This window comes from Weissella thailandensis (assembly GCF_005405465.1).
GTDB lineage: Bacteria > Bacillota > Bacilli > Lactobacillales > Lactobacillaceae > Weissella > Weissella thailandensis.
Genome location: NZ_BJEC01000020.1, coordinates 1 through 40,422, shown reverse-complemented (window position 1 = coordinate 40,422; position 40,422 = coordinate 1). Strand labels below are relative to the sequence as shown.

41 protein-coding genes, 1 rRNA gene and 1 pseudogene are annotated in these 40,422 nt (G+C 38.8%); 39 read left to right on the top strand and 4 right to left on the bottom strand.

All coding sequences use genetic code 11. The annotated features are described in order from the left end of the window. Positions 1–99, top strand: a pseudogene (locus tag FFM62_RS10510) (transposase); the annotation flags it as partial. 4 nt (positions 100–103) lie between these two features. After that, complete coding sequence (locus FFM62_RS10505; RefSeq protein WP_115471597.1) at positions 104–235, top strand: IS3 family transposase; 132 nt, start codon at positions 104–106, stop codon at positions 233–235. Between the two features lie 86 nt (positions 236–321). Here FFM62_RS10505 and FFM62_RS08655 read toward each other — a convergent pair whose 3' ends face one another. Both FFM62_RS08655 and FFM62_RS08650 read right to left on the bottom strand, forming a co-directional pair. Further along, complete coding sequence (locus tag FFM62_RS08655) at positions 322–687, bottom strand: hypothetical protein (protein WP_115471561.1); 366 nt, start codon at positions 685–687, stop codon at positions 322–324. 148 nt (positions 688–835) lie between these two features. Further along, positions 836–1,285 (bottom strand): universal stress protein, encoded by a 450-nt coding sequence (locus FFM62_RS08650; protein WP_115471562.1) that lies wholly within the window; start codon positions 1,283–1,285, stop codon positions 836–838. A 565-nt stretch (positions 1,286–1,850) separates the two neighbouring features. On the opposite strand from FFM62_RS08650, the gene FFM62_RS08645 reads away from it, so the two are divergent. The 13 genes from FFM62_RS08645 (at position 1,851) to tpiA (ending at position 13,742) form a co-directional block, all read left to right on the top strand. Next, complete coding sequence (locus FFM62_RS08645; protein WP_075269209.1) at positions 1,851–2,021, top strand: type II toxin-antitoxin system RelB/DinJ family antitoxin; 171 nt, start codon at positions 1,851–1,853, stop codon at positions 2,019–2,021. Between the two features lie 150 nt (positions 2,022–2,171). Continuing rightward, complete coding sequence (locus tag FFM62_RS08640) at positions 2,172–2,552, top strand: phage holin family protein (RefSeq protein ID WP_075269211.1); 381 nt, start codon at positions 2,172–2,174, stop codon at positions 2,550–2,552. A 19-nt stretch (positions 2,553–2,571) separates the two neighbouring features. Next, positions 2,572–3,501, top strand: coding sequence for an HPr(Ser) kinase/phosphatase (gene hprK / locus FFM62_RS08635; RefSeq protein ID WP_115471563.1), 930 nt, complete (start codon positions 2,572–2,574; stop codon positions 3,499–3,501). A gap of 107 nt (positions 3,502–3,608) precedes the next feature. Continuing rightward, positions 3,609–4,628, top strand: a complete 1,020-nt coding sequence (locus tag FFM62_RS08630; RefSeq protein WP_115471564.1) for an NAD(P)H-dependent glycerol-3-phosphate dehydrogenase — start codon at positions 3,609–3,611, stop codon at positions 4,626–4,628. Between the two features lie 7 nt (positions 4,629–4,635). After that, complete coding sequence (gene galU / locus FFM62_RS08625; protein WP_115471565.1) at positions 4,636–5,511, top strand: UTP--glucose-1-phosphate uridylyltransferase GalU; 876 nt, start codon at positions 4,636–4,638, stop codon at positions 5,509–5,511. 172 nt (positions 5,512–5,683) lie between these two features. Continuing rightward, positions 5,684–6,637, top strand: coding sequence for a thioredoxin-disulfide reductase (gene trxB / locus FFM62_RS08620; RefSeq protein ID WP_115471566.1), 954 nt, complete (start codon positions 5,684–5,686; stop codon positions 6,635–6,637). 74 nt (positions 6,638–6,711) lie between these two features. Next, entirely contained in the window at positions 6,712–7,326 is a 615-nt protein-coding gene (locus FFM62_RS08615; protein WP_115471567.1) for a histidine phosphatase family protein, read from the top strand. Between the two features lie 95 nt (positions 7,327–7,421). Next, positions 7,422–8,393, top strand: coding sequence for a beta-ketoacyl-ACP synthase III (locus FFM62_RS08610; RefSeq protein ID WP_115471568.1), 972 nt, complete (start codon positions 7,422–7,424; stop codon positions 8,391–8,393). A 32-nt stretch (positions 8,394–8,425) separates the two neighbouring features. Beyond that, positions 8,426–8,611: a protein YkzS gene (ykzS, locus tag FFM62_RS08605; RefSeq protein ID WP_115471569.1), complete on the top strand. Its 186-nt coding sequence runs from the start codon at positions 8,426–8,428 to the stop codon at positions 8,609–8,611. Between the two features lie 185 nt (positions 8,612–8,796). Then, a complete protein-coding gene (locus FFM62_RS08600; RefSeq protein WP_075269226.1) occupies positions 8,797–9,063 on the top strand; it encodes a phosphocarrier protein HPr in 267 nt (88 codons plus the stop codon). A gap of 39 nt (positions 9,064–9,102) precedes the next feature. Continuing rightward, complete coding sequence (gene ptsP, locus FFM62_RS08595) at positions 9,103–10,830, top strand: phosphoenolpyruvate--protein phosphotransferase (RefSeq protein ID WP_115471570.1); 1,728 nt, start codon at positions 9,103–9,105, stop codon at positions 10,828–10,830. Positions 10,831–11,139: 309 nt separating this feature from the next. Then, positions 11,140–12,816 carry a glycoside hydrolase family 13 protein gene (locus FFM62_RS08590; protein ID WP_115471571.1) on the top strand — a complete coding sequence of 559 codons (1,677 nt, stop codon included), beginning with the start codon at positions 11,140–11,142 and terminating at the stop codon, positions 12,814–12,816. 149 nt (positions 12,817–12,965) lie between these two features. Next, complete coding sequence (gene tpiA, locus FFM62_RS08585; RefSeq protein ID WP_115471572.1) at positions 12,966–13,742, top strand: triose-phosphate isomerase; 777 nt, start codon at positions 12,966–12,968, stop codon at positions 13,740–13,742. 58 nt (positions 13,743–13,800) lie between these two features. On the opposite strand, the gene FFM62_RS08580 is transcribed toward tpiA, so the two are convergent. Continuing rightward, a complete protein-coding gene (locus FFM62_RS08580) occupies positions 13,801–14,583 on the bottom strand; it encodes a hypothetical protein (RefSeq protein WP_115471573.1) in 783 nt (260 codons plus the stop codon). 306 nt (positions 14,584–14,889) lie between these two features. Between FFM62_RS08580 and eno the strand changes: the two genes are divergently transcribed. The 6 genes from eno to FFM62_RS08550 all read left to right on the top strand — a co-directional run bounded on the left by eno (position 14,890) and on the right by FFM62_RS08550 (position 21,913). Further along, positions 14,890–16,248, top strand: coding sequence for a phosphopyruvate hydratase (gene eno / locus FFM62_RS08575; protein ID WP_115471574.1), 1,359 nt, complete (start codon positions 14,890–14,892; stop codon positions 16,246–16,248). 138 nt (positions 16,249–16,386) lie between these two features. Then, entirely contained in the window at positions 16,387–16,623 is a 237-nt protein-coding gene (gene secG / locus FFM62_RS08570; RefSeq protein ID WP_115471575.1) for a preprotein translocase subunit SecG, read from the top strand. Positions 16,624–16,698: 75 nt separating this feature from the next. Then, the gene (gene rnr, locus FFM62_RS08565; RefSeq protein WP_115471576.1) at positions 16,699–19,053 is read left to right on the top strand and encodes a ribonuclease R; all 2,355 of its coding nucleotides are present in this window, start codon (positions 16,699–16,701) and stop codon (positions 19,051–19,053) included. Between the two features lie 19 nt (positions 19,054–19,072). Further along, the gene (gene smpB, locus FFM62_RS08560; RefSeq protein WP_115471577.1) at positions 19,073–19,543 is read left to right on the top strand and encodes an SsrA-binding protein SmpB; all 471 of its coding nucleotides are present in this window, start codon (positions 19,073–19,075) and stop codon (positions 19,541–19,543) included. A 184-nt stretch (positions 19,544–19,727) separates the two neighbouring features. Beyond that, complete coding sequence (locus FFM62_RS08555; RefSeq protein WP_115471578.1) at positions 19,728–21,176, top strand: ABC transporter substrate-binding protein/permease; 1,449 nt, start codon at positions 19,728–19,730, stop codon at positions 21,174–21,176. Next, complete coding sequence (locus FFM62_RS08550; RefSeq protein WP_115471579.1) at positions 21,176–21,913, top strand: amino acid ABC transporter ATP-binding protein; 738 nt, start codon at positions 21,176–21,178, stop codon at positions 21,911–21,913. Before FFM62_RS08555 ends, FFM62_RS08550 begins: the two co-directional genes overlap by 1 nt. 98 nt (positions 21,914–22,011) lie before the next feature. Here the strand turns inward: FFM62_RS08550 and FFM62_RS08545 are convergent, their stop codons facing one another. Further along, positions 22,012–22,569, bottom strand: coding sequence for an LURP-one-related/scramblase family protein (locus FFM62_RS08545; protein WP_115471580.1), 558 nt, complete (start codon positions 22,567–22,569; stop codon positions 22,012–22,014). A gap of 188 nt (positions 22,570–22,757) precedes the next feature. Between FFM62_RS08545 and FFM62_RS08540 the strand changes: the two genes are divergently transcribed. From FFM62_RS08540 to FFM62_RS08455, 18 genes are all read left to right on the top strand, one after another. Continuing rightward, on the top strand, positions 22,758–23,423 hold the full coding sequence (locus FFM62_RS08540) for a uracil-DNA glycosylase (RefSeq protein WP_115471581.1): 666 nt from the start codon (positions 22,758–22,760) through the stop codon (positions 23,421–23,423). Positions 23,424–23,551: 128 nt separating this feature from the next. Beyond that, positions 23,552–24,532 carry a phosphate acetyltransferase gene (gene pta / locus FFM62_RS08535; RefSeq protein WP_115471582.1) on the top strand — a complete coding sequence of 327 codons (981 nt, stop codon included), beginning with the start codon at positions 23,552–23,554 and terminating at the stop codon, positions 24,530–24,532. Between the two features lie 106 nt (positions 24,533–24,638). Next, positions 24,639–25,616, top strand: coding sequence for a linear amide C-N hydrolase (locus FFM62_RS08530; protein WP_115471583.1), 978 nt, complete (start codon positions 24,639–24,641; stop codon positions 25,614–25,616). Positions 25,617–25,726: 110 nt separating this feature from the next. Then, entirely contained in the window at positions 25,727–26,188 is a 462-nt protein-coding gene (gene tsaE, locus FFM62_RS08525) for a tRNA (adenosine(37)-N6)-threonylcarbamoyltransferase complex ATPase subunit type 1 TsaE (RefSeq protein WP_115471584.1), read from the top strand. Next, positions 26,188–26,700, top strand: a complete 513-nt coding sequence (locus FFM62_RS08520) for a GNAT family N-acetyltransferase (protein ID WP_115471585.1) — start codon at positions 26,188–26,190, stop codon at positions 26,698–26,700. The genes tsaE and FFM62_RS08520 overlap by 1 nt, the downstream gene beginning before the upstream one ends. A gap of 12 nt (positions 26,701–26,712) precedes the next feature. Next, entirely contained in the window at positions 26,713–27,246 is a 534-nt protein-coding gene (locus FFM62_RS08515) for a 3'-5' exonuclease (protein ID WP_115471586.1), read from the top strand. A 15-nt stretch (positions 27,247–27,261) separates the two neighbouring features. Continuing rightward, positions 27,262–28,155, top strand: coding sequence for a UDP-N-acetylmuramate dehydrogenase (gene murB / locus FFM62_RS08510; RefSeq protein WP_115471587.1), 894 nt, complete (start codon positions 27,262–27,264; stop codon positions 28,153–28,155). 16 nt (positions 28,156–28,171) lie between these two features. Next, positions 28,172–30,229, top strand: coding sequence for a Na+/H+ antiporter (locus FFM62_RS08505; RefSeq protein ID WP_115471588.1), 2,058 nt, complete (start codon positions 28,172–28,174; stop codon positions 30,227–30,229). An 8-nt stretch (positions 30,230–30,237) separates the two neighbouring features. Beyond that, on the top strand, positions 30,238–31,071 hold the full coding sequence (gene cdaA / locus FFM62_RS08500; protein ID WP_115471589.1) for a diadenylate cyclase CdaA: 834 nt from the start codon (positions 30,238–30,240) through the stop codon (positions 31,069–31,071). Position 31,072: 1 nt separating this feature from the next. Further along, on the top strand, positions 31,073–32,044 hold the full coding sequence (locus FFM62_RS08495; protein ID WP_115471590.1) for a CdaR family protein: 972 nt from the start codon (positions 31,073–31,075) through the stop codon (positions 32,042–32,044). Positions 32,045–32,054: 10 nt separating this feature from the next. Then, positions 32,055–33,413 carry a phosphoglucosamine mutase gene (gene glmM / locus FFM62_RS08490; RefSeq protein WP_115471591.1) on the top strand — a complete coding sequence of 453 codons (1,359 nt, stop codon included), beginning with the start codon at positions 32,055–32,057 and terminating at the stop codon, positions 33,411–33,413. Then, positions 33,413–33,727, top strand: coding sequence for a hypothetical protein (locus FFM62_RS08485; protein WP_075269253.1), 315 nt, complete (start codon positions 33,413–33,415; stop codon positions 33,725–33,727). Before glmM ends, FFM62_RS08485 begins: the two co-directional genes overlap by 1 nt. 265 nt (positions 33,728–33,992) lie before the next feature. Beyond that, positions 33,993–35,240: a glycosyltransferase family 4 protein gene (locus FFM62_RS08480; protein WP_115471592.1), complete on the top strand. Its 1,248-nt coding sequence runs from the start codon at positions 33,993–33,995 to the stop codon at positions 35,238–35,240. Further along, positions 35,237–36,277, top strand: a complete 1,041-nt coding sequence (locus FFM62_RS08475) for a glycosyltransferase family 4 protein (RefSeq protein WP_115471593.1) — start codon at positions 35,237–35,239, stop codon at positions 36,275–36,277. The genes FFM62_RS08480 and FFM62_RS08475 overlap by 4 nt, the downstream gene beginning before the upstream one ends. Further along, positions 36,274–37,281 carry a lysylphosphatidylglycerol synthase transmembrane domain-containing protein gene (locus FFM62_RS08470; protein WP_115471594.1) on the top strand — a complete coding sequence of 336 codons (1,008 nt, stop codon included), beginning with the start codon at positions 36,274–36,276 and terminating at the stop codon, positions 37,279–37,281. The genes FFM62_RS08475 and FFM62_RS08470 overlap by 4 nt, the downstream gene beginning before the upstream one ends. Positions 37,282–37,285: 4 nt before the next feature. Then, positions 37,286–37,540: a DUF1797 family protein gene (locus FFM62_RS08465; protein ID WP_115471595.1), complete on the top strand. Its 255-nt coding sequence runs from the start codon at positions 37,286–37,288 to the stop codon at positions 37,538–37,540. A 113-nt stretch (positions 37,541–37,653) separates the two neighbouring features. Then, positions 37,654–39,831 (top strand): LTA synthase family protein, encoded by a 2,178-nt coding sequence (locus tag FFM62_RS08460; protein ID WP_115471596.1) that lies wholly within the window; start codon positions 37,654–37,656, stop codon positions 39,829–39,831. Between the two features lie 417 nt (positions 39,832–40,248). Beyond that, positions 40,249–40,422: ribosomal RNA gene (locus FFM62_RS08455) — 16S ribosomal RNA — on the top strand; the annotation flags it as partial.

Below are 40,422 nucleotides of genomic sequence, written 5' to 3'. Positions count from 1 at the left end.
TTAGACTTTATTCCCAGTATGTCACGTAAGGGGAATTGTTTGGACAATGCCCCCATTGAAAGCTTTTTTAATCTGTTAAAACGGGAAAGTCTTAACCAATAACATATTAAAAAATATTGCAGAATTAAATGTTATTGTCGACAAATACGTCCATTGGTTTAACCATGAGCGTATTTCGTTGAAAACAAAAGGCCTGTCTCCGATTGCATATCGGGAACAGGTCTTAGGTAATTAAAATTTATTTAAATGTCTAACTTTTTTGCGGCACTTCAACAACTATTATGTCTCAACCCTGTTTTTTATTTTAAATTAAATAAGTTGCTACTTAACAAAATCTTCTTGCTTAGAACCTGAATTAGCCATTGCCGTTTTGGTAACAATCAGTTGGAAATAATTGTCAAAGCCAGGTTGATTATAACTACGTAACAGACCAGCAAAGTCAGCAGGTGACCACTCAGAAACACTGATGGCGCCATCCTGATATTGTAGAGAATGAGCAATTGATGAAGTGCTTTCAACCAAATAGAACGTATCATTGGTATCTAAGTATAACAACTGTAGTTTGATATTTCGGTTAGCCCCCAAAGCTACTGTAGATGTTAGGAAAGGGTCATCTAACCAACGTTTGCTTACATGTCCATGTCGAAACTTGTGAATAGTTTCTAGTGTATTACCGATAATTTTCATAATTCCCCCTCTATCTTGACAATAATTAGAAATATAAAATTATTATAACCTAAATTTAATAAACATGCATTTAGTTCTATTAATTATAGGTATAAACAGTATCAGTAAATAATAAAAATACCAACCACATTGTGGTCGGTATTTATTTTTACTGCACGATTAAAATATCTACTTTAGCATTTTGAACAACAAAAGTCGCAACTGAACCGACAAGTAGTCGTTCCAGAGTGTTTAAACCAGATTTACCCAACATAATTAAACCGGTGTTGTGGTCTTTAGGAAAATCACGAGCGATAACAGTTTTAGGTGATCCAAAACGAACGTGGATGTTAACTTCTTTAGCACCTTGCTGGCGTGCAATATCTGCATACTTTGATAACTTTTCTTCTGCATCTTGCACTAGTTGGTAAACAACATCACCAGAAATCGACATACCAGCTAATCCTGAAATTGAGTTAGTATCAATGACATACAATAAATCCAAAACAGTTTGGTTACGTACCGCAACAGCGGCTGCTTTTTCAACTATGGCCTCAGAAATCTTTGAACCGTCAATTGGTGCCAAAATATTCTTGTATGCAATTTTGTCCTCTGCCATGGCAGTCACCATCCTTATAAATTAATTATTAAATATATAAATTTCTTTATATGCTTATATTATATACCTTATAACAGGTTAATGTAAGCGTCATCTTAAAATTTGAGATGATAATAATACATGAATACGGTTCCTATAATTATAAAAATGTAAATTTGGATAAAAAGATTTTTTTTTATTCAATAGTGTGTTATTATTATAGCTATGCGATGAGTCGAGAGGATCTTAAATGATCTTTGATAAACGGCCCTCATTAACAGTCGTATTACTGGAGGGTGTAAAGCAAGTTGTGGAACTTGCTTTGCTACACATGACTACCTTTGGGTTTTCCTGATGGGTGTACGTTGACTGATGGGTAACCATCACGTGAGCTAGGACGCGTCAATCTTAGCAATGCCAAATGAAACACACTGTCTGAAAATGACAGTGTGTTTTTTTATATGATTATTTATGTTTGGATAACATGTATTTTAAAACTATGCTTGTTTAAGCTATTTTCTGTAAAATGGTATATAATAATGGGGAGTTGAATATATCTTTAACGGTACAAGGGGGGACGTATCAAATGGAAAAATTAATTCAAATTCGTGTCGAAGAAGAGGTGCGTAATGCAGCTGATGCTGTATTTAAAGAAAATGGGTTAACGACACAACAGGCAGTTAAAATGTTTTTGACCCAGGTGGCTCACAGTGGTGAATCACCATTTAATGACCTGTTTCGCGCAAAACATAAGTAATTATATTAATAGATTGTGATAAAGCTAGAAATGGATGCGTCCGTTTCTAGCTTTTGTTTTATGTTAACGGATAATACAAATTACAGGACATTTAGCCAAATATGGGTGTAATTTTGATATACTGGTGCTAAGAATAACTGGAGGATATACATGAAGACAGTTACTTTTAAAAATTTTTCTTTTTGGCAACGGATTATTATTAATACAGTGATGTTGTTGGCGATGGCGGGACTATTTAGAAATGGTCTCTACATTAGAAACATTTGGACGGCAATATTAGCTGCTGTTATCCTAGGAATTTTAAACGCCTTAGTAAAACCAGTATTACATGTACTGGCTTTACCATTTACGATTATATCGTTTGGCTTGTTCGGACTAGTCATCAATGGTGTTGTATTATGGCTAACTGCTTGGGTTGTTGGCGACGGCTTTAGATTTGCTAGTTTTGGCTGGGCAGTATTTATTGCTATTGTTATGTCCGTAGTCAATATGATAATTTCTAGTTACTTTAGTAAAGAAGATAAGCAATAATTAAGACAGGTAATAGAAAATGGCAAAAGAATTAACAGTAAAAGATTTATTGGATAATACTCGCCTGAAAATTGTGACGGGTGAAGAATACTTGGATCGCAAAATCACAACACCAGATATTTCAAGACCAGGTCTTGAAATGACAGGGTATTTTAACTATTATGCACCTGAGCGAATTCAATTGATGGGGATTACGGAAACGTCATTTTCTCAACGTATGAATCATTCAGAATTGTTATTGATTGCAAGAAAAATGATGCAGCCAAACACACCAACGTTTGTTGTATCAACCGGCCGAGAGTTACCAGAAGAGTTTATGCAAGCGGCGCAGGAAAATCACATTCCGGTGCTTGCTACTGAATTAACATCATCAAAAATATTAGCCAATATGACTTACTTCTTAAGTGGTGGGTTAGCTGAACGTCAGTCAGTACATGGTGTGCTGGTTGATGTCTTTGGTCTTGGTGTGTTGATTACTGGTGATTCCGGTGTTGGAAAATCAGAAACCGCATTAGAATTAGTACAACGTGGTCATCGTTTAATCGCTGATGATCGTGTTGACGTGTATGCGCAGGACGAAGAACGTTTAGTTGGGGAGCCACCAGCAATCTTACGTAACTTAATGGAATTACGTGGTGTTGGTATTATTGATGTCATGGACTTGTTTGGTGCTGGTGCTGTACGCTCACATGCTACGATTGCCTTTAATTTGCACCTTGCAAAGTGGCATGATGATCAAGAAGTGGATCGTCTAGGTAACGGTGAAGAAGTTATTAACATTCAAGGCGTTGGGTTACCACGTTACGTGCTACCTGTTCAAGCCGGCCGTAATTTAGCCGTTCTAATTGAAACTGCTGCAAAAAACTTCCGTGCTAAGCAAATGGGATTCGATGCGACTGAAACATTTAATAATAATCTTAATAATTTAATTGCTGAAAATTCAAAATAGGTGATTAATACTGTGATGTGGCGGTCTATTAATGATAAGATTGCCAAGTTATTAGAATATGGTATTATTATGATATTGTCGCTCATGCAATTAAAAGGAGGAATCTCGTGAGTAACGAAATTATAGCAGTTCTAGGTGCCGGCTCGTGGGGAACCGCACTGGCCAATGTTGCTGCTGAAAATGGGCATGACGTTCGTTTGTGGAGCCATCGAGCATCACAAGTGGCTGAAATCAATGAGACACATCGAAATACAAAATATTTAGGTGATAACCCATTAAATGATGGGATTGTTGGTTTTTCAGATATGCAATCTGCTGTAGAGAATGCAGATATTGTGTTGAGCGTTGTGCCCACTAAGGCAACACGCGAGGTTGCCCAGCAACTAGTTACGGTCCTAGCGAATATAGACCATAGCGTTATTTTAATGGCTGCAACTAAGGGGCTAGAACCAGGCACATATAAGCGAGTATCAGAGATGCTTACTGAAGAAGTACCTGCTAAGTACCTGAAGGGACTGGGTGTGATTTCAGGACCGTCTCATGCTGAAGGGGTCATCAAACACGATCCAACTTTGGTCTCAGCGGCTAGTAAAGATGTTGTCGCCGCTGAAAAAGTCCAAGCGGCATTTAGTAACCAAGTATTTCGTGTGTATACTAACACTGATGTAATCGGTGCCGAAATTGGTGGTGCGTTAAAGAACGTCATTGCTATCGGGGCTGGTGCCTTGGCAAGCCTGGGCTATGATGCAAACGCCAAAGCAGCTTTGTTTACCCGTGGTTTAGCTGAAATTAGTCGTTTAGGGCAAGCCTTTGGAGCTAATCCGATTACCTTTATGGGGTTGTCTGGTGTGGGGGATTTATTCGCCACGGCGACTTCAGTACATTCTCGAAACTTTCGAGCGGGTGTACAATTAGGTGAAGGTAAAAAACTAGCAGATGTTATTGAAGATATGGGGATGGTTATTGAAGGAATTTCAACAACCAAAGTTGCGCATGAATTAGCACAAAAAAAACATATTGAAATGCCAATTACATCGGCAGTTTATCGTGTACTTTATGAAAACGTAGATATTAAAGAAGCGATTCAAACATTAATGGGACGTCCAGTCTCGCAAGAAGGGAAGTAAATTAATCATGAAACCAGTACGTAAAGCGATTATTCCAGCAGCAGGATTAGGAACACGTTTTTTGCCTGCAACGAAAGCATTAGCAAAAGAAATGTTGCCAATCGTTGATAAGCCAACAATCCAATTCATTATTGAAGAAGCTTTGGCATCAGGGATTGAAGATATTGTCATCGTTGATGGTAAGTCAAAGCGTTCAATTGAGGATCATTTTGATTCAAATCCTGAATTGGAGAATAACTTGCGTGAAAAAGGTAAGGACGAGTTACTAAAGATTGTTCAAGAAACAACGGATATTAACTTGTACTTTATTCGTCAATCACATCCTCGTGGTTTAGGGGATGCTGTATTGACTGCTAAGTCATTTATCGGCGATGAGCCATTTGTTGTGATGTTGGGTGATGATTTGATGAGTGATGAAGAGCCTTTGACAAAGCAATTGATTGATCGTTATAACACAACGGGTGAATCAACTTTGGCTGTTATGAAGGTGCCTCACGACCAAGTATCTGAATATGGTGTGATTGCCCCTGAAAAAGAAGTTGAAGATGGTCTACACCAAGTTAACACCTTCGTTGAGAAGCCAAAGCCAGAAGATGCGCCATCTGATTTGGCAATTATTGGTCGTTATCTACTAACCCCAGAAATCTTTGAAGAACTTGAGAAGACTGAACCAGGTAAGGGTAACGAAATCCAACTAACTGATGCAATTGATTCATTAAACAAGCGTCAACATGTTTATGCGCATGAATTTAAGGGTAGCCGTTACGATATTGGATCAAAGATTGGTTTCTTAACCACGAACATTGAATTTGGTCTAAAGCACCCACAAACAAGTGAAGATTTGAAAGCGTATATCAAGGAACTAGCCGCTAAATTAGACTAATCATTGATGTATTAATAATGATAACTGCGAGTTTTCGGCATCTGTCGGCTCGCAGTTTTCGTTTACAAAAAGTAAGCTAAAAAGCTTGCTTTCTAAATCAAAGAATGTAAAATAATGTATTAGGAAGTCGAGAAGACGATAATAAGCAAGTACTTGAAGGGGAGGTGTTGTTATGACCCAACACTATGACACAATAATTTTAGGTGCAGGTCCTGGTGGCATGACGGCAGCAACGTATGCTTCACGTGCAAACCTGTCTGTACTAATGATTGATCGCGGAATATACGGTGGTCAAATGAATAACACAGCCGAGGTAGAAAATTATCCTGGCTTCAATAGCATATTAGGTCCAGATCTTTCTGAAAAGATGTATCAATCTTCAACACAATTTGGCGCTGAATATGCTTTTGGAACAGTCTTACATGTCCAAGCACAAGATGATGGTTCATGGCGTGTTGTGACAGATATGGATGAATACACGACTAATTCAGTCATTGTAGCAACCGGTTCTGATTATAAGAAATTAGATGTACCTGGTGAAGATGATTATTCAGGACGCGGTGTATCTTACTGTGCTGTTTGTGATGGTGCATTCTTTCGTGGTCAGCATGTTATTGTTGTTGGTGGTGGAGATTCTGCAGTTGAAGAAGCAACCTATTTAGCTGGTTTGGCCGATAAGGTAACTGTTTTTCATCGCCGTGACAAGTTAAGAGCCCAACAAATCTTACAAGAGCGTGCTTTTGCCAATGATAAGATTGAATTTGTTTGGAATACTGAAGTCGAAGAGATTTTAGGTGATGATAAAAAAGTTACGGGTGTGCGCGTGCGTAACAATGTAACTGATGAAGTTTATACGGTTGATGCTGCCGGTGTCTTTATTTACGTTGGGGTGTTGCCAGTTTCAGATGTTGTCGCTGATTTGGGTATTACAAATGAGCGTGGTTGGATCGAAACAAATGAGCGTATGGAAACAGCGTTACCTGGTATTTATGCACTGGGTGATGTTCGTGAAAAAGAATTACGACAGATTACAACAGCCGTTGGTGATGCTGCAATTGCTGGACAAAATGTTTTTTCATATAATGAAAATTTCAAATTACAACAGCAAAAAATGACAGAAGCATAAGGTAGTGATTTGAGTGAGGTTGAGACAAGGTTTTGTCTCAACTTTTCTTTTTCACTAATTGAGGGGGACAAAATATGACAACTTTTTATTTTGTGCGTCATGGCCAGACTTTGGCCAATGCCGCTGGATTAAAACAAGGAAAAATCAATTCGGACATCACTCACTTGAATGATACTGGCAGGCGCCAAGTTAACGAGTTGGCCAAGCATTTTGATATTAGTTTTGCAGATTCTTTAGTAATCAGTCCGTTACATAGAACTGCGCAAACTGCGGATATTCTTAATGAAACGGCAGGCCTACCAGTTAGAACAGACGAACGGGTCTTAGAAATTTCATATGGTGAATGGGATGGTAAGCAAAATCAACAGCTAATAGTTGATTTTCCTGATGTTTTTAATCCAGTCTTGCATGATGTGACAGAAAATTATACAAAATATGCTGTCAGTGGTGAAACATTTTCGCAAGTTGTTAACAGGGTAAATCTTTTTTTAAATGAAGAGACCAAACAAAATCCCGATGACCAAATCATTGTTGTTACCCATGGATTTACCATTAAGGCGGTATTAATGGCAACTTTTGGCATTAATCAAGTAACCAATAATATACCGGAACCAGATAATGCTAGTGTAACTAAGCTAAAGCAAACTGCTACTGGCGATCGTTACTTGTACTATTTCAATCGGAATTAGAGATAGAATATGTTTTTTTGGTAAAATATTAATGTCTTTTTGTGGTGAGCATGCGTATAATATTTTTTGAATAGTAATTAGGAGGAGAGCAAAGCATGGCGCAAGGCGTAAAAATTGTTGCTTCATCTCATTATGTTCCGCAAAACATTGTGACCAACGATGATTTGGCTACGATTATGGATACAAATGATGAATGGATTCAAGGGCATACGGGGATCAAGACTCGGCATGTTTCGTTACAGGGAGAAAATACGTCGGATCTAGCCACCAAGGCGGCGCAACAAGCGCTTGCTCAAACAGCGATTGCACCAGCAGATATTGGGCTGATCATTGTGACGACATTTACACCTGATGGTTTAGCACCATCAACTGCAGCATTAGTACAAAGGAATTTACAGGCTGAAAATGCTTGGGCATATGATATTTCGACAGCATGTGCGGGATTCATTTTTGGCTTGAGCACAGCTGATAAATTTTTAAAAGCTGGTACAGCAAAATATGCGTTGGTCATATCCGCTGAAGTTAATTCTAAGATGATGGATTTCAAGGATCGTGCCTCATCGGTCTTTTTTGGTGATGGTGCGGGTGCATTCATATTAGAAGCTAGTGAACAATCACTTCTGATGGCAGAAAAAATGCATACGATTGGTAATGAGGAAGTGGTACACTCTGGTGTTATTCAGCCATTACATGAACTTTCTACTGATAACTATCCAAAAACAACGGCCTTTCATCAGGAAGGACGTCAAGTGTTTAATGAAGTTGAGCGGTTGATTCCTGATCATATTACCAATTTTTTGCATCAAAATGGCTTGGAGCCAGCGGATGTTGATTATTTTATTCCACATCAAGCTAATCTTAGAATTATTGAAATGATTGCAAAAAAATTGGGACAACCAATGGGAAAATTTGTGACGAATGTGACTAAATACGGGAATACATCGTCAGCAGGGATTGCGATGGGATTAGATGAGTTGCGCCAAAACACTGTATTGACAGGCAAAAAGGTATTATTAACGGGATTTGGTGCCGGATTTACATATGGCAGTATCTTGTGCCAATTTTAATTATAGCTGTATAATAGAAATGAGGAGGCAGAATGGACTATAGTCAGATGTTAGAACAACTAAGATCAGGTGAATTTGATAAATTTGTGGTCACTTCAAAAGAGTTTTCTGATTTTTATGTTGTATGGCGCGATTATCCCTATCAAAATGCGATTAGGGGAACTGCCGAACGTGGTGGTATAATTACATATACAGCAAAAGATGACGAAGCATCATAGAATAAAATTTATAGCTTAATAATTACAAATTGTATTTTATGAAAAAAATATGTAAGCGCTTGCTAATATACCTTATACCTGATAGAATGAATGCATGAAGGTTGGTTATATTTGATTGTAGAAAGCATAATTTAACTTAACCCAAAGTAAAAGAATAATATTTAAATTTAGAGGAGATTATCACCATGGAATCACGCGAATTTCACATTGTAGCCGAAACTGGTATTCATGCTCGCCCAGCAACTTTGTTGGTACAAGCAGCTTCAAAGTTCTCATCAAATGTTACGTTGTCATACCAAGGTAAGGACGTTAACTTGAAGTCAATCATGGGTGTTATGTCACTAGGTGTTGGTCAAAATGCAGATGTTAAGATTTCTGCTGAAGGTGATGACGAGGCCGATGCCTTATCAGCTATTGCAGAGACCATGTCAGCAGAAGGTTTGACAGACTAGTTTCGTAGATTAAGTTAAACAGATTCTAGGGGGAATCGAATGACTAATAAAATTACTGGAATTGCTGCATCAAATGGTGTTGCAATGGCAAAAGCTTATAAGTTAGTTGACCCTGATCTGTCTTTTGAGACTCGCACAATCGACGATACTCAAGGTGAGAAAGACCGCGTCCGTGCGGCCTTTTTGTCTTCAAAGGCAGATTTGGAAAAAATTCGTACAAAAGCTGAAGAGTCAATGGGCGTTGATGAAGCCGAAGTGTTCACTGCGCATATTATGGTTACTGAGGATCCGGAGCTTTTGAGCAATATCAATGATAAGATTGATAGTGACAAAACGAATGCCGAGGCAGCCTTGGTAGCTGTGACAGACATGTTTATTGGCATGTTTGAGAGTATGGCGGACGATAATCCATATATGGCTGAACGTGCTGCTGATATTCGTGATGTGACTAAGCGTGTGTTAAGTCATTTGCTTGGCAAGGAGTTGCCAAATCCTGCGTTGATCAACGAAGAAGTGGTCATTATTGCCCAAGACATGACGCCTTCGGATACAGCACAGCTGGACCGTCGTTATGTGAAAGGGTTTATCACAAATGTTGGTGGTCGTACGGCACATGCTGCGATTATGGCCCGTACTTTGGAAATCCCAGCAATTGTTGGTTCTGAGGTTGCTACTAAGGAAATCGCTGATGGCGATACTGTTGTCTTAGACGGTTTAGATGGTTTAGCATTAGTAAATCCAACAGCTGATGAGATGACTGCCTACCAAGCAAAGGGAGACCAATATGCTGCTAAAAAGGCTGCATGGGCTAAGTTGAAAAACGAAAAGTCTGTTTCAGCTGATGGCAAAGAGTTTATCATCGGGGCGAACATTGGTACGCCTAAGGACCTTGGTGGTGTGGCTGATAACGGGGCTGAAGGTGTTGGCCTATATCGTACCGAATTTTTATACATGGATTCGACTGAATTACCAACCGAAGAGGATCAATTTGAATCATACAAAAAGGTCCTTAAGAGTATGGATGGTAAGCCAGTGACAGTTCGTACGATGGACATTGGTGGTGATAAGCATTTACCATACTTACCATTACCTGAGGAAGATAATCCTTTCTTAGGATATCGAGCTATCCGTATTTCTCTTGATCGAGATGATATTTTCCGTACGCAGTTACGGGCGTTAATACGGGCATCAGTTTATGGACAACTATGGATTATGTTCCCAATGGTGGCAACATTGCCAGAATTTCGTGCTGCCCGTGATATCTTTAATGAGGAAAAAGCCAAATTAATTGCTGAAGGTACTCAAGTGTCAGACGACATTAAGCTTGGTATCATGATTGAAATTCCTGCTGCGGCAGTTTTGGCAGATAAGTTTGCGCAAGAAGTGGACTTTTTCTCAATTGGAACGAATGACTTGATTGGTTACTCGATGGCAGCAGATCGTGGTAATGATCGCATATCATACTTGTACCAGCCATATAATCCATCAATTTTACGCTTAGTAAAGAATGTGATTGATTCTGCACATAAGTATGGTAAGTTCGCTGCCATGTGTGGTGAGATGGCAGGTGATCCAGTTGCACTACCAATTCTTGTTGGTATGGGACTAGACGAATTCTCAATGTCTGCAACTTCTATCTTGCAAGCACGTTCTTTGATGAAACAATTAGATACAAAAGATATGGCAAAATTAGCTGACAAAGCTGTAGATGCCGAAACAAATGATGAAGTTGTTGCTTTAGTGAAAGCTAATGTTGCAGCCGACTAGTTGATAAAAATTGTGAGAGCGACCGGAAATGGTTGTTCTTTTTTTGTGCACAATTATTAATTGTGGCATGTTATTAGCGACTTCTAACTTAAATATGTTAGCGGTAACATAATACAGCATAAAGTATACTATTATGAGGCTTTATGTATACTATCTACATGTTTAAATAGGGGGATTGGGATTATTTTAGTATCATTTGACGAAATTCATTAAATGGAAGCGCTTTCTTAAATTAGTGGTTTCATATTGAATATTTGATTGGCCTCATATATGCTAAACCCATCAATGAATAACTGGGGGAATAGACAGATGGCTACGAAATGGTGGCAAAATGAGGTTGTGTATCAAATTTATCCGCGCTCTTTTCAAGATACTAACCATGATGGTATTGGTGATATTCAAGGGATGATCAATCATCTGGATTATATCCGTGATTTAGGGGTCACAATGATTTGGGTTTCACCAATCTATAAATCGCCGATGGTCGATATGGGATATGATATTGCTGATTATCAAGATATTGATCCACAATTTGGATCGCTTGATGACTTTAAAACATTTTTGTCAGAAGCTAAAAAACGTCATATTAAAGTAATCATGGATTTAGTTGTTAATCATACGTCTGATCAACATGATTGGTTTAAGCAAGCGTTAGCAGATCCGCAAAGTAAATATCGAGATTATTTTATTTTTAAAAAGACAAAAAATGGGGAAGTGCCAAATAACTGGCGTAGCATTTTTGGCGGTTCTACTTGGGAATCAGTTGTTGGTGAATCTAATACGTATTACTTCCATACTTTTGCGCCACAACAACCAGACCTTAACTGGGAAAATCCTGCGTTACGTAAGGAAATATACCATATGATCAATTGGTGGCTTGAGTTAGGCGTTGCGGGCTTTAGAGTGGATGCAATCACGCATTTGAAGAAAGACTTGGACTGGGCTAGTTTACCTGCTGATGGCAGTGATGGGTTGGTATCAGTTATTAAGAAGGGTCAAAATCGACCAGGAATTGATGTATTCCTAAAAGAATTGCAGCAAGAAACCTTTGATAAGTATGATGCTGTCACAGTCGGTGAAGCATATGGGGTGCCTGAAGAAGACTTGATTAAATATATCGGACCAAATGGCTATTTCTCTATGATTTTTGATTTTTCATATATGAATATTGATGTTATAAACACTGATGAATGGTATCGCGGTCGCAATCAATGGTCAGTTAGTGATTTACGAGAGGCCCTGTTTTCATCACAACAAGTTGCTAGCAAGGTTAAGGGGACATTGGCTAATGTGTTAGAAAACCATGATCAGCCTAGAGTTTTATCAAAGTTAGTCCCAGATAAACAAAATCAAACGCCAGCAGCAGCTAAGGCCTTGGCAACGATGTATTATTTTTTGCCGGGGATACCGTTTATCTATCAAGGGCAAGAGTTGGGGATGAAAAATTTTGTCCGTGACGACATTTCGGAATTTAACGATGTTTCATCAATTAATAACTATCAAATGGCCTTGAAAGATGGTTATTCTAAGGAGAGCGCATTGGCGGCCATTAATGATAAATCACGTGATAATGCACGAGTGCCGATGCAATGGGATCATACTGAATTTGCCGGATTTTCTGACGCTGCACCGTGGTTAAAGATGGGGTCAGATAGAACAGGTATTGATGTCCAAACGGAATTAGCCGATAAAAACTCTGTTTTAAATTACTATAAGAAATTAGGGGCATGGCATCATGATCCAGTGTGGCAGAAAGTTATCACAACTGGTGATTTGCAGCCATTGCCATCACTACCTGAAACCGTCATTGGGTATCAGCGAATTTTAGATAAACAAGTATTAACAGTACTCGTAAACCTAAGTCCTGATGCCATACAAATTGACAGAAACAAAAATGGTGTGATTTTAGAAAAAGTAGGGAACGTCACAATTAACGAAAAAAATATCAGTATGCCAGGGTATGGTGCCGTTGTGATGGGGGCTTAATGCCTCGAAGTAAATGTGAATAAAAAGTTAAGATCTTTGTTTAGGTAGACTGCTATTAATATCAAAAATACTGAATGGCTCATTACGCATATTTGGATTAGAAAGCGTGGTATAATCAGAATAAGCACGATGAGGGGTGGTAAAAGATAATGTTACGACGACCAATTGTTATTGCAAATTGGAAAATGAATAAATTGCCAAGTGAGGTAAAGCGCTATATTGTTGAGATTTCACCGAAATTGGCGGTTTATCCACATGTGGATGCCGTACTAGCAGGACAGGATGTATTGTTAAATGCAATGGTAACTGCTGCCAAAGGAACAGCTGTTGAAATTGGGGCCGAAAACATGTATTGGCAGGATAAGGGAGCTTATACTGGTGAGACAAGTCCAGCGGCACTTGCTGATTTAGGTATTAGTCGCGTGATTATTGGCCATTCTGAGCGCCGTAATTATTTCCGTGAAACTGATGAGATGGTTAACCTAAAGACATTGGCGGCATTACGGAATGGGTTATCACCTATTATCGCAATTGATGAAGCTGTGCAATTGGAATCACTCAATGATCATGCACATTGGATTGTGAATCAGGTAGTTGAATCCTTAAAGGGAGTCACTCATGAAGAAATGGGTCGGTTAATGTTAGCGTATGAACCGACAGCAGCGATTGGTTCTGGTCAAGCAATGGGACCTGATGCAGCGCAAAAGAGTTTACGTGTGATTCGGCAGACAGTTGCCGATATGTTTGATCAGGATGTTGCTGATCATGTGCGTGTCTTGTATGGTGGTTCAGTCAAACCAGCAAATGCTTATGAGCTATTAAAGCAGCCTGATATTGATGGTGTATTAGTTGGGGATGCTGCACTCGATGCAGCGACATTTATTGAGTTAATTAGTTTAGCGGAGCAGGCAAAACGTAATTTATAAAATAAAAATACGAGTGAGAATGGCGCAACCTGTGCTTATCTCACTCGTATTTTTATTTTTAATCGACAGAAGAAATTGCCGTATCAGGTGTTGGTGGGACGACTGAAGTTTCAGCTGTCTGACTATTTGTGTCGTTATTCTGTTGTTCTTCTGAACTGTTATTGTTGTTAGTAGTTGAGGAATCAGAATCATTAGTATTTGATTCTGATTCATTCGAAGAACTAGGATTTTCATTCGAAGAACTACTTGGTACGTTAGATGTTTCACTATTAATTGGGTCACTAGATGAATCTTCATTAGAAGAACTTTCACTAGGTAAGCTTTCGCTAGAAGATGAGCTAGTAATAACAGAGCTAGAGCTGCTTGGTAAGCTTGATGAGTCCGGGTCACTTGACTCGCTCGGTAGGTTTGATTCACTTGAACTAGGTTGGCTAGTCATGGTTGAACTCGATTGTGAGCTAGGGGTGGATGTTGTCGTTTGATCAGCGGTATTATCTCGCTTAGTGGTCGTTGCTCGGGCAGACGTTTCTTGGTCAGAGGTTGGCCGAGATGAGTTAGAATCTTGTGGTTTTATAGAAGTCATCACAGCTCGATTAGGATCGACAGCTTCCTCAGAGTTGCTAGAAACAACAGACACGCCACTCGCTGCTAATCGCGAACTAAATTTTTCTAAATTAGATTTAGATTCAGCTTGTGATTGTTTTTGGGATTGTAAATGGCTTGCTTGTTCCTTAGGATTTATTAACCAACCAGAGAATGCCTGTGACGTACTAAGAAAGCAAACTGGGATGGCAAACAATAACCCTAATAGTAATGAAATAGTAAAAATTGCTCGTTTCATAAATCCCCCCCGAAAAACAATAATGCAATGATAAATACAGTTTAACGTGCTTAACAATTACATGACAGTCAATTATATAACAAAATGACAACAAATAACTTGCAAATCAATGACTAAGATGATAAAAATTATTAATAATAATTAGTCAATGTTTTGCTAGTTATGATGATAATGTGAATTTTTTATGTCCCTTATTTAACTTACGAACGTCGTTGTTAGCATATACTGTGAATTATGTTACAATAAATCCCGAGGGATATTCCCATATATAACTATACTTTCAAGAATAAGTAAGGAGAAGACAACATGTCTGCAATTACTGATATTTATGCACGCGAAGTTTTGGACTCACGTGGTAACCCTACTGTTGAAGTTGAAGTTTACACTGAATTAGGTGGCTTTGGTCGTGGTATCGTGCCATCTGGTGCTTCAACTGGTGTTAACGAAGCTGTCGAATTACGAGATGGTGACAAGGGCCGTTTCCTAGGTAAGGGAACTTTGAAGGCCGTTGAGAATGTTAACAAGGTAATCAAGGACAAGTTGGTTGGTATGGATGTTACCGATCAAGTTTTGTTGGATCACACAATGATCGATTTGGATGGTACGCCAAACAAGGGTAAGTTGGGTGCCAATGCTATCTTGGGTGTTTCAATTGCTGCTGCTCGTGCTGCAGCTGATGAACTAGGTACACCATTGTACAACTACCTTGGTGGATTTAACTCAAAGGTTTTGCCAACACCAATGATGAACGTTGTTAATGGTGGAGCTCACGCTGATAACTCAGTTGATTTCCAAGAATTCATGATTATGCCAGTTGGTGCAAAGTCAATTGCTGAAGCTGTTCGTATGGGTTCAGAAACGTTCCATGCATTACAAGCTTTGCTAAAAGAATCTGGTCACTCAACTGCTGTTGGTGATGAAGGTGGTTTTGCCCCTAACTTTACTTCAAATGAGGAGCCTTTCCAATACTTGTTGAACGCGATCGAACGTGCTGGCTACAAGCCAGGTAAGGATGTGGCAATCGCCTTTGACGTTGCCTCTTCAGAATTCTATGATCACGAAAAGAAGATTTACACATTAGCTGGTGAGCCTGATAAGAAGGAATACACGACCGATGAGTTTATCGACTACCTAGAGAACTTGATCGAAAAGTACCCAGTTGTATCTGTTGAGGATCCTTTGGCAGAAGCTGAAGATTTGAACGATGAAGAACAATGGGATAACTGGTCAAAGTTGACTGAGCGTCTTGGTAACAAGGTACAAATCGTTGGTGATGACTTCTTTGTTACAAACACTGACTACTTGTCAAAGGGTATCGCTAAGGGAGCTGCTAATGCGATCTTGATCAAGGTTAACCAAATCGGTACTTTGACAGAAACTGTTGAAGCTATCGAGATGGCCAAAGAAGCTGGTTACACAGCTATCGTTTCACACCGTTCAGGTGAGACTGAAGATACAACGATTGCTGATTTGGTTGTGGCAACTAATGCTGGTCAAATCAAGACTGGTTCAATGTCACGTACTGACCGTATTGCTAAGTACAACCAATTGATGCGTATTGAAGATTTGTTGGGTGACAAGGTTGCTGAATACAAGGGTATCAACAGCTTCTACAACATTGACAAGTCTGCACGTGATGGCATTGTTAACTACGAAGCAAAGTAATTAATTATTTATAATAAAAAAAGGTAAGACCGAGCGAAATATGTTCTGTCTTACCTTTTTTTATTGAGACAATTTATTACCTATGTTATGCTATAAAAGTATATATGATTAAAGATAGAAGAAAGAGGAGGCACCGAGATGTACGACACACTATTAACGGCAATGATTGTAGTGGGTGCACTGATTATTATTGCAGTTATGATGCAACCATCTAAGCAACAGGATGCTTTGTCAGCATTGTCAGGTGGCGGTGGTGACTTGTTTGCAACCCAAAAGGCCCGGGGATTTGTTGCCGTGATGCAACGAATTACAGCAGTCCTTGCAGCAATCTGGTTTATTTTGGGATTGGCGCTTGTTTACCTTTCTTCACATTAAAAATTTACCAGTGCGCAAGACCTCTCGTGACATATTGTACGAGAGGTCTTTCATTTTAAGAATAGCGAGAAATTAATGGATTTACAAAATTTACAAGACCAATTATTTGGCTTTTTGAAAGGAAATCCGACCCAAGCGTATCCAGCACAAACGTTAACAGATGGGTTGCGATTAAATGATGCGAATGCTTTCAAATCAGTTGTACAAGCTTTGGCAGCTTTGGAACGTGCTGGCAAAGTTAAAGTTAATGATGCAGGTGCATTTCAATATAATGCAGATCATGAAGGAGTCATTGGTACATTTAAGGCCAATGACAAAGGGTTCGGCTTTGTTCACTATGATGAAAAAGCACCGGATGTGTTTGTTAACCCAGATAATACGGCTTTTGCAACGCAAGGCGATGAAGTACGTGTCAAGTTGCTTAATAAGGGCGACGATAAGCGTGGTCCTGAAGGTAAGATCGAAGAAATTATTACACGTGGTCGCGAACATGTTGTTGGTGAGTTCTCCTTAGGCAGTGCCTACAAAGGCTATGTCGGTAGTATTCGTTTGACTGATAAGAAGTTCTCTTCCTTTGAGTTTTTGGTTAAAGAAGGGGGATTGGTTGCGACAGACGGTGAAGTGGTTATGGCTTCAATCGCAACGTATCCTTCTGCGGAAATGCCTAAGCACTTTACAGGTGTAATCACAGAGAAAATTGGTTATAAGGATGATCCAGGTGTTGATATCTTGGAGATTGTTTATAATCATGATGTGCCACACGTATTCCCTAAAGATGCGATGAAACAAGCCGAGGCCATTCCTGATGAGGTATTAGATAGTGAACGTGAGGGTCGTGAAGATATTACTGACCAACCATTAGTAACCATTGATTCTATTGAGTCAAAGGATTTGGATGATGCAGTCGTTGTATGGAAGCTGCCAAATGGTAATTTCCATTTGGGTGTCCACATTGCTGATGTCTCACATTATGCGGTTGAAGGCACACCATTAGACGAAGAGGCTTATAATCGAGGCACGTCTGTTTATCTAACAGATCGTGTGATTCCAATGTTGCCTCGTAAAATTTCAAATGGGATTGCTTCATTAAATCCAGGTGTTGATCGACTAGCTATGTCAGCTGAGATGGAGTTTACACCAAAAGGTAATTTAGTTAGTCACCGTCTGCACACATCAGTGATGCGATCACATGCGCGGATGACTTATAAAGCAGTTAACGCAATCTTGGATGGTGATGAAGAGACTCGTTCTGAGTATGCGGAACTAGTGCCAATGTTTGAAGAGATGGCTGAGTTGCACGATATTTTGTCGGCTAAACGTACTGCTAGAGGTGCTATCGAGTTCGATGCGCCTGAGGCAAAGATTATTGTTGATGAAGAGGGTAAACCGACGGATATTGAATTACGTGAACGTGGTTTATCAGAGCGAATTATTGAATCATTTATGCTAGCAGCTAATGAAACTGTTGCCATGCATTTCGACCTAGCTAAGGTGCCATTCTTGTATCGTATACACGAAGCACCAGATGCTGATCGTGTGCAGAGCTTTGTTGATTTTGTTAAAGCCTTAGGTGCACCAGTTAAATTGGATCCTGAAAACGTCAAGTCAACTGATTTGCAAGCTATTCATAATTTCTTTGTGGATCGTCCTGAAGAACAGATGGTTTCGACAATGATGTTGCGGACAATGAAACAAGCAAAGTATTCAAATGATCCATTGGGTCACTTTGGTATTGGTGCAGAATATTATACGCACTTTACTTCACCAATTCGACGTTATCCTGATTTAACGGTTCATCGTTTGATTAAATGGTACGAGAAAAATGGTTTGGGTGAAGAGGCGCAGGCTAAGTATGCCGATAAATTAGCTCAAATTGGTGAGGATACATCAGTTAAGGAACGCCGTGCGGTTGATACTGAACGTGATACTGATGCAATGAAGAAGGCCGAATTCATGATGGATAAGGTCGGCCAAGAGTTCGATGGCGTTGTGAATGGTGTTTTGAAGTTTGGTATGTTTGTTTCGTTGGAAAACACGGTTGAAGGCTTGATTCATGTGTCTAACTTTACGGATGACCAGTATGTCTATGATGAAGCTCATATGGCATTAATTGGTCGTCGCTTGCACCACATTTACCAGATTGGTCAACCAGTTAAGGTGCGTGTTGTTCGTGTTGATAAAGAACAAGCATCGATCGACTTCGTGCTAGTTGATCCAGATGAAGCACCAGTCACAGATATTAAAGTACCTGATGAACATCGAGGAGCCTTTGGTAAAAATCGTGGTGGACGTCGGCAAAATGATAAACGCAATCATTCATCAAAGGGTAATAAGACCCATAATGATGGTAAAGCATTTGGCGCTTATCAAAATAAGCGTAAGCCGGATTCAAAACATCAAGGAACTAATCGTAAAGGACGTCATAAGTAATTAGAATTAGGGGGTTGTCATGGCTAAGAAAAAGCGGCGCACAGATGGTGCGTTGGCAACTAATAATAAGGCGCGATATAATTATGCGATTGCTGAAACCTATGAAGCTGGTTTGGAACTGACCGGTACGGAGATCAAATCAGTTCGTGCTAGCAAGATTACGATAGGGGACGGCTTTATACAAATTCGTGATGGACAAGCTTGGTTAGATAACGTGCATATTAGCCCGTTTGAACAAGGTAATCGATTCAACCACGATCCACTACGTAGTCGGCGATTGTTATTACATAAAAAAGAAATTAAAAGTTTACAAGTAGCTGTTGCGCAACAAGGAAAAACAATTGTACCCTTAAAAGTTTATCTAAAACGTGGGTTTGCAAAAGTTTTGATTGGTGTTGCAACGGGTAAGCGAAACTACGATAAACGTGAAACAATCAAAAAGCGCGATCAAGATCGTGAATTACATCGAACACTAAAGAGACGTTATTAATAATTCCTAAAAAACTGGTTTAATTTGGGTGCCAATGGGCAACACCAATTAAATCAGTTTTTTTGTTGTATCATAAAATGCGCCATATGTCAGGAAAACTGACATTAAATAACTCTTTATGAATTGAAGAGCGTAGAATATGTTGGTATGAATGTGAAAATAATAGTCTTGGAGGAAATAGACAATGCGCAAGTGGTTAATTAGTTTAATGGCATTGGTGGGACTAGCAGTCGGTATTACCGTTAGTGTACCCGCTGCCCACGCAGCAACGCCAAATTATACCATTACAACTGATACAACATTTCCACCGTTTGAGTTTCAAACGGATGGTGGTAAATATCGTGGAATTGATATGGACATGTTGAAAGAAATTTCAAAACGTGAGAACTTTACCTATACGTTAAAGCCAATGAGTTTTAATGCTGGTGTGCAGGCAGTGCAGGCTGGACAAGTCGATGGTATCGTTGCTGGTATGTCAATTACAGATGAGCGTAAAAGTACTTTTGATTTTGGAACACCATACTACAAGAGTGGTATTGTGATGGCTGTGTCACCTAAATCAGATATCAAAGGGTTGTCGGATCTAAAAGGAAAAACAGTTGCTGCTAAAACGGGTAGTGCTGGGGCAGATTATGCTCGTGAGATATCAAAGAAGTATGGGTTTAAAGTAACTTTCTTCAATGACTCAAATACTATGTATAATGATGTGGCAATCGGCAATACGGTTGCTGCTTTCGAAGATCAACCGGTTATGGCATATGCGATCAAGCAAGGTACAAATCTAAAAATTGTTACGAAACCAGCTAAAGGAAACTGGTATGGATTCGGCGTTAAAAAAGCTGCCAATGCAGAGTTATTAAAGAAGTTTAACGCAGGTTATGACAAAATTGTTAAAGATGGTACTTATGACAAAATCGTTAAGCGGTACCTCGGAGATGGTGGTTATAACTATAAGAAAAATGCAGCTGATCAAACGGCAGATAAGACGACAATTTGGGATTTGGTCAAAGAGAATCAGAGTGCTTTATTAAATGGTTTAGTTAAGACGCTCGAGTTGACCATGGTTGGTATCATTCTGGCAGCTATTTGGGGTATCTTCTTAGGAATTTTGGGCGTTATGCCAAGCAAGTTAGCACGTGGTCTATCAACGACGATTATTTATATTTTCCGTGGCCTACCAATGCTTGTGTTAGCTTTCTTTATCTATATTGGAATTCCTAATTTGACCGGACAAAAAATTCCAGCATTCACAGCGGGAGTTATTACATTGATCCTAAATGAAGGAGCCTATATTGGAGCTTTTGTGAGTGGTGGATTTAAATCAGTTGCGCCAGGACAACTTGAAGCAGCTCGGTCACTTGGTTTACCTTATGGTAAAGCAATGCGGAAAGTCGTCATGCCACAAGGTGTTCGCTTGATAATCCCAAGTTTCATTAATCAATTTATTATTACGTTAAAAGATACGTCAATCTTGTCAGCAATTGGTATTATTGAATTAACGCAAACAGGTACTTTGATTATTGCTCGTAATTTGCAAGGATTTAGAGTTTGGTTAATGATTGCAGTATTATATCTTATTGTTATTACACTATTAACTTGGTTATCAAATTGGGTAGAAAAGAGGATCAAATAATGGCAACAGTTATTGAAGCACGCGATGTTCATAAGAGTTTTGGTAAAAATGAAGTGCTAAAAGGATTGAGCTTGTCTGTTGAAGAAGGGGAAGTTGTCGTAATGATTGGTCCTTCTGGTTCTGGTAAATCTACATTTTTACGTTCGTTGAATAAGCTTGAGGACATTAATAGTGGTGAGATTACTATTGATGGGCAAAATGTTAGTCAACCAAAGGTAAATATTGACAAAATCCGTGAAAAAGTGGGGATGGTTTTCCAACATTTTAATCTTTTCCCACATCTAACCGTGATGGAAAATATGATTTTAGCACCGGTCCAATTGGGAAAAATGACTAAAAGTGAAGCGACAGATCATGCTAAGCAACTTTTAGAGCGGGTAGGCTTGGCTGAGAAAGCTGATGTTAAACCAGATACCTTGTCTGGTGGTCAAAAACAACGTGTTGCCATTGCTCGAGCCTTGGCAATGAATCCAGAAATTATGTTGTTTGATGAGCCTACATCAGCATTGGACCCGGAGATGGTTGGTGATGTCTTATCAGTTATGAAAGATTTAGCTAAAGAAGGCATGACAATGATTGTGGTGACCCATGAAATGGGATTTGCGAAACAAGTAGCTGATCGGGTTGTCTTTTTTGCGGATGGCTATATTCGTGAAGCAGGTACACCGACAGAAATTTTTAATAACCCACAGGATTCGCGTACACGTGATTTCCTAGATAAAGTTTTGAATGTATAAACTTTTTGATAATGTTTAAGGGGCGCCAATCAACCAGGCTAATGGTTGATTGGCGCCCCTTTTTTTGGTTATAGGCATGCCTTATGGGTAATTGATTGTTACTCTTTAGGTAAATATTTTAGTGAATTAGAATTGATAAATGGCGTTAATGTTGGGGCGGGTGCATTAAAAATACTTGGCCAAGCCAGCGGGTGACCATGGGCAATAAATTGCCAGCGGTCTAAAAAAGCAATAATTAATAATAAAAGTGGTTCTTGGTTGATTTTAGCAATATGGATAGACAGACGTTGATCCCTGATTGGATTAGCGGTTGCTAGCTGCTGTCTGACCGTTTTTATTTGGAAACGGCGTTTTTCAAGACTACCAAGTACCAGCCAGTTTAAATTGTTTACAAATAATAATTCATGTAATTTTAGAGATAATCCTATTGATCCGACCGTTTGTTGTTGATTCGTTAAAATAAAACGAGGTAAGATACCACTCGAAACTTGGGTGATTTCAGCAAGCGGTTCGTAAGATTGGTCATAGATAGTGAGCTTGTCATGACGTTGACCAATTTGTCCCGAAATAATATATTTTATCTCATGCGTATAGGTTGTGACACTCGTTATACCGTCAAACTGTTCGCGGATTTTCGACATTAGTAAATCATGCATATCAATACCTCGTTATATCATGAAGATAGTACGATAAAAACTTTTAAGCCGATGTATAATATGGTTTCATTTTTTGGGGGAATTGATGTCCCCTTCAACTTTTATTTTAACATATCCCTGTTTGAACTGATTTTTGTCAGTATAATAGGGGGGAGTTATAAATTTATTAATTAAGAATAGGAGTTAATATGCCAGAATTATTACCAAAGGACTGGGCAGAAGCATTGCAACCAGTATTACAGCCGAACTATATTGGTCGCATCCAAGAATTTCTAGATACTGTCTATTTAATCGATACGGTTTATCCAGAACGACAAAATGTATTTGCTGCGTTAAAAGAAACACCACTAGATAAGGTGAAAGTTGTTATTCTAGGTCAGGATCCTTATCCAAATCCCGACCAAGCGCAAGGTCTGAGCTTTTCTGTGCCAGCAACGATGGCATTGCCTAAGTCTTTAATTAATATATACAAAGAGTTGGTTGATGATTTAAATGTTGATGCACCAAAAGATGGTGATCTACGTCGATGGGCAAAGCAAGGCGTTTTATTATTAAACACGGTTTTGACAGTTCCGGCCCATCATGCTGGTGGCCATGCTGGTGAAGTATGGGAACCACTGACTGATGAGATTATTAAATTAGTGGCGCAACGTGATCAAGCCACGGTCTTTATTTTGTGGGGAAAACAGGCCCAAAATAAAAAGTCGTTGATTCAAGGTGAAAAAAACTTAGTGCTACAAGCGCCTCACCCAAGTCCATTATCTGCGTATCGTGGTTTCTTTGGTTCTAAACCATTTAGTCAAACAAATAATTTTTTGCAAAAAAATAATCGTTTACCAATCAAGTGGGCCTAGAGAAAAAACTTTGTTGCTTACATGCAACACTTAGAAATGGCTATATATCAATGGGTGAAAAGCCTGTATGGTATAATAAATTGTGTAATACAATAGTAATTTAGAAAAGAGACGGGGGTTTGTTGATCATGGAGTTGTTTGAGCAATTAGCAAATAAAATTAAGGGACAAAATAAGACACTTGTATTTCCTGAGGGGGAAGATGCTCGTGTGCAAGGTGCGGCAGTACGATTAGCTGCTGACGGATTGGTTAACCCAATCTTATTGGGAAAGCGGTCATTAATTGATACAACTGCTGAAAAACATCAATTTGATTTATCGAACTTAACAGTTATTGATCCAGCTAGTTACCCTGATGATAAGTTGAAGAAGATGATTCATGAATTGATTGAACGTCGTCACGGTAAGACAGACACTGCAACTGCTAAAAAGTGGGTTGCTGACGTCAATTATTTTGGGACGATGCTGGTTTACATGAACTTAGCTGATGGTATGGTCTCTGGTGCAACACATCCTACTGGTGATACTGTGCGTCCAGCATTACAAATTATAAAGACTGCTCCAGGTTCATCGCGTATTTCTGGTGCGTTCGTGATGCAACGAAACGATGAACGTTATATTTTTGCTGATGCAGCTATCAATATTGATATTGATGCGCAAACAATGGCTGAGATTGCAATTCAGTCAGCCAAGACAGCCAAAGTCTTTGGGATTGATCCAAAAGTTGCTATGTTGAGTTTCTCAACAAAGGGATCAGCTAAGGCACCACAAGTAGATAAGGTTACCAAGGCGACTACAATTGCTAAGGAATTGGATTCGTCATTAGCGGTTGATGGTGAGTTACAATTTGATGCAGCATTTGTACCAGAAGTTGCTCAGTCAAAGGTCCCTAAGTCAGAGATTGCTGGTCAAGCAAATGTCTTTGTGTTCCCTGATCTACAATCTGGTAATATTGGTTATAAAATTGCTCAACGATTAGGTGGATTTGAAGCAGTTGGCCCAATTTTACAAGGATTAGCTAAACCAGTTTCAGATTTGTCACGTGGTGCCAATGAAGAAGACGTTTATAAAGTCGCTATTATTACGGCTGCGCAAGCATTAGAAAATTAGATAAAGTAGCAAATAAAAGCGACATAACACAAATTCGTTGGTAATCATTACGGATGATAGGTGTTATGGCGCTTTTTAATATGAAATGACATAGGAGGTGTCGTGGATGTGTACAAGTATTTTTCAAATTGCGCGTGATGGCGTGCATGTTTTGTCACGAACGATGGATTGGCCACGTTTAGAAAATTCACCAATGTTTGTACCAAGAAAATATCAGTGGCATTCATCATTTAATCGTCATTTGATGCAAAATAAATATGCGTTTATCGGTGGGGGAGAATTAAGTAATAAACGTACGGATGTCGCTGATGGCGTTAATGAGTATGGTTTGTGCGCACAAAAATTGACCTTTGGGAATGGGGCACATTTTGTGGATGAAATTGATGATTCGAAAGTACAAATTGCACCTTTTGAATTTGTGTTTTGGCTTTTAGGAAATTTTAAATCAATTACTGATATTACTGATCACATCGCCGACATACAATTGATGTCTGAAAAAAATAGCGTTATTAAGTATGGTAATCCTGAACTACACTATGCAGTCACTGATCCGACTGGAGCAGTTGTGGTCATCGAGCCAACCGAATGGCCGATGAAAATTGTCCCTAATCCATTGGGAATAGTGACTAACAGTCCTTATTTTGAACGCCAAGTTCAGCAATTGGAAAAATATGTTGATTTTATGCCGGAATTCAAAGCTGGTACAATTCCCTTCAATTCACCGAAAGTAACGACTGGTAATCTTTCAGGTAAGGCAACACCACCGGGATCTTATTCACCTGGTGCGCGCTTTTTAAGAGCCGCTTATTTAAAAGAACGTGCTGACCAACCCGCTGATGAAGACGAGGCGATTATCACTAGTTGGCATTTGTTAGACAGCGTGACTGTACCACAAAACTTGACCCACCAACAGACATTTTCAGTTTATCGGGCAGCTACAGTAGCTGAGAGTCGCAGTTATTATTTTCAATCCTATCATCAAGGAGAGATGTCTAAGCTTCAATTGACGGATGACATGTTAGCGTCCACCGAGGCGATTGTTTACCATGTGCCAGATAAGTTAACGGTCAATCAGTTGAATTAATTAATAACCTGAAAAAGCTCAGTGAAATTCTAAGATGAGCTTTTTTATTTTGTGCGTTGACATTGTTTGTACGCTGTAATCGATTGCTGAAAAATGGTATACTTTTAATTATGAGAATATTAGTGAATACAGTGAATGAAACACAAAAATTAGCTGCGAAGTTGGCAAAAAATGTAGCTGCTGGAGACACAATTCTATTATCAGGGGACTTAGGAGCAGGTAAGACTACTTTTACACAAGGATTTGCAAAAGAACTAGGGATTAAGAGACCAGTTAAAAGTCCAACATTTACTTTGGTACGTGAATATCAAACATCAGGATTTCCTTTATATCATTTAGATGTTTATCGTCTTGGTGAAGAAGGAAATGCCGAAGATTTAGGATTATCTGAGTATTTTGGTGGCGATGCGGTTGCCTTAGTTGAATGGTCACAATTTATTAAACCTGATTTGCCCGATGATGTGTTGAAAATTTCGTTTGAAAGGGTCGCTAGCCAAGAAACCCAACGGTTAATTACGATAACAGCAACAGGTAAGCAATCAACACGATTATTAGCTGCAATGGAGGAATAATGGAGATATTTGTACGGCCTGCTGATAGACAGGATGCAGTAAAACTAATGGGACTGTTATTTCAATTACAAGATGAGTCGAGTACATTTATGCTTGAACAAGATCCTGAAACGATTGAGGCGGCAGATGAAGCTGATAATATTGATATTTTGCAGACGACAACCAATAATATTATGTTAGTAGCTGTTACTGATGAGGGCCAGCTTGTTGGCTTAGCTTCAGCTACTGCAAAACCTAAGCAGCCAAGAGTTGCTGAAGTTGGCGTTGCCGTGTTAAATGAGTATCAAGGAAATGGGTTGGCACAAGCAATGATGGCTGAAATATTAGATTGGGCGACGACTTTTAGTTCGGTGAACCAATTAGTGTTAACTGTGCAAACAATCAACGAGGTTGCCATCCATATTTATGAGAAGCTTGGCTTTAAGCGAATATCAGAATCCGAAAGTGAAGTTTTGAATAGCAATCATGACTTAGTACTAGCTTTTGACATGTCATGGATAGTAAATGATTGACGAGGTGTACATATGAATTTTGTGGCGATGGATTTTGAAACTGCAAGTGCCAAACGATACAGTGCGGTATCGCTTGGCTTGGCGGTTGTGCGTGATAATAAGCTTGTAGACGAATTTTATACATTAATTAAACCGGATAGTTTTTTTGACAAACGTAATACTCGGATTCATGGCATAACTGAGGCGGATGTTCTTGATGCCCCCATTTTTCCCGAAGTTTGGGAACAGGTGCAGCAATTTTACACGCCCAATCAGTTAGTCATTGCCCATAATGCATCCTTCGATAATGGTGTTTTGCGTGAAACACTGACGCATTACGGGATTGGCGTGCCACATTATTTATCTTTAGATACTGTACGTACATCGCGTAAGCTGTATCCAGAATTACCAAATCATAAATTGAATACGGTATCAGCAGCGTTAGGAATTGATTTGCAGCATCATCATAATGCACTTGATGATACAGTAGCGGCAGCTGAAATTTTAGTACGACAAGCCACTGATTTTGGTGTTGAACCGTTGAAACAGTTGGTTAAAGTGATTTAATTAAGGAATTAAAAAATGAAGATGTTGAATGAAATGTTTCCAAGTTACAACATTCAGGCGAATGTTAATTTAGGAAATTATACGAATACTCGTGTTGGTGGTCCAGCTGATTGGTGCTTTTGGCCAAAAACACAGCACGAATTGCAACAAGTGATTCGTTTCGCAAATGAGGCTGATTTACCAATTACTGTATTAGGAAATGCATCCAATCTAGTAATTACGGATGATGGCCGTCAAGGAGTGGTTATCCTTTTGACAGAAATGCACCAAATTGAAGTTTTTCAAAATAATATCACCGCTGAAGCAGGCGCCTGGATAATTGACGTTGCACAAATGGCTTATGACTATTCATTAACTGGTTTAGAATGGGCTGCAGGAATTCCAGGATCTATCGGTGGCGCTGTTTTTATGAATGCAGGCGCATACGGCGGTCAAATTGACCAGGTCGTACAAAGTGTGGATGTGATTACCCCGATGGGCGAAATAAAAACCTATCCAGTCGCTGATTTAGCCTTCGGATATCGTCATAGTTTAGTACAAGAAACTGGCGATATTATTATCAGTGCAACTTTTGCTATGCAATCCGGTAAACGAGCAGAAATTGGTAGTAAGATGACTGATTTTAACGAACGTCGGGCACAAAAGCAGCCTTTAGAATTTCCATCTTGTGGTTCGGTCTTTAAGCGACCAACAGGATATTTTGCGGGTAAATTAATTATGGATTCTGGCTTGCAAGGTTGTCAGATTGGTGGAGCACAAGTCTCTACAAAGCATGCTGGTTTCATTGTTAATCGTGGCCAGGCAACTGGTAGTGACTATGTCAACTTAATTAAGCATATTCAGCATGTCGTGTATGAAAAGTTTTCAGTAAACCTAGAAACTGAAGTTAGGGTACTAGGCAGAAAGTAAGAAAAGGAGCGTAGGTATGGCTTTACTGCAAACCGTTGTGGGCCTGACATTTTTGGTCGTGTTAGGTAATGTATTAGGCTACTTTCTAAAAAAAGTACCGGTCAGTTTAATTCAAATTGGATTAGGATTATTAGTTGCAATATTTCTAGATGTCGAAATCAAACTTGATACAGAATGGTTTTTACTTTTGTTTATCGCACCGTTGCTATATTCGGATGCGTGGCGGTTTCCCAAAAAAGAGCTTTGGGAATTGAGAGGACCAATTTTTGGTAATGCAATCCTGTTAGTATTTATTACCACGATTGTTGGTGGCTTTTTAATTTATTGGATGGTACCACAGTTGCCACTTCCCGTCGCATTAGCGATTGCAGCCATTTTGTCGCCGACTGATCCGGTAGCGGTGTCAGCAATAGCTTCTGAAGCAAAATTACCACCTTCAATTATGCATTTAGTCGCTGGCGAAAGTTTGATTAATGATGCCAGTGGGTTGGTCGGATTTAAATTTGCTGTTGCAGCTGCAACAGCTGGTACATTTTCACTTTGGCAAGCAACAGGTGAGTTCTTCTATGTTTCTATTATGGGAGCTTTAGTTGGAGCCTTGATGGGATTTTTAATTAACGGTATTGGTGATTGGTTGTCATCACATGCTATTAATGATGTTTCGTTACGAGTTGTTATTCAGCTATTTACACCGTTCTTAGTCTACATCACCGCCGAAGAAATTAATGCTTCAGGTGTTATTGCTGTGGTTGTTGCGGCCATTATTTTAAATATTCATACAAAGCATGATGTTGACTACACTGGTGAATTACATGTGATTGGTATTAATACATGGAATGTTTTTGGGTACTTATTGAACGGATACATATTTGTTATCTTAGGAATTGAATTCCCATTAGCAACGCATATCGGGCAAGTTATCTCACTACCTATGGCTATTTTGTATTCAGTAATTACTTGGTTTATTATCTTTGGGATTCGTGTTATTTGGACATATGTTACGCAATGGGTACGCTTGAAAAATCATAAGCATGAAACAGCTTCGTGGCGAGTGGCAATTACCTCAGGCTTAACTGGTGTTCGTGGTGCCGTAACGATGGCCGGAGTTTTATCTGTGCCACTTGTTACCGATAGTGGAGAACCTTTTCCACAACGGGCATTGATGCTGTTTATTGCAGCAATCACAATTATTTTGTCTTTGATTGCTGCCATTGTATTGTTGCCGATAGTTGGAGGCACAAAGAAAACGCAGGTACCACCTGGAACTAAAAAAGCTAAAGCGAAAGTCGCACAGCATATGTCAGAGCCACGTGCACGGGTCTATGTTTTACAGTCAGCTGTACGAGAAATTGAAGCACGTCGACGTGAATCAAATCAAATTGTCATTTATGAAATTATAAGACGATATCAAATTGAAATTCGGCAGTTACAATTGCAATTTATGAAAACGGATAAACTAAGTCCAATTTTGGATGCTGAAATGGCATTACGTCAAATTGGTCTTGAAGCAGAACGTAGCGCCATTCAGGGATTGTTAGTTGACGAACGAATTACGCCATTAGTATTTGCTAGTGAAGGCCGTCGTATTGATCGATCAGAATCTGAGCTGGATGATTTGGTTACCCATGATCGCGCAAAGCGAACTTGGCGTCAGATTCGACGTTTCTTGTTAAGTTTTGGTCGCATGATTCGTGTGTGGTTAAGTGATACTTCGTCAGATGCTCTTTTGACTGAGTATGAATTGGCAAGACATGAAGCTGCCAAAGAAGCAATCGCAGCAATTTCAAAATACATTACTACAGATGAGGCCCAAGATTCGCATCTCGATCAAACTGCAGCGTATAATTTAATTATTATGTATCGTTCACGCTTAGAACGGGAACGTCATGGTGGTAATGGTGTGCAGAGTGAAGAAGACCTAAAGTTAGAGTTAGAGCTAGTTGGGTTAAATGCACAGCGTGATGCAGTGCAACATCTAACAGAAGCGCATTTTATTTCGAATACAACAAGTAGGAACATTCGACAAAACATTAACTTTACGGAAGCAGGAAAGTTGACTAATCTGGAAGAATAGGAGTTTGTATGAATTTTGATATTGATGCATTATTAAAAAATATAAACATTGTCCGTATTATTGATGTCATCATTGTGTGGTGGGTGCTATATCGATTAATGATGTTGATTCGTGGTACTAAGGCAGTAACTTTACTGCGTGGTGTTGGAATTGTTATTATAGTGAAGGTTGTTAGTTGGTACTTCGGTTTAGCTACAATTTCATGGGTAACAGATCAAATTATTAATTGGGGAGTTATCGCGCTGGTTATTGTTTTCCAGCCCGAAATTCGACGTGGATTGGAACATCTTGGTCGCTCGGGATTGTTCAGGCAAAAACAGGCTTATCAATCCGAGAAACGTTTAGTTAATGAACTGGATGATGCGATTCAATATATGTCTAAACGACGGATTGGTGCTTTAATCTCAATTGAGATGGAGACGGGGTTGGAAGAATATATTGAAACTGGTATACCGATTGATGCTGAAGTTTCAAGCCAACTATTGATCAATACTTTTATTCCGAATACGCCCTTGCATGATGGGGCGGTTATTTTAAAGGATAATCGTTTAGCCACTGCGGCCGCTTATTTACCACTGTCAGATAGCGCCACGATTCCTAAAGAACTTGGAACGCGTCATCGTGCATCAGTGGGAATTTCAGAGGTAACCGACGCCTTGACAATCGTTGTGTCTGAAGAAACGGGTGCGGTATCAATTACTAGAAATTCAGAGTTGATGCAGTCATTATCGCGTGAAGATTATCGCAAATATTTGACTCGTCAACTCGTTACATCAGATGAGACGGCTGATCAATCTTGGTGGACACAATTACGATCATTCTTAAAACGAGGAGATAAGTAATATGAAACGACGTACTGATAAAATTGTGTATAGTCTGTTGACATTAGTTGTCGCCGTCTTTATGTCTGCATATACTGATTCGCAATCAACGGCCTCTAATCGTCGATCGAACGATGATACTAGCCAACTATCTACTATTGGTAAAATAACATCATCTCAGTCTGAAACGGTTAGTGTTCCTATTCAATTTTCAGGAATTAACACGGATGATTATTATATTAGTGGTGCACCAGATAATGTTGCTGTGACAATAAGTGGACCGTCAGCGTTGGTGACAGCTGCTAAAAATACGAAGAACTTTCAAGTATCAGCAAATTTAAAGAACTTATCAGATGGTACGCATACAGTTAGCCTTAAAGTTACCGGTTTAAATAAGGATTTGACGTATAAGCTCAAAACACCTAAGGTAACATTGACCATGTATAAGCGAACTTCTTCATATTATTCAGTGAAAACTAATTATAATAAGGATGCTATTGCTGATGGTTATACAGTCGGCACAGTTACTTCGTCAGTGAATAACGTGCAAATTATGGGACGCCAAGCAGCAATTAATGCAGTGGATAATGTTGTGGCTGATGTGCAATTGAAGCGAGATACCAAGAAGACCGTTAGACAAAAGGTAACGCTACAAGCAGTCGATGTTAATGGCAATCCAGTTGATGTCGCTGTGTCACCTCAGGCAACGACAGTTAAGGTCCCCGTTAAAACAGGTAATGGCACAAGACAAATACCATTGGACCTAAAGACGAAAAATGGTAATGCTTCAGAGTTTTCATTGTCTGGGTCAATTAATGAAGTCGCCGTACAAGGAAATACTGATGTGTTAAACAAGATTAAGAATGTTGAGGCTGTTGTAGACTTATCAGGAGTAACGACAACAACAGAAAAAGACGTCACGATTAAAGTGCCAGATGGTGCCGAAAGTGTCGATCCAAAAACAGTATCGGTGGTTATAACGCCGAAGGAGTAGAAAGAGAAATATGGTTGAATTACATTATTTTGGAACTGATGGCGTGCGAGGCATTGCCAATAAAGAATTGACGCCTGAGTTAGCATTTCGTCTAGGACGCATGGGTGGTGCAGTATTAACACGCCATGCCGTTGATCACCGGCCACGAGTGCTTGTTGGACGTGATACAAGAATGTCAGGACCATTATTGGAACATGCATTGATTTCTGGATTACTCTCTGTTGGTATTGAGATTCAACGTTTAGATGTTATTTCCACACCAGGTGTTGCTTATTTGGTTCGCGCACAAAAAGCTGATGCTGGTGCGCAAATTACGGCCTCACACAATCCAGCAGCAGATAATGGGATTAAGTTTTTTGGTTCTGATGGTATGAAGTTATCGGATGAATTAGAAGCTGAAATTGAAGCCTTGCTTGATACACCAGAAGATACGCTACCACGCCCAGCAGCTGAAGGATTGGGAACGATTTCTGACTTTAAAGAAGGAACAGCCAAATACTTAGAATACCTGCAGACGACAATTCCAAGTAGCTTAGATGGTATGAAGTTGGCCATTGATGCTGCTAACGGTGCGACATCAGGCTTAGTAGCTAACCTATTTGCCGATATGGGAGCGGACTTTGAGACAATGGGCACATCACCAGATGGTGTGAACATTAATCAAAACGTTGGGTCAACGCATCCAGAGGCATTGGCTGACTTTGTACTTGAAAATGAAGCGCAAGTTGGTCTAGCTTTTGACGGTGATGGTGATCGTTTGATTGCCGTAGATGAAAAGGGACAGATTATTGATGGTGATCAAATTATGTTTATCGTCGGTAAATATATGTCGTTACACGGTCGTTTGAAGCAAGACACTATTGTAACGACTGTGATGTCCAACATCGGTATGTACAAAGCAATGTCAGAAAATGGCCTTAATTCTGTGAAAACTGCAGTTGGAGACCGCTATGTTGTTGAAGAAATGATTAAGTCTGGATACAATTTAGGTGGTGAACAATCTGGACATGTTGTCTTCTTGGATTGGGCCACAACCGGTGATGGGATGTTAACAGCGTTACAGTTGTTACACGTGATGCAAGAAACAGACAAACCATTATCTGAACTAGCTGCAGAAATGACAGTCTACCCACAAAAGCTTGTGAATGTGAAAGTTCAGGATAAGAAAGCAGCATTATCAAATGAGACAATCAAGCAAATTATTGCTGAAGTTGAATCTGAAATGGGAAATGAAGGTCGTGTACTTGTTCGCCCATCAGGTACACAAGATTTACTACGAGTTATGGCCGAAGCACCAACTCGTGAGACTGTTGATGAATATGTTGATCGAATCGTCGCAGTTGTTGAACAAGAGGTTGGTGTTGATTAATGTCAGCAGATTTTCAAACGTTAGATATTATTGAAGAAATTACACGCAATGATGGGTCAACGTATAAGGAAATTGGTAATCTATTGCACAACGGTCAAGCTGAGTATGCTGTTGAAGAGGGTATGATCAAGAAAGTTCGCATTTTAAAAATTAACATACCGCATTCCAAGAATGTTGAAAGTTATGAAAAATTTGTTAATGATAACTTTGAAATACCTGCAAACATTGCGATTTCAAAATATACCGAATGGCAACGGACCCCAGAGATGGATGCTGTTGTTGAAAAGATTTTAGCTGAAAATAAAGTGAGCTAAATTTAAGAACCACGAAATACTATTACATCTTGAAACTATCAAGTGTCACGATTGTATTTCGTGGCTCTTTTTTTGTTCAGTTAGTAATTAAGTTATTCTTTATCGTTGACATACCATTATACGTTATATAACATAATGGTATACAGAATATAATATAGGGAAATAAGGCGAATGGTCTTGAATATTCAAGTACCGTGCTTTTTCCGTTATAAACAGAAATTTGTTATTATAGGTAGTAAGCAATTTTGTGAAAGGTTGACCAGTAATGAATATCGGATTATTTACAGATACCTATGCACCTCAAGTTTCTGGTGTTGTATCATCAATTCAGACACTCCGACAACAACTAATAAACCGTGGACATCGGGTATATATTTTTACCTCAACTGACCCTAATGTCCCCAAAGAAGTTTTAGAACCCGATGTTTATCGTTTTCCAAGCTTTCCGTTTATAGGGTTTAAAGACCGTCGGTTATCATATCGTGGCGCAATTCAGGCAATTCAGTTAGCTAAAAAACTTGAACTTGATATTGTGCATACACAAACAGAGTTTTCATTAGGGTTAATGGGGAAATTAGTCGCTAGACAATTAAAAATACCCGTTGTGCATACTTTTCATACAAATTATGAAGATTATTTACATTATGTTGCTAATGGTAAAATTATTCGACCAGCTAGTGTGGCAGTGATTGCACGTAGTTACATGGCCGGCATGACGGGTGTCATTGCGCCATCTAGGCAAACGTTTGATACGTTAACGAAATATAAAGTTTCTGCACCCATTGAGATTATACCCACTGGTGTCAATGTGCAACATACCGAGCAAGAGGATAAAAGTACTTATTTACGTGAAAAATTGGGATTAGATAGTCAAACCCCTGTTGTTTTATCATTAGGACGAGTTGCTTTTGAAAAAAATATTGATACGGCATTAGCTGTATTTGCTGAGGTGTTAGACCAAGTACCCGATGCGATGTTTGTGATTGTTGGTGATGGACCAGCAATGTCTGCCTTAAAGGATCATGTGCGTTCGTTAGAAATTGCCGACCATGTCATTTTTACGGGAGAGGTGGACCATCAAGAAGTATATGGGTATTACAAATTAGCGGATGTTTTCTTATCAGCTTCTGTATCAGAAACGCAAGGATTAACATTTATTGAGGCGATGACGGCTAATACACCAGTTGTTGCTATGCGTAGTCCGTATTTAGAGACGGTTGTGCTGGACAAAAATATTGGTTCACTTGCCGATGACAGCTATGATTTATTAGCACCACTAATCATGTATTTAAATGCAAAGAAGCAGCAACAAGTTATTGGGAATCCAACAACGCGACAGAAAGTATTGCATGACATTGATCAAGTAACTTTTGGACAACGAGTGTTAGATTTTTACTCTGAAGCGTTAGTTGTGTACCATGAAGAGGAGGATATGGAAGAGGCTGATAGTAATGATTTTGAATATGCAAAATCGTTTTTGTCTAGACCTCCTTTCCATAAAAATGAAAAATGATTCGAATCACAATGTTCTCTGCGGCTGAAACTGTCCCTGGTCAAGGAGTAGGATCTGCTTATCGGGAACTAGTTAATTTATTAACTGATAGGTTTCCAGACAAGTTTGATTTAAAATTTAATAGCTTATCAAGGACTGATATTAGTCACTATCACACCATCAATTTTGGCTTCTTTTTGAATACCTTTTTACCAGGGAGAGGTACAAAAATTGGCTATGTGCATTTTTTACCAGAAACCTTGGAGGATTCCATTAATTTGTGGTCACCGATTAAAAAAATCTTTTATTGGTATGTGATGACGTTTTATAAGCGGATGGATCAAATTGTGGTAGTGAATCCAGTATTTATTGATAAATTAGTTGCGCTAGGTGTTGCTAAAGAAAAAATTACTTTTATTCCTAATTTTGTCTCAAAGGATGAATTCTTTCCTATACCGGATAATCAAAAGGCAGGTATTCGTCAAAAATTATCTTTACCGGAAGATGCATTCATTGTTTTAGGGGTTGGACAAGTACAAGTTCGTAAAGGGGTGTTGGATTTTATTCAATTAGCCAAAGATAATCCAAAATGGACATTTGTTTGGGTTGGTGGTTTCTCATTTGGGGCAATCACGGCTGGTTATGAAGAGCTAAAAAAAGTTGTTGATAATCCACCAAAAAATTTAATTTTTCCAGGCATAGTAGATAGAGGTCTGATGAACGACTACTATAATGCTGCAGATGTTTTCCTGTTACCAAGTTATACAGAGTTATTCCCCATGTCTGCTTTAGAGGCATTCAGTACAGGAACACCAACAATTTTACGCGACTTAGACTTATACCGCGCCATTATTGATGGTTACTATTTGCCAGCGAATGATAGGGTGGGTATGCAGACCCAGCTTAATCAGTTAGCGGCTGATCAAACATTACAACATCAGGTGGCACAACAGTCATTAGCTGCATCCGAATATTATTCAGCAGCGCATGTTTCTAGAATTTGGGAAGATTATTATATAACCCAGCTTCGTGAAAAAACTGACGGAGGACATGAATGACAAGGCGAAACGGCATTGTATTTGTTCTGATGATGGTTGCTGGTATTGCTATATTTACTTGGTCCTTTCGAGATATCAGTATGGACCAACTTATGCAAGACCTTCGCGGTGCTAATTGGTGGTGGTTATTAGTTGCATTACTAGCAATGGTTATCTATTTATTGCTGGAATCAATTGTTGTGAAGATTTTTGTTGATGATTCTAATGAGAAGTTATCATGGTCTGATGCAATACGGGTTCCTTTGGTTGAACAGTTTGGAAATGGTATCACACCATTTTCAGCAGGGGGTCAACCCATGCAATTAATTACGCTTATACAGGCGGGGATAGACCCTGGACGAGCAGGCTCAATTTTATTGATGAAATTTGTTGTTTATCAAGCAATGATTGTCATAAATTTCTTTATTGCCATTATCGTGGGCTATCAATTTATTGCTGATAAGCTAAAGGCATGGTCTTTATTTGTTATTTTAGGATTTATTATTCACTTGATTGTAATTATTACGTTATTATTAGTCATGTATTGGCCAGGGTTAACTAGAATGCTTGTTAAACTAGTATTTAAGCCAATTAAGTGGATTAAACCTACAAAGGCAGTGCAATGGCAACAAATTGTGGATGAAAAGATTAAGAACTTTCATTCTGAAAGTACTAGAATGAGCCATGAGTGGCGGGCGTTAGTTAAATCTTTTGTTTTGACATTGATACAATTAATGTTCTATTACTTAATTCCATATTTCATTCTATTAGCTTTAGGGGCATCACATGTTAATATCATTTTAGTGATGTCGCTACATGTATTAATTGTTATGGTGATTTCTTTGTTTCCAATTCCTGGTGGTACAGGTGGTGCTGAAATTGGATTTTCATTACTATTTTCAACGTTTTTGCCCAATGCAGGTTTATTAGTCTGTGCGATGGCATTGTGGCGCATTATTACCTATTATTTAGGAATGTTTGCTGGTATTATAGCTTTTAATATCAAATCTAAACAGCGAGGTTAGAAATATGTTGGCGGAAAATGATTTAAATAAAATTGTGCGAAGAATTCAGGCCATGCGGCGTGATGATCGAACAACCGTTCAACAACGTGATTTTAGTGTGTTTGGTGTTCCTGTTGTGACCGTGCTATATGATTCTGCTTCAGGAGTCTTTGCACTAGAAACAACGGAAAGAAAACAGCGCCGTTTTGCTTTTGATGATGTTGATTTGCTAGCAATTGACATTTATGAGGCATTGGTTGAATTCAAAGAATCGTTCTAGTAAACCATAAGGAATGTTTATGGTGTTTTTTATACAATATTAGGTTGTTAACCAGAATTTGGTTACTTATATTTGAAATGAGAAACAGTTAAAAAATATTTGGAGAGAATAAAATGCAACGAGTTATGTTAGCCATTAAGAAAAAATGGCCAGATTTCAACGATACCGTTGGCTTCTTCTTGCTATCTGTATTCTTAGTATGGCTAAAGACATACTGGGCATATAAGACAAGCTTTTCTTTAGGTGCTAGTGGCACCTTACAAGAATTTATCTTAATCATTAATCCACTACCAACAGCGATTATACTATTTAGTATTGCGTTGTATTTCAGAGGTAAATTAGCTTACTGGTTAATGATTCTGATAAATTTGATTCAGTCAATTTGGCTGTTTGCGAACATGTTGTATTATCGGGAATTTTCAGACTTTTTGTCATTGAACATCATTAATTCCGGTGGTTCAGTTGATAATAACTTGGGTAAATCAATCGCAGGTATTATAAGCCCATTTGATTTTTTAGTATTCTTGGATATTATTATTCTGGTGTTACTATTAGTTTTCAAGCGAATTAAGTTTGATAAAGAGGTTGTTCAAAAGCGGTTTGCTGCTTTGATGACAATCTTTGGAATTGTGTTGATGCTTGTTGGCTATGGTATATCAAGTAAAGATCGTTCAGGTTTATTAATGAGAACATTTGATAATAACTATATTGTTAAGTATCTTGGCTTAAATGAATATGCAGCATATAATGTTTTCAAAACGAAACAAACGGCGGACATCAAAAAAGAAGCGTCCGCTGATGACCTTAACAAAATCAAAGATTATTTGAAGGACAATAAGACCTTACAAAATTCAACTTACTTTGGTAAGGAAAAGGGAAAGAATGTAATTGTCTTCCATCTAGAGTCATTCCAACAATTTTTGTTAGATTATAAAGTTGATGATGTTGAAGTTACGCCTAATTTGAATAAGTTTTATCATGATCAAAGTACATTGTCATTTGATAATTTTTACAACCAAGTTGGGCAAGGTAAGACGGCCGATGCGGAAATGATGCTTGAAAATGGGTTGTTCGGTACAGCATCAGGTTCTGCGATGGTTAATTATGGAACATCTAACACTTATCAAGCGGTACCAGCTATCTTAGATCAACAAGGTTATACATCGGCAGCGTTCCATGGGGATGTCGCCTCTTTCTGGAACCGTGATAATACTTATAAGTCTTGGGGATACGATTACTTCTTTAGTAAGCCATATTATAAAAATGCAAATAACTCGGATTATAATATCGGATATGGTATGAAGGACAAGATTTTCTTAAAAGACTCTGCCAAGTATTTAGAACAGTTGCCACAGCCATTTTATTCAAAGGTCATTACGGTCACAAATCATTATCCATATGACTTAGACAGTCAAAATGCGTCTATCGCTAAAACAAAGACGAATGATAAGACCGTCGATGGCTATGTACAAACGGCTCGCTATTTGGATCAATCCTTTGGTGAATTCTTAAGCTGGCTCAAAAAATCTGGCCTTTATGATAATTCAATGTTGGTTCTATATGGTGATCATTATGGTATTTCAGAAAATCACAAATCGGCAATTGCGAAGTTAACTGGTAAGAAGAGCGTTTCAAACTATGACTTAGCTAATTGGCAAAAGGTACCATTCATGGTTCATGCGCCAGGGTTGAAGGGTGGCATTAACCATACTTATGGTGGTGAAATTGATGTTATGCCAACATTGTTGCATCTGTTAGGTGTTTCAACTGATAAAAATATTCAGTTTGGACAGGACTTGTTAGCGACAAATCGTCGACAGGTAGTACCATTTAGAAATGGTGATTGGGTTTCTGCTGAATTTATGAAGTATGGTGGCAGTTATTATGTAACAACCACTGGTACAAAAATCAATCCAAAAGAAGATCCACGTGCGAAAGATATTATCGATGACACACAGAAATACGTTGATAAGATGTTGACGTATTCAGATGATGTACAAACAGGTGATCTGTTACGTTTCTATAATCCTGACGGCTTTAAGAAGGTTAGTAGTAAAGATTATTCATATCAAAAAGCTAATGGACTGAAGCAACTAAAGAAGGCTAACAAGAATAGTGATACATCAGCTAAATCAAAAAATGATAATCAAACAACATTAAAAGATTATATAACTGATGCACCAGAACTAGGCGGTAAACCACAAACTATCCAGGAAGCATCATCTAGTCAAGATGATGAAAATGATGATAGTGATAGTAGTTCGTCATCTGATACTGATGAAGATCAATGATTTTTTGAATCACTAGTGTTAATAAATTTAAAACGATAAGCTCACTGTAACTTACCCTTGTAATAGGGGGACTTGCAGTGGGCTTTTTAATGTTCGTTAAAAAGATGATAAAACTTGTTGTTGACGAACGTTCATTTCTAAGGTATATTATATGAGCGGTCGAAAAACCGACATTATACAAATTAATGATGATAAGAAAGTTGTTGACTTTTAAAAATCATGTCTGTATAATAAATTAAGTTGTCGACAGGGCAACGGCTGTTGATCATTGAAAACTGAATATCGTTTCGATGAAACAAATGTGTAGGGTCATCAAGTAATTTACTTGATACAAAACATTTGTGAAGTCAATTCACTAATAAATTCGTTTAACTTCTGTTAAACAAATAACAACAAATTGAGTTATACTCAAACTTTTAAAATGAGAGTTTGATCCTGGCTCAGGATGAACGCTGGCGGCGTGCCTAATACATGCAAGTCGAACGCTTTGTTTTTAATTGATCTGAAGAGCTTGCTCTGATTTGATTTTATCTGACAAAGAGTGGCGAACGGGTGAGTAACACGTGGGTAACCTACCTCTTAGCAGGGGAT

What these genes read in the sequence shown, in the direction of transcription:
- galU (WP_115471565.1), top strand. Translation starts at nt 4,636, where the DNA reads ATGAAACCAGTACGTAAAGCGATTATTCCAGCAGCAGGATTAGGAACA.
- pta (WP_115471582.1), top strand. Translation starts at nt 23,552, where the DNA reads ATGGAGTTGTTTGAGCAATTAGCAAATAAAATTAAGGGACAAAATAAG.
- FFM62_RS08475 (WP_115471593.1), top strand. Translation starts at nt 35,237, where the DNA reads ATGATTCGAATCACAATGTTCTCTGCGGCTGAAACTGTCCCTGGTCAA.
- FFM62_RS08465 (WP_115471595.1), top strand. Translation starts at nt 37,286, where the DNA reads ATGTTGGCGGAAAATGATTTAAATAAAATTGTGCGAAGAATTCAGGCC.
- FFM62_RS08540 (WP_115471581.1), top strand. Translation starts at nt 22,758, where the DNA reads ATGCCAGAATTATTACCAAAGGACTGGGCAGAAGCATTGCAACCAGTA.
- eno (WP_115471574.1), top strand. Translation starts at nt 14,890, where the DNA reads ATGTCTGCAATTACTGATATTTATGCACGCGAAGTTTTGGACTCACGT.
- ykzS (WP_115471569.1), top strand. Translation starts at nt 8,426, where the DNA reads ATGGACTATAGTCAGATGTTAGAACAACTAAGATCAGGTGAATTTGAT.
- FFM62_RS08615 (WP_115471567.1), top strand. Translation starts at nt 6,712, where the DNA reads ATGACAACTTTTTATTTTGTGCGTCATGGCCAGACTTTGGCCAATGCC.
- FFM62_RS08470 (WP_115471594.1), top strand. Translation starts at nt 36,274, where the DNA reads ATGACAAGGCGAAACGGCATTGTATTTGTTCTGATGATGGTTGCTGGT.
- FFM62_RS08610 (WP_115471568.1), top strand. Translation starts at nt 7,422, where the DNA reads ATGGCGCAAGGCGTAAAAATTGTTGCTTCATCTCATTATGTTCCGCAA.
- glmM (WP_115471591.1), top strand. Translation starts at nt 32,055, where the DNA reads ATGGTTGAATTACATTATTTTGGAACTGATGGCGTGCGAGGCATTGCC.
- murB (WP_115471587.1), top strand. Translation starts at nt 27,262, where the DNA reads ATGAAGATGTTGAATGAAATGTTTCCAAGTTACAACATTCAGGCGAAT.
- FFM62_RS08495 (WP_115471590.1), top strand. Translation starts at nt 31,073, where the DNA reads ATGAAACGACGTACTGATAAAATTGTGTATAGTCTGTTGACATTAGTT.
- tsaE (WP_115471584.1), top strand. Translation starts at nt 25,727, where the DNA reads ATGAGAATATTAGTGAATACAGTGAATGAAACACAAAAATTAGCTGCG.
- FFM62_RS08590 (WP_115471571.1), top strand. Translation starts at nt 11,140, where the DNA reads ATGGCTACGAAATGGTGGCAAAATGAGGTTGTGTATCAAATTTATCCG.
- smpB (WP_115471577.1), top strand. Translation starts at nt 19,073, where the DNA reads ATGGCTAAGAAAAAGCGGCGCACAGATGGTGCGTTGGCAACTAATAAT.
- FFM62_RS08650 (WP_115471562.1), bottom strand. Translation starts at nt 1,285, where the DNA reads ATGGCAGAGGACAAAATTGCATACAAGAATATTTTGGCACCAATTGAC.
- FFM62_RS08460 (WP_115471596.1), top strand. Translation starts at nt 37,654, where the DNA reads ATGCAACGAGTTATGTTAGCCATTAAGAAAAAATGGCCAGATTTCAAC.
- trxB (WP_115471566.1), top strand. Translation starts at nt 5,684, where the DNA reads ATGACCCAACACTATGACACAATAATTTTAGGTGCAGGTCCTGGTGGC.
- FFM62_RS08640 (WP_075269211.1), top strand. Translation starts at nt 2,172, where the DNA reads ATGAAGACAGTTACTTTTAAAAATTTTTCTTTTTGGCAACGGATTATT.
- cdaA (WP_115471589.1), top strand. Translation starts at nt 30,238, where the DNA reads ATGAATTTTGATATTGATGCATTATTAAAAAATATAAACATTGTCCGT.
- FFM62_RS08545 (WP_115471580.1), bottom strand. Translation starts at nt 22,569, where the DNA reads ATGCATGATTTACTAATGTCGAAAATCCGCGAACAGTTTGACGGTATA.
- tpiA (WP_115471572.1), top strand. Translation starts at nt 12,966, where the DNA reads ATGTTACGACGACCAATTGTTATTGCAAATTGGAAAATGAATAAATTG.
- FFM62_RS08480 (WP_115471592.1), top strand. Translation starts at nt 33,993, where the DNA reads ATGAATATCGGATTATTTACAGATACCTATGCACCTCAAGTTTCTGGT.
- FFM62_RS08520 (WP_115471585.1), top strand. Translation starts at nt 26,188, where the DNA reads ATGGAGATATTTGTACGGCCTGCTGATAGACAGGATGCAGTAAAACTA.
- FFM62_RS08580 (WP_115471573.1), bottom strand. Translation starts at nt 14,583, where the DNA reads ATGAAACGAGCAATTTTTACTATTTCATTACTATTAGGGTTATTGTTT.
- ptsP (WP_115471570.1), top strand. Translation starts at nt 9,103, where the DNA reads ATGACTAATAAAATTACTGGAATTGCTGCATCAAATGGTGTTGCAATG.
- FFM62_RS08555 (WP_115471578.1), top strand. Translation starts at nt 19,728, where the DNA reads ATGCGCAAGTGGTTAATTAGTTTAATGGCATTGGTGGGACTAGCAGTC.
- rnr (WP_115471576.1), top strand. Translation starts at nt 16,699, where the DNA reads ATGGATTTACAAAATTTACAAGACCAATTATTTGGCTTTTTGAAAGGA.
- hprK (WP_115471563.1), top strand. Translation starts at nt 2,572, where the DNA reads ATGGCAAAAGAATTAACAGTAAAAGATTTATTGGATAATACTCGCCTG.
- FFM62_RS08485 (WP_075269253.1), top strand. Translation starts at nt 33,413, where the DNA reads ATGTCAGCAGATTTTCAAACGTTAGATATTATTGAAGAAATTACACGC.
- FFM62_RS08505 (WP_115471588.1), top strand. Translation starts at nt 28,172, where the DNA reads ATGGCTTTACTGCAAACCGTTGTGGGCCTGACATTTTTGGTCGTGTTA.
- secG (WP_115471575.1), top strand. Translation starts at nt 16,387, where the DNA reads ATGTACGACACACTATTAACGGCAATGATTGTAGTGGGTGCACTGATT.
- FFM62_RS08550 (WP_115471579.1), top strand. Translation starts at nt 21,176, where the DNA reads ATGGCAACAGTTATTGAAGCACGCGATGTTCATAAGAGTTTTGGTAAA.
- FFM62_RS08515 (WP_115471586.1), top strand. Translation starts at nt 26,713, where the DNA reads ATGAATTTTGTGGCGATGGATTTTGAAACTGCAAGTGCCAAACGATAC.
- FFM62_RS08655 (WP_115471561.1), bottom strand. Translation starts at nt 687, where the DNA reads ATGAAAATTATCGGTAATACACTAGAAACTATTCACAAGTTTCGACAT.
- FFM62_RS08645 (WP_075269209.1), top strand. Translation starts at nt 1,851, where the DNA reads ATGGAAAAATTAATTCAAATTCGTGTCGAAGAAGAGGTGCGTAATGCA.
- FFM62_RS08530 (WP_115471583.1), top strand. Translation starts at nt 24,639, where the DNA reads ATGTGTACAAGTATTTTTCAAATTGCGCGTGATGGCGTGCATGTTTTG.
- FFM62_RS08600 (WP_075269226.1), top strand. Translation starts at nt 8,797, where the DNA reads ATGGAATCACGCGAATTTCACATTGTAGCCGAAACTGGTATTCATGCT.